Annotated in this window: 45 protein-coding genes (1 of these 45 running past the window's edge); 33 read left to right on the plus strand and 12 right to left on the minus strand. The window is 56.0% G+C overall.

Going from position 1 to position 57,671, the window contains the following annotated elements:
• Together GTO91_RS12085 and GTO91_RS12090 are read left to right on the plus strand one after the other, a co-directional pair.
• Positions 1-2,001, plus strand: a 2,001-nt coding sequence (locus GTO91_RS12085; RefSeq protein WP_161258984.1) for a methyl-accepting chemotaxis protein, incomplete at its 5' end; no start/stop codon positions are given.
• Positions 2,002-2,121: 120 nt separating this feature from the next.
• The gene (locus GTO91_RS12090) at positions 2,122-2,445 is read left to right on the plus strand and encodes a DUF4405 domain-containing protein (protein WP_161258985.1); all 324 of its coding nucleotides are present in this window, start codon (positions 2,122-2,124) and stop codon (positions 2,443-2,445) included.
• A gap of 160 nt (positions 2,446-2,605) precedes the next feature.
• Here GTO91_RS12090 and GTO91_RS12095 read toward each other — a convergent pair whose 3' ends face one another.
• Entirely contained in the window at positions 2,606-4,573 is a 1,968-nt protein-coding gene (locus tag GTO91_RS12095; protein ID WP_161258986.1) for an SLC13 family permease, read from the minus strand.
• A 210-nt stretch (positions 4,574-4,783) separates the two neighbouring features.
• Between GTO91_RS12095 and GTO91_RS12100 the strand changes: the two genes are divergently transcribed.
• Both GTO91_RS12100 and GTO91_RS12105 read left to right on the plus strand, forming a co-directional pair.
• Positions 4,784-7,831, plus strand: coding sequence for a site-specific DNA-methyltransferase (locus GTO91_RS12100; RefSeq protein ID WP_161258987.1), 3,048 nt, complete (start codon positions 4,784-4,786; stop codon positions 7,829-7,831).
• 11 nt (positions 7,832-7,842) lie between these two features.
• On the plus strand, positions 7,843-11,298 hold the full coding sequence (locus GTO91_RS12105; protein ID WP_161258988.1) for a DEAD/DEAH box helicase family protein: 3,456 nt from the start codon (positions 7,843-7,845) through the stop codon (positions 11,296-11,298).
• 263 nt (positions 11,299-11,561) lie between these two features.
• Here GTO91_RS12105 and GTO91_RS12110 read toward each other — a convergent pair whose 3' ends face one another.
• Positions 11,562-13,535 (minus strand): SLC13 family permease, encoded by a 1,974-nt coding sequence (locus GTO91_RS12110; protein WP_161258989.1) that lies wholly within the window; start codon positions 13,533-13,535, stop codon positions 11,562-11,564.
• A gap of 359 nt (positions 13,536-13,894) precedes the next feature.
• Between GTO91_RS12110 and GTO91_RS12115 the strand changes: the two genes are divergently transcribed.
• The 4 genes from GTO91_RS12115 to GTO91_RS12130 all read left to right on the plus strand — a co-directional run bounded on the left by GTO91_RS12115 (position 13,895) and on the right by GTO91_RS12130 (position 19,983).
• Positions 13,895-14,473, plus strand: a complete 579-nt coding sequence (locus tag GTO91_RS12115; RefSeq protein WP_161258990.1) for a hypothetical protein — start codon at positions 13,895-13,897, stop codon at positions 14,471-14,473.
• A gap of 770 nt (positions 14,474-15,243) precedes the next feature.
• On the plus strand, positions 15,244-16,200 hold the full coding sequence (locus tag GTO91_RS12120) for a TolB-like translocation protein (RefSeq protein WP_161258991.1): 957 nt from the start codon (positions 15,244-15,246) through the stop codon (positions 16,198-16,200).
• 527 nt (positions 16,201-16,727) lie between these two features.
• Positions 16,728-18,845 (plus strand): methyl-accepting chemotaxis protein, encoded by a 2,118-nt coding sequence (locus tag GTO91_RS12125; RefSeq protein ID WP_161258992.1) that lies wholly within the window; start codon positions 16,728-16,730, stop codon positions 18,843-18,845.
• 103 nt (positions 18,846-18,948) lie between these two features.
• Positions 18,949-19,983 carry an alpha/beta hydrolase gene (locus GTO91_RS12130; protein ID WP_207709021.1) on the plus strand — a complete coding sequence of 345 codons (1,035 nt, stop codon included), beginning with the start codon at positions 18,949-18,951 and terminating at the stop codon, positions 19,981-19,983.
• A 62-nt stretch (positions 19,984-20,045) separates the two neighbouring features.
• Here the strand turns inward: GTO91_RS12130 and GTO91_RS12135 are convergent, their stop codons facing one another.
• The gene (locus GTO91_RS12135; RefSeq protein ID WP_207709022.1) at positions 20,046-20,843 is read right to left on the minus strand and encodes a uracil-DNA glycosylase; all 798 of its coding nucleotides are present in this window, start codon (positions 20,841-20,843) and stop codon (positions 20,046-20,048) included.
• Positions 20,844-21,065: 222 nt separating this feature from the next.
• On the opposite strand from GTO91_RS12135, the gene GTO91_RS12140 reads away from it, so the two are divergent.
• A complete protein-coding gene (locus tag GTO91_RS12140; protein WP_161258993.1) occupies positions 21,066-21,695 on the plus strand; it encodes a 5-bromo-4-chloroindolyl phosphate hydrolysis family protein in 630 nt (209 codons plus the stop codon).
• Positions 21,692-22,894 (plus strand): toxic anion resistance protein, encoded by a 1,203-nt coding sequence (locus GTO91_RS12145; RefSeq protein ID WP_161258994.1) that lies wholly within the window; start codon positions 21,692-21,694, stop codon positions 22,892-22,894. Before GTO91_RS12140 ends, GTO91_RS12145 begins: the two co-directional genes overlap by 4 nt.
• Before the next feature lie 263 nt (positions 22,895-23,157).
• On the opposite strand, the gene GTO91_RS12150 is transcribed toward GTO91_RS12145, so the two are convergent.
• From GTO91_RS12150 to GTO91_RS12165, 4 genes are all read right to left on the minus strand, one after another.
• Positions 23,158-23,607 (minus strand): hypothetical protein, encoded by a 450-nt coding sequence (locus GTO91_RS12150; protein WP_161258995.1) that lies wholly within the window; start codon positions 23,605-23,607, stop codon positions 23,158-23,160.
• Positions 23,608-23,626: 19 nt separating this feature from the next.
• On the minus strand, positions 23,627-24,334 hold the full coding sequence (locus GTO91_RS12155; protein WP_161258996.1) for a nitrite reductase: 708 nt from the start codon (positions 24,332-24,334) through the stop codon (positions 23,627-23,629).
• A gap of 368 nt (positions 24,335-24,702) precedes the next feature.
• Positions 24,703-25,155 carry a hypothetical protein gene (locus GTO91_RS12160; RefSeq protein WP_161258997.1) on the minus strand — a complete coding sequence of 151 codons (453 nt, stop codon included), beginning with the start codon at positions 25,153-25,155 and terminating at the stop codon, positions 24,703-24,705.
• A 21-nt stretch (positions 25,156-25,176) separates the two neighbouring features.
• A complete protein-coding gene (locus tag GTO91_RS12165; protein WP_161258998.1) occupies positions 25,177-25,884 on the minus strand; it encodes a nitrite reductase in 708 nt (235 codons plus the stop codon).
• A 257-nt stretch (positions 25,885-26,141) separates the two neighbouring features.
• Here GTO91_RS12165 and mntA point away from each other — a divergent pair, with 257 nt between their 5' ends.
• Genes mntA through GTO91_RS18780 form a run of 3 tightly spaced genes read left to right on the plus strand, consistent with a single transcriptional unit; the run spans position 26,142 to position 27,258 of the window.
• Entirely contained in the window at positions 26,142-26,549 is a 408-nt protein-coding gene (gene mntA, locus GTO91_RS12170; RefSeq protein WP_161258999.1) for a type VII toxin-antitoxin system MntA family adenylyltransferase antitoxin, read from the plus strand.
• A 13-nt stretch (positions 26,550-26,562) separates the two neighbouring features.
• Positions 26,563-26,994 (plus strand): type VII toxin-antitoxin system HepT family RNase toxin, encoded by a 432-nt coding sequence (hepT, locus tag GTO91_RS12175; protein ID WP_161259000.1) that lies wholly within the window; start codon positions 26,563-26,565, stop codon positions 26,992-26,994.
• A 36-nt stretch (positions 26,995-27,030) separates the two neighbouring features.
• The gene (locus tag GTO91_RS18780; protein WP_161259001.1) at positions 27,031-27,258 is read left to right on the plus strand and encodes a nucleotidyltransferase family protein; all 228 of its coding nucleotides are present in this window, start codon (positions 27,031-27,033) and stop codon (positions 27,256-27,258) included.
• A 559-nt stretch (positions 27,259-27,817) separates the two neighbouring features.
• Here the strand turns inward: GTO91_RS18780 and GTO91_RS12185 are convergent.
• Complete coding sequence (locus GTO91_RS12185) at positions 27,818-28,675, minus strand: ATP-binding protein (RefSeq protein ID WP_161259002.1); 858 nt, start codon at positions 28,673-28,675, stop codon at positions 27,818-27,820.
• 132 nt (positions 28,676-28,807) lie between these two features.
• On the opposite strand from GTO91_RS12185, the gene GTO91_RS12190 reads away from it, so the two are divergent.
• From GTO91_RS12190 to spoVG, 6 genes are all read left to right on the plus strand, one after another.
• Positions 28,808-29,500: a Crp/Fnr family transcriptional regulator gene (locus GTO91_RS12190; RefSeq protein ID WP_161259003.1), complete on the plus strand. Its 693-nt coding sequence runs from the start codon at positions 28,808-28,810 to the stop codon at positions 29,498-29,500.
• Positions 29,501-29,689: 189 nt separating this feature from the next.
• Positions 29,690-30,091, plus strand: coding sequence for a hypothetical protein (locus GTO91_RS12195; RefSeq protein WP_161259004.1), 402 nt, complete (start codon positions 29,690-29,692; stop codon positions 30,089-30,091).
• Positions 30,092-30,415: 324 nt separating this feature from the next.
• Positions 30,416-31,438 (plus strand): sensor domain-containing diguanylate cyclase, encoded by a 1,023-nt coding sequence (locus GTO91_RS12200; RefSeq protein WP_161259005.1) that lies wholly within the window; start codon positions 30,416-30,418, stop codon positions 31,436-31,438.
• 15 nt (positions 31,439-31,453) lie between these two features.
• A complete protein-coding gene (locus GTO91_RS12205) occupies positions 31,454-33,394 on the plus strand; it encodes a methyl-accepting chemotaxis protein (protein ID WP_161259006.1) in 1,941 nt (646 codons plus the stop codon).
• Positions 33,395-33,556: 162 nt separating this feature from the next.
• Positions 33,557-35,230, plus strand: a complete 1,674-nt coding sequence (locus GTO91_RS12210) for an ATP-binding protein (RefSeq protein WP_161259007.1) — start codon at positions 33,557-33,559, stop codon at positions 35,228-35,230.
• Between the two features lie 189 nt (positions 35,231-35,419).
• Entirely contained in the window at positions 35,420-35,716 is a 297-nt protein-coding gene (gene spoVG, locus GTO91_RS12215; protein WP_161259008.1) for a septation regulator SpoVG, read from the plus strand.
• Between the two features lie 122 nt (positions 35,717-35,838).
• Here spoVG and GTO91_RS12220 read toward each other — a convergent pair whose 3' ends face one another.
• Entirely contained in the window at positions 35,839-36,636 is a 798-nt protein-coding gene (locus GTO91_RS12220; protein ID WP_161259009.1) for a creatininase family protein, read from the minus strand.
• A 314-nt stretch (positions 36,637-36,950) separates the two neighbouring features.
• Here GTO91_RS12220 and GTO91_RS12225 point away from each other — a divergent pair, with 314 nt between their 5' ends.
• Both GTO91_RS12225 and GTO91_RS12230 read left to right on the plus strand, forming a co-directional pair.
• Complete coding sequence (locus GTO91_RS12225) at positions 36,951-37,781, plus strand: methyl-accepting chemotaxis protein (RefSeq protein ID WP_161259010.1); 831 nt, start codon at positions 36,951-36,953, stop codon at positions 37,779-37,781.
• A gap of 175 nt (positions 37,782-37,956) precedes the next feature.
• The gene (locus GTO91_RS12230) at positions 37,957-40,401 is read left to right on the plus strand and encodes a DUF4855 domain-containing protein (protein WP_161259011.1); all 2,445 of its coding nucleotides are present in this window, start codon (positions 37,957-37,959) and stop codon (positions 40,399-40,401) included.
• Positions 40,402-40,614: 213 nt separating this feature from the next.
• On the opposite strand, the gene GTO91_RS12235 is transcribed toward GTO91_RS12230, so the two are convergent.
• Entirely contained in the window at positions 40,615-41,982 is a 1,368-nt protein-coding gene (locus GTO91_RS12235) for a sodium-dependent transporter (protein ID WP_161259012.1), read from the minus strand.
• A 216-nt stretch (positions 41,983-42,198) separates the two neighbouring features.
• Entirely contained in the window at positions 42,199-42,765 is a 567-nt protein-coding gene (locus tag GTO91_RS12240; protein ID WP_161259013.1) for a hypothetical protein, read from the minus strand.
• A 316-nt stretch (positions 42,766-43,081) separates the two neighbouring features.
• Between GTO91_RS12240 and GTO91_RS12245 the strand changes: the two genes are divergently transcribed.
• From GTO91_RS12245 to GTO91_RS12255, 3 genes are all read left to right on the plus strand, one after another.
• Positions 43,082-44,683, plus strand: a complete 1,602-nt coding sequence (locus GTO91_RS12245) for a spore germination protein (RefSeq protein ID WP_161259014.1) — start codon at positions 43,082-43,084, stop codon at positions 44,681-44,683.
• Between the two features lie 63 nt (positions 44,684-44,746).
• On the plus strand, positions 44,747-45,865 hold the full coding sequence (locus tag GTO91_RS12250; protein WP_161259015.1) for a GerAB/ArcD/ProY family transporter: 1,119 nt from the start codon (positions 44,747-44,749) through the stop codon (positions 45,863-45,865).
• Entirely contained in the window at positions 45,858-47,078 is a 1,221-nt protein-coding gene (locus GTO91_RS12255; RefSeq protein ID WP_161259016.1) for a Ger(x)C family spore germination protein, read from the plus strand. Before GTO91_RS12250 ends, GTO91_RS12255 begins: the two co-directional genes overlap by 8 nt.
• A 14-nt stretch (positions 47,079-47,092) precedes the next feature.
• Here GTO91_RS12255 and GTO91_RS12260 read toward each other — a convergent pair whose 3' ends face one another.
• Positions 47,093-47,902: a UbiA family prenyltransferase gene (locus GTO91_RS12260; RefSeq protein ID WP_161259017.1), complete on the minus strand. Its 810-nt coding sequence runs from the start codon at positions 47,900-47,902 to the stop codon at positions 47,093-47,095.
• Between the two features lie 121 nt (positions 47,903-48,023).
• On the opposite strand from GTO91_RS12260, the gene GTO91_RS12265 reads away from it, so the two are divergent.
• From GTO91_RS12265 to purH, 9 genes are all read left to right on the plus strand, one after another.
• Positions 48,024-49,388 (plus strand): NCS2 family permease, encoded by a 1,365-nt coding sequence (locus tag GTO91_RS12265; protein ID WP_161259018.1) that lies wholly within the window; start codon positions 48,024-48,026, stop codon positions 49,386-49,388.
• Between the two features lie 653 nt (positions 49,389-50,041).
• On the plus strand, positions 50,042-50,557 hold the full coding sequence (gene purE, locus GTO91_RS12270) for a 5-(carboxyamino)imidazole ribonucleotide mutase (RefSeq protein WP_161259019.1): 516 nt from the start codon (positions 50,042-50,044) through the stop codon (positions 50,555-50,557).
• 289 nt (positions 50,558-50,846) lie between these two features.
• Positions 50,847-52,139, plus strand: coding sequence for an adenylosuccinate lyase (purB, locus tag GTO91_RS12275; RefSeq protein ID WP_161259020.1), 1,293 nt, complete (start codon positions 50,847-50,849; stop codon positions 52,137-52,139).
• A gap of 104 nt (positions 52,140-52,243) precedes the next feature.
• Complete coding sequence (purC, locus tag GTO91_RS12280; protein ID WP_161259042.1) at positions 52,244-52,960, plus strand: phosphoribosylaminoimidazolesuccinocarboxamide synthase; 717 nt, start codon at positions 52,244-52,246, stop codon at positions 52,958-52,960.
• Positions 52,961-52,963: 3 nt separating this feature from the next.
• Positions 52,964-53,251, plus strand: a complete 288-nt coding sequence (locus tag GTO91_RS12285) for a phosphoribosylformylglycinamidine synthase subunit PurS (RefSeq protein ID WP_161259021.1) — start codon at positions 52,964-52,966, stop codon at positions 53,249-53,251.
• A 22-nt stretch (positions 53,252-53,273) separates the two neighbouring features.
• Positions 53,274-54,719 carry an amidophosphoribosyltransferase gene (purF, locus tag GTO91_RS12290; protein ID WP_161259022.1) on the plus strand — a complete coding sequence of 482 codons (1,446 nt, stop codon included), beginning with the start codon at positions 53,274-53,276 and terminating at the stop codon, positions 54,717-54,719.
• 10 nt (positions 54,720-54,729) lie between these two features.
• Positions 54,730-55,830, plus strand: a complete 1,101-nt coding sequence (purM, locus tag GTO91_RS12295; protein ID WP_161259023.1) for a phosphoribosylformylglycinamidine cyclo-ligase — start codon at positions 54,730-54,732, stop codon at positions 55,828-55,830.
• Positions 55,827-56,432 (plus strand): phosphoribosylglycinamide formyltransferase, encoded by a 606-nt coding sequence (gene purN, locus GTO91_RS12300; protein WP_161259024.1) that lies wholly within the window; start codon positions 55,827-55,829, stop codon positions 56,430-56,432. The genes purM and purN overlap by 4 nt, the downstream gene beginning before the upstream one ends.
• A gap of 141 nt (positions 56,433-56,573) precedes the next feature.
• A protein-coding gene (gene purH, locus GTO91_RS12305) for a bifunctional phosphoribosylaminoimidazolecarboxamide formyltransferase/IMP cyclohydrolase (RefSeq protein ID WP_161259025.1) crosses the window boundary here: on the plus strand, positions 56,574-57,671 show its 5' portion. The gene runs 495 nt beyond the window's last position; only the first 1,098 of its 1,593 coding nucleotides appear in the window; its start codon is at positions 56,574-56,576; its stop codon lies beyond the right edge, outside the window.

Below are 57,671 nucleotides of genomic sequence, written 5' to 3' on the forward strand. Positions count from 1 at the left end.
ATGTATCTGGCCATGGGACAGTTTTTCGATCAGATCGATTTTAATAAAAAGGAAAACATCGGCGTGGAATACAATAACGCCCTGGTGGCGTTGCTCGGTTCCATCGTGAATCAGTCTGCCCCATCACCGTCGGCACCCCCTTCGCAATCGCAGGGCTCTTCGCTGTCAATGGACCCTTCTAGACCGCTGTCCCCGCCCAATAAGGCGAACCCAACACCTAACATCGAGGCGGCCATAGCCCAGGTGGATCGGTTTGATAACCAATCGGGCCACATTCTGAAAACCCGGGAGATTTGGTCCGAATGGAAAAAACACCGGCAGGAAGCGAAGCCAAAACAGTCATTGGATGAACTCGTCGCCTTGATCGCCCATGTGGGCGATGCATCCAACCTCATCCTCGATCCCGAACTGGACAGCTACTATCTGATGGATTCCGTCGTCAACAAGTTGCCCAACATCGTCGTAAAACTGGTTGAAGTCAGGGACTTTGTGACATCCCTGCCGGTCGGGCAAGACCTTTCCAATGAGCAGCGAGTCGCGCTCATCTACCTGATCGCGGAAACCGAGGGTTTGCTGGAAAACGAGAAGAGCGGTCTCGCCGTCGTCTACGGGGAAAATCCTGCCATGAAGGAAGTCTTGGAAAGAGGCGACAGCGCCACCCTGTCGACTGTGAAGAATGCGCTGCTCCAGGTGCATAGCCAGGTTGTCACACCAGGTCGAGTGGCGCAACTGCCCCGGGAAGCGATCAACTCCCTGACATCGGGGATCACCCAATGTATCGAGTTGCATCAGGGCCACTCGCAGGCCCTGACCGGTTTGATCGACCAGCGGATTGACAAGTACGGGGCCAAGAAAAACATGACCCTCCTCGCCTTCGTCGCTGGCATGTTGCTCGCTCTGTACTTCTTCAGCGCCCTGTACCGGACCCTCAAGGTCCAGGTGCGGCAACTGCAGGCGCTCACAAAAGAGGTCGCCGGGGGGGACCTGACGCTGTCCATGGACGTCCTGTCCAAGGACGAGATCGGTGAACTGATCGATTCCTTCAACAGCATGGTGGCCAATCAACGACAAATAGTCCGCACTGTCCGCGATTCGGCGGTGCAACTATCGTCGACGATGGAAGAATTGGCTGCCTCTTCAGAAGAAGTGGCGGTGGCGGCGTCGGGGATCACCCATTCCGTCAAGGAACTGGCGAAAGGCACGGACAATTCCAAGGCGTCTGTGGCGAACATATCCCGGGAAATCCAGAAGTTTTCCGCTCAAAACGAGATTTCCAAGCAGCGGTCCCTTTCAGCCGCGTCGAAGTCACAGGGAACGCTGACCACGGCGATGAACAGCAGTGCAACGGTCAAAGGGCTCGTCGCCAAAATGGATAATATCCGAGAAAAGACCCTTGATACGGAACAGATGTTAAAGACGCTCGATCAGTTCACCCAGCAGATCGACCAGATCAGCCAGACCATCACCGGCATCGCCAGCCAGACGAACCTGCTGGCCTTAAACGCCGCCATCGAAGCCGCCCGCGCCGGCGAGGCCGGGCGAGGTTTTGCCGTTGTCGCCGAAGAGGTGCGCATCTTAGCGGAGCGCTCCAACAATGAAGCCAAAGAGGTCATCGCCCTGGTGCAGAGAATCTTGGAGACGACCCTCCGGGCTGTGGCGGCGAACCGCTCCAACTGTGTTGAGGTGGAAGAAGGCGTCCGCATCGCCGAACAGGCAGGCAAAGCCATCACAGAAATCATTGAGGCCGTCACCGGTACGGTCAACGATATCCAGCAGATCGCCGGTGTCACGATCGAGCAGGTAACCGGCCTGGAGAGGGTTGTTGCCTACATCAGCCAGGTGGCCAAAGAGGTCGAAGCGCCGGCGGAGAATGCGGCGACTGTGCTCTCGGCAGCGAACGAGATCGCCGCAACCATGGAAAACATGGCTGTCGGCACGGGGCAGAACAGCGAGATGGCTCGGTCGCTGCGACGCGCAGTAGAGCGGTTTCGGGTGGAGTAAACGCTGCCCCGGAATCCGAAGGATTCACAAATTCTACACAAACCTTTCAGATGCATTTCAGTTTCCTCTGGTACATTAATAGCACAGAAGGAAACAACGAAAATCTGGGAGGTTTCAAACATGAGTTCCATCACCAATCAATCGCTTCCAAACCTGAGCGTCGAGGGCAGCGCCGCCGGACGCTCAGCGATCAGTAAAGTTAAAGGCGTCATTTCCAGTGCGCTGGCCCTGCTTGGTCTAATCGTCACCGTAACCGGCATCGGTTTGTTCGTCGCCCCCCATGGTCCTGTGGCCGCGAAAGGCTGGACGTTCCTGGGAATGAACGTGCCTGTGCTGAAGGACCTGCATATCTGGCTGGGCTTTGGGATGGCGGCCTTTGTCCTCGGCCACTTCGCTCTCAACCTGAAGACGCTGATCGCTGAGTTAAAACAACTCTTTCGCTAACCCCTGTGACATCGACAGGGTCTGTCGTCAACGTGGTGTGTCCTCAAGGGTAAGACTGGTCAGAGAACCAGGCGCCAAGATAAGCGAAGACCGTCAGTTTCGAGCTGACGGTCTTTTTTTCATCCGATTTTTGTTCCAACGTTCCAACGTCCAACGGTTCTCAATAAATCAACCCCACCGTTTCCCAGTACGGCACGGCGACACAAATGGAAAGCAGACAGATCACGCCATAGACAATCGCTAAGCCGCGTGTTTGCTCATGTCTGAACATTTTTTGGTCTGTTCCCTCCACCATGGACAGGTACATGGCGTTTTGGCTCGGCAATACCCAGGGGTTGCTGGCCAGCAGCATGATGATACCGACCACAACCGGATTGAGATGCATGGCCTCACAGAGCGGTGTCACCGTTAACATGCCTACGAGCAGGGCAGGGGTAATGGGCAAGACAAAGCGAAGCAGATAGAGATACACAGCGACGGCTAACAGGAAGACCAACTGGCTGTCCATGACCGTCTTTAACAACGGTTGCAGTAGGTGGGATAAGGTGTCGGTCAAACCGGTGGATTTCATGGCGTTTCCGAATCCGACCATGGAGCCGAAAGTGATCAGAAAGCCCCAATCGATGCCGGAACGGATGGTTTTATCGGTGAGGACAGCACCCACATAGAGGATGAGGAAGCTGACCAGGGAGATCCAGGCGCCGTCGATGTGATGCCAGGTCTGGGTCAGAAAGCCGATCAGGGAGAAGGAGGTCGCCAGCAGGCACACCTTTTCCTCGCGGGTTAAGGGACCCAGGACTTTCAGTTGCGCCTCGATCATCGTCGGTTGGATCTGCAAGCCCTCCTTGTGCGGAAACATCAGCAGAATCGCCAGAAAGGAAAGAATAAAAAAGGCGAAACCGAGCGGCGCAGCATGGAAGAACCAGGTCTGATAAGATACCGATTGCGCTACGTCCTGGGGAAGCAACCCCAGGATCACGTAACAGACGGCAGCGCCGTTCATAAACAGGAAGGACATGTGGCCGAATCCGAGCAGGCAGCTCATCGCCAGCCCGACGGAAGCGCTGCTGCCGCCTGGAAGGCGCAGGGTTTCTCCCAAAGCGGCCAACATGGGCGCGACGAGGGTCACACGGCCATTCGATGATGGGATCACCGGTGTCAGCACCATGCCTGTGATCGCCCAAGCTAGGGTTTGACCGCCGTAGTTGGGCGGAAACCGCTTCATCACCAGTAGCGCCAACCGGTACATCAGACCCGTTCGTGAGATCCCCGCCGTCAGCGCTGAAACGCCAAGAATCAGAAACCACGATGAGTGAGAAAAACCGGAAAAGGCGATATTCGGCGTCGTCGCCTGCAGCAAGACGGCAGCCAGGGGCAAACACAAGGCGACGGCGTGGGGAGAGTAGAGGTTGAAGGACCAGAACAGCGCGGCTGCGGCGATGATCTGCAACAAGGCGGTATGGGACGCCTTCATCCCGGCGGACTGGAGGAGGAAATGAAGGATAATCTCCACAAAGGCGGTGAAGAGAAGCAACGCCAGTGGCTTGCGGTTTTTGAACAAACCGCCCCAGAGGGCGCCAAGGGAACAGAGAGGAAGAAGGGCTGTCGGGGAGGTTTGTCGATCCTGAGCAATCGCGGCCTCCGGATGCCCGGCAACAGGCTCTGCGGAGGCGGCCGTTTCCTGATGATCCGGTTGGGTGTCCACATCATGGCCGGACTGGGCGGCCAAACGCTTGGACAGCAATTTTGCGATGGCGATGGCCAGGCTGTGATGCTCATGCAACAGGTAGTCGAAACGCCCCTTGGATAAGCGGGCCAGCCGGCACGGCGTCATCGTCTTCACCGTAGCGGTCCGGGGAACAGCGGTCAGCAGGGCCATTTCGCCGAAACAGTCATTCTCGCCAAACTCGGCGAGAATGACTGGAGCTTGACCATCAGGGGGGGCGCGAAAGACGGACACTGATCCCGACAAGATAATGTACAAGGAATCGCCCGGATCGCCTTCATGAAATATCACATAGCCTGCCGGGTACTGCACCTCTTCGAACTCAGGCAACAACTTGGCCCGGTGGATGCGGTCCAAACCGGAGAAGATGGGGATATCCAGCGATCGTATATCTACGTCCATAAAGTAGATCCACTCCCAACTACCGGTTTGATTTCATATTACATGATTACGCAGGAAAATAACAATAAATTTCCAATGTCCAAAAGCGCCGTTGATGGCCCTTAATGTTGTATTCCGGCCTCATTGGCCTGTCGAACCATGGGGAGGAGAATCGGGGCCGAAACTCGAAAAGGTACAATTCTTACTCCTATTCGATGAAAGGAGACCTTCATGAGCAAGGCCTACCAAAAACTCAAACGGATTTTGTCGCAGATGCTTCAGTTAGACCGGGCCGACCTGGATTTCGGTATTTACCGCATCATGAATGTAAAACGCGCCGAAGTAGAAAAGTTTTTCAACAATGACCTGCTCCCGCAAATCAAGCAGGCATTGAGCAAATATACTGCGAATGATGAAGGCCAGCGGCTGCTGGTCGAGAAATCGGCCGTCCAAACACAGGCGGTCGTAGGGGGCGCCATTGGGTTGGCCGCTCGAAAGCAGGCGATCGATGGGGATGCCTTTGAACAAGAGGTTTACGCTCACCTGGCCGACTTTTTCAGCCGCTACTATGACAAAGGCGACTTTATCGCCCAGCGTCGTTACAAAGAAGGGGTGTACGCCCTTCCTTACCAAGGTGAGGAAGTGAAACTGTACTGGGCCAATGCCGATCAGTACTATGTCAAATCGGCCGAAGACTTGAGCCACTACACATTCAAAGTGCCCTCAGGAAAAAAGGTGCACTTTCGCATTACCGGGGCTGACGTAGAGCGTGACAATAATAAAGAAGCAAAGGGCAAGGAACGCCGCTTCGCCCTTTGCAGCGAAGCGCCCCTCCAAGAAGCGGGCGGCGACCTGATCATCCGCTTTGCGTACTTTCCAAACAGCAAGAAACAGCAGGAACTCAATGAGGCGACCCTATCTACGTTGCGAGCCCTGCTGGCCGAAGCGCCTTGGCAGGGGAAATGGGACAAACTTTTCCAGCCGGCGCCATCTGAGAGCGCTTCCCAAGGCCTTGCCGCAAGCGCTTCTGACCGCCCTTCCGAACGCGCCTTGCTGGAAAAGCATCTGAACATTTTTACCGCCAAAAACAGCTTCGATTACTTTATCCATAAGGATTTGGGCGGCTTTCTCCGTCAGGAATTGGACTTTTACATCAAAAACGAGATCATGCGTCTCGATGACCTCAACACCGAGGGAGAACTGCCGCTGGAAACGACGTTGGCGAAGATCCGGGTCGTCAAGGACGTGGGTTACAAGATCATTCAGTTCCTGGCGCAGATCGAAGATTTCCAGAAAAGGGTGTGGCTGAAGAAAAAGTTTGTCCTGGAAACCCACTACTGCGTAACCGTGGACAGGCTCCCCGATGAACTGCTCGAAGAAGTGATCAACAACACAAAGCAGATCGGGGAATGGAAAAAACTCTTCGTCATCGACGAGTTGGAAGGGTATGCAGAGCCGGTGACGTTCGCGTTCCTCCGCGCCAACCCCTATCTGGTCGTGGACACCGCCCTTTTCAAAGAGGACTTTGCGCAGCGACTGGTCGCTTCCTTCGACTCGTTCGATGACCGGTTGGACGGATTGCTCGTTCACGGCGACAATTTTCAAGCCTTGCAGTTATTGCAGGCGAAGTATAGAGAACAGGTAAAATGCGTCTATATCGATCCGCCCTATAACGCCAAGTCGAGCGAGATATTATATAAGAACAGTTACAAGCATTCATCATGGCTGTCCATGATGTTCGATCGGCTGCAACTGGGCAAGAACTATCTGCGGGAAGACGGCGTCCAGGTCATCGCCATCGACGAGGTGGAACAAGAGGTATTGGGACAGATCATCAGCCAGGTCTTTCCCGATTACAGGAAGGTCTGCGTTCCCATCGTCCACAACCCCCGGGGCCAGCAGGGAAAAAACGTGTCCTATGTGCACGAATTTGCCTACTTCATCTATCCGAGCGACGAGCAGAAGTATCTGGCCGATGTCAAGCGAGGGGAGATCAATTCGAGAACGCTGCGCGACAGCGGAACCGAGTCGGACCGAACGGACGCGAGGACCTGTTTTTATCCCTTTATCGTGAAAAATGAAAAGATCGTCGCCATCGGCGATGTGCCTGATGACGCCTTCCATCCCGCCGGTGCGAATGTGTGCAGGGCAGACGGAACCATCGAGATCTGGCCGATTGACGAATCGGGCAATGAAAAGAAATGGAGATACGCGCGCAACTCGGTGGAGCGGATTCTTGACAAACTGGAGATCAAAAAGGGCAGAAGCGCATGGCAGGTCATCTTTCACAAGGACACGGGCGTCATGCGTTCCTTGTGGGCAGACGCCAAATATGACGCCAGTGAGTACGGCACGAAGTTGTTGCAGGGGCTCTTTGGTGAAGAGGCGACCGCTCTATTTTCCTACCCGAAATCGATCCATACGGTGCAAGATACCCTTGCCGTCGCCTTTCACGACGACAGGTCGGGAATGGTCCTGGACTATTTTGCCGGAAGCGGGACGACAGGCCATGGGGTCATCAACCTGAACCGGGAGGATCAGGGAGCGCGCAAGTACATCCTCATCGAAATGGGCGAGTATTTTCACACGGTGACGAAACCGCGCCTGCAGAAGGCGATCTACTCCAAGGACTGGAAAAACGGCAAGCCCCTCTCGCGGCAGGGCGCCAGCCATATGTTCAAGTACATCCGTCTCGAATCCTATGAAGACGCCTTGAACAACCTGCAGATCCGCCCTCAGACGGCGGTGCAGCAGAGCCTGCTCGACGGCAACGAGGAATTTAGAGAGAGCTATCTCCTCGAGTACATGCTGGATGTGGAAACACAAGGCAGCCCATCTTTGCTCAATATCGATGGATTCGCCAATCCCTTTGCTTACAAGTTGAAAATCCACCGCGACGGCGAATTTCAGTTCGTCCATGTGGATCTGGTGGAGACTTTCCACTACGTATTGGGGTTGAAAGTGAACCGGCAGAAGGCCCGCGAGGGCTATTGCCTGGATCAGGCGGAGTACCTCTTCCAGGCCATCGAAGGGGAGACGCCCGACGGTCACCGCGTCCTCGTCATCTGGCGCACCCTGACGGGCGATATGGCCCGGGACAATGCCGCATTGGACGCTTATTTTGTCGATAACTACGGCAACGGTGCCGCCGCCTTTGACCGCATCTATGTCAATGGCGACAACAACCTGGCGCTCCACAGACCCGGCGACCATGCCTGGAGGGTCTTTTCCATCGAAGAAGCCTTCCTGAAAGGCATGTTTGACGATCAAAGCTACTGAGGAGGGCGGTCATGGCCAAGACATCCGGTGTGCAGAACCGCTCCCCGAAAGGTAGTGGCAAAGGCAGGGGAAAAGGCAGGGGCAAAGGCCGCGGCGCAGCCCTGAAAGACAAAGCGACGCTGCCCTTTGAACAGCGCCTGGTCCTCAACCGCTACATGTTCCAACTCTTCGGCTGTCGCGATCTGGCCGATTTGGTCGGTGTGCCCAAAGACCGGCAGGGATTTATGATCGATGCCGTCACAGGGATGAAAGAGCCCCGGCTGGAACAATGGGACGACGATAACATCACCCGCTTTCATCACTTCCTAAGCAACCGCCTGCCCGACCACGCTCCCATACAGCGCGAACAGTTGCTCCAGTATGACCAGAACATCGTCCGGCACACCCTGGCCATTCAGGAACGACGGGAAAAGCGCGTCTACTGGAAGTACTTTCAATACCTCGCCCTGCTCTTCACCGAAATCTACCTGGACCGGTACTTCAGCGATCCCGAAAGCCTCCTGAAGGAATTGAACGCCTTTGTCGACGCCTTCAACGCGGGAAAGGTTGATGGCGACCAAATCGCTCCCTATCAGCCTGAAGACCTGCGCAAGTTGGCCTTCTGGAGCGCCACCGGCTCCGGCAAGACCCTGTTGATGCACGTCAACATCCTTCAGTACCTGCACTATCTGAAACTGCGCGGCCGGGAAGAACGGTTGAACCGGATCATTCTGTTGACGCCGAACGAGGGCCTCTCTCGCCAGCACGAAAAGGAGCTGCACCTGTCCGGTCTGGCGGCGAGCCTCTTCGCGAAAAGCGATGGCGGCGCCTTCAAGGGCCAACAGGTCGACATCATCGACATCTACAAATTGCAGGATGAACGGGAAAAGAAGGGGACCGCCATGGTCAAGACGGTCCCCGTGGGCGCTTTTGAGGGCAACAACCTGGTGCTCGTCGATGAAGGCCACCGCGGCGCCGGCGGCGATGACTGGAAGCCCAAACGAGACAGGCTGTGCGAACAAGGCTTCTCTTTCGAGTATTCGGCCACCTTCGGCCAGGCCATGAAAGCCTCCGCGAAACGAGAACTTGTCCAGGAATACGCCAAGTGCATCCTCTTCGATTACCGCTATCGCTACTTCTACGATGACGGCTTTGGCAAGGAATTTGCGATCCTGAACCTTGCCGATGAGCGTGACGAGATGATGCGCCGCCGCTACCTGACGGCCTGCCTGCTCGTCTATTACCAGCAACTGCGCCTGTTTGCCGACAAACCGAAGGAAGCGGCCCGATACCTGCTGGAAAAACCGCTGCTCGTTTTCGTGGGCGGCAAGGTGACGGCTGTGCGGAAAGAGAACAAGCGCCAGGTCTCCGATGTGCTGGACACGCTGTTGTTTTTGAAGGCGTTTGTCGGTGCGCCTGGGCACGCCAAAAGCGATTTGCGGCAGTTGCTCTCCGGACAGACCGGTCTGCATGGCTCGGACAAGCGGGATCTCTTCGCCCACCGCTTCAATTATCTGAAAAGCCTGGGCTGGAGCGTAGAACGGCTCTATGAAGACATGCTGCGGTTGCTCTTTCATACCGATACAGCCGGGGCGACGATGCATGTGGAGAACCTGAAAAAAGCCGACGGGGAAATCGGCCTTCGCTTCGGCAATGGCGGTTATTTTGGGGTGATCAACGTGGGCGACGCGCCTGCGCTGCTGGCCCTTTGCGAAACACAGGGTCTTCCCTTCGAGACGAATGACTTCACCGGTTCCCTCTTTCGCCGCATCGATGAGAAGGACTCGCCGATTAATGTGCTCATCGGCTCGAAAAAGTTTACCGAGGGCTGGAACAGTTGGCGGGTCAGCACGATGGGCCTCATGTATGTGGGCGCCGGCGAAGGTCCGGAAATCATTCAACTGTTCGGTCGCGGCGTCCGATTGAAGGGCAAAGGGTTCTCCCTCAAGCGCAGCAGCCGCCTTCCCGGAGAAAAAGCGCCGAAATGGCTGGAGACGCTGGAGACTCTCCATGTGTTCGGGGTCCGGGCCGATTACATGGAGCAATTTAACGAACACCTGGAAGCCGACGGGGTAACCAAAGGCCGGGAGTGGACCGACCCGGTCGCACTGCCGGTCATCCGGCAACGGAGCAAGCGGCCATTGACATTCTTGCAGATCCGTGACGAGGCGGACTTCAAAAGGCGCGGCGAAAACCCGCTCTTGTCGCTGCCCGATGAACGCCTGCTGCGGCGGCCCATCGTTCTCAACTGGTACCCGAAGGTTCAAGCCATGCAGAGCAAAAGGAAAGCTTACGGCTTTCCGGCGGGTGGAGCAGGGGAAGAGGAGTGGAGGGGCGCGACAGGGGCGACAAGCGCGACAAGCGCGATAGGCCCGACGGGCGCGACAGTAGCGAAAGATTTGATAGATGCGTCAGTAACGCGAGAACTAAGGCAAGCGAAGTTGGGAGAGGGAAAGTTGGGAGAAGCGAACACCGCTTTTCTCGATGTTGACGCCCTCTACTTCGAACTCTTGCGGCATAAAAGGGAGCGGGGCTACCATAACCTGACGATTCCCCGTGGAATCGTGGAGCAGTTGCTGGCGCGGACCGATTGGTATATCCTCCAGATTCCCCCCGACCTGCTGCGACCGGGCGATTTTACCCGTGTGCGCCTCTGGCAGGAAATCGCGGCGGCATTGCTCAAAAGGTACTGCGACCGTTTCTACTACGTCAAGAAGGCGGCCTACGACAGCCAGCACTTAGAGTACGTGGGACTCGATGAATATGAAGCGAGCCGGGCGAAGCGAGGCAAGCCGGGGAACTTCTTGGCCGAGTATGAGGTCAGGGTGCGCCAGGATTTTGACGGCGCCGGTGAGGCGGTCCGACAGTTGACCCAACTGGCCTCTGACATCCGGGCCAAGAATTTGGCCGAGGTGAGACTGGGCGGTTTTCAAACGATTCTATCGAAACGGCATCTCTATCAGCCCTTGATCCATGTGGAAACGGAAACCTTTCAAGTCAGCCCCGTCGCTTTGAACGATGGGGAGCGCAGGCTCGTCCGCCACATCGAACAGTGTTATCAGGCGAAGGCGAGTTTCTTCCGTGACAAAGAACTGTACCTGCTCCGGAATCAAAGCCGGGGGCGCGGACTTGGCTTTTTTGAAGCCGATAACTTCTACCCCGATTTTATCCTCTGGCTCTTCCATGGAGACAAGGAGCACATCGTCTTCATCGATCCGAAGGGATTGGTCTGGTCGAATGGTCCGAGAGACCCCAAGATCCACTTTGCCGAGTCGATCAAGGAGATCGAGCGACGGTTGGGCGATCCCAGGATTCGATTGCATTCCTTCATCGTCACGTCGACGCCCTTTCACACAATCCAGGATCGCGGATGGGACGAGAACATATCGCCGCGAGATCTGGAGAGGTATAACGTCTACTTTCAGGAAGACGATGAGAGATATGATTATGTGGAGAGGATCATCAATAGGGTTTTACAAGACGGATGATCTGCGATGACGAGATTTTGTTCGGGGCCGACTTCTCTTCGGTTCCTCATGAAATGAGTTCTCCTGCTCCTGATTCAAATTCTGCGTCCAATGAAGAAGCCGTCTCCTGCGTTTGTTTGAGGGAGACGGCTTCTTGCTATTCTTTTGCTATTTTTATGAAGCAACAGGCACACACAATACAACAGAGACAACACAATAGGGACTAAACAACAGACAATACAACAGGCACAACGAATGGAACGCATATGTAGCGGAACGGGAGTCTAATAGATCAATCCGGCCATCTCCCAAAACGGCACGGCGGCGCATACGGAAACCAGACAGATCAGACCGTAGAGAATCGCCAAGCGGCGTGTCTGATCATGGTTGAACAATTTTTCATCGGTGCCGTCCAGCATGGAAAAGTACATGGCGTTTTGGTTCGGCAACACCCATGTATTGCTGGACAGCAGCAGGATCAGACCGGCTGCAATGGGATCGATCTGCATCGCCTCACAGAGAGGCGTCACCGTCAACATGCCGACGAGCAAGGCCGGCGTGATGGGCAGCACGAACCGCAGCAGATAGATATAGACGGCAACGGCCAGCAAAAAGACCAACTGATTGCCCATGACCATTTGCAACATCGGTTGCAGCAGTTGAGACAGCGCATCGGTCAAACCGGTCTGTTTCATGGCGTTTCCGAACCCCAGCATCGATCCGAAGGTGATCAGAAAGCCCCAATCGATGCCGGAGCGGATCGTTTTGTCGTTCAACACAGCGCCGGCATAGAGGATGAGGAAACTAACGAGGGCGACCCAGGCGCTGTCAATATGATGCCAGGACTGAGTCAAAAAGCCGATGAGCGAGAAGGAGGTCGCCAGCAGGCACACCTTCTCCTCGCGCGTCAACGGGCCGAGGATGGTCAGTTGCGCGTCGATCATCTCCGGGTGGATCTGTAGCGGTTCCTTGTGGGGGAACAGGAGCAGAACCGCCAGTAAAGATAGGATGAAAAAAGGCAAAGCCAAGGGCACCGCATGGAGGAACCAAGTCTGATAGGGCATCGCTTGCGCCTCATGATGGGGGAGAAGCCCCAGGATCAGATAGCACACCGCCGCGCCATTTAGGAACAGGAAGGACATGTGGCCGAATCCGAGTAGGCAACTCATCGATAGACCAACGGAGGCGTTGCTGCGGGCGGGAAGCCGCAGCGTTTCTCCCAAGGCAATCAGCAGGGGCGTCATCAGGGCCACGCGTGCGTTCGATGATGGAATCACCGGCGTCAGCAGGGCGCCTGTGATCGCCCAAGCCAGGGTTTGCCCACCGTAGTTGGGCGGAAAGCGCTTCATCACCAGCAGCGCCAACCGGTACATCAGCCCGGTGCGCGATATCCCGGCGGTGAGGGCCGACACGCCGAGGATAAGAAACCACGATGAATGAGAAAAACCGGAAAAGGCGACAGCCGGCGTCGTCGCTTGCAGCAAGACGGCCGCCAGTGGCAGGCACAGGGCGATGGCGTGGGGAGAAAAGAGGTCGAAGGACCAAAAGAGGGCGGCGGCGGCGATGATCTGCAACATGGCGATATGAGCGGGCTGCATCCCTAGCGAATGGAGGAGGAAAGAAAGCAGCGTCACAGATAATGCAGTGAAGCCAAGGAGAGCCAGTGTTTTCGATTGTTTCAGTTTATGTATCCAGGCGCCGCCCCCGGATGGGGAAGGAAGCTCCAGCGTGGCGGAAGGCTGCCGTCTTTGCGTCAACGCTTCCTCAGAATATCCATTGCCGTCATAGACGGCATCGACGGCGATCTCTTCAGCGATCGTCTGCTGCAAGTCTCTGTCATGTCCGGAGTAACGGGCCAGGCGATTTGAAAGCAGCTTGGTAAAGTCGATGGCGAGACGGTGATGCTGTTGTAGCAGATCGTCGAAACGTTCCTTGGACAATCGCGCCAGCCGGCAAGGGGTGATGGTCTTCGCCGTGACGGTCCGGGGATCACCCGTTAACAAGGCCATCTCGCCGAAACAATCATGGGCGTCATACTGAGCCAGGACGCGAGGGGCATGTCCATCGACCGGTTCGCGATAGACGGTGACTGATCCCGATATGATCAGGTACAAGGAATCGCCCGGATCGCCTTCGTGAAAGACGACATGGCCCGCCGGGAACCGTACTTCTTCAAACTCAGGCAGCAATTTGGCCCGGTCGACCCGGTCCAGGCCGGAGAAGATGGGCATGTCCAATAAACGCAAATCGACATCCACGAGGGGGAGGACCTCCCTGTTATACCAGCGTAATCATGAGTTGATATCATATTACATGATTACGCTGGAAAAAGACACTTTTTGAATTATTGGCTGGTTTCGTATTTTGTTCCTTTTTAGATTTCAGACGAACTGTTGTTGAGTTGAACGGAAAATAACGCTGAGACAATAATAACGTTCAATGGCGAGAGGCTTAAGTTTTTAAGTCATTCACTTAATAAAAACGTTCCCAGGATAATACACACAAGTGATGCATTGTGCTAACAACGATACTAGAAATATGCTTGATCGAAGAAGGAATTACAGGGATTATTTGACGAACTATATGGAGAATTTTTCTACCAAGGAGTTGCTAAAAATTGTCGATTGATCTGATTTTGAAAGACAATAATATTTATCCTGACTTTTCTGAAATAAGCGATTTGTATCCAGAAAAGTGTTTTTACCTTGATTATGTGCCAAGGTTAATTAGAGGGGTTGACTCATATAATCAAGTTGAGCTTATTTATGCTGATAACAAAAGGGAATATAAGAATGAGATGTCGAAAATAAAAAAAATCATAAGGATATTGTGGGCTTATTATAATGTTAATGTAAGAACAACTTTGTTTGATCAGAATATCAACATTTATTCCGGCGTATTAACGAAAAAAAGATTTCAATTACTTAATAAAATAGTTGCCGAAAAAGATGCATACCGTTTATCAAAGGAATTAAAAAAGTTAGAAATTCTAATTGACTTAGGTTTGATGGATAATTTGTTTTCTGTTTTAGTGTTTAAAGATATTGACACAATGTTCTGGCTAAATGGGTTAATTGTGCCGTTATATATTGGTGATGAGAAAGCAATTGCTTTTTTGGAGAAAATTTGTACAACGGAAGGCATCTATCTTCGTCGTTTCGAAAAATATCAACAGGGTGTTACAGCTAAGTTATAACGTCCAGAAATAGACGATGTTAATTTCCGAAACTTGACGGATTTCTCTGTCAAGACAACACATACCCGATCGATGCTGCGACCCGCCGTCACCGCCTTTCAGAGAATCTCATACAGACTGGCGCCTGTCAAGGGCAAGGGCTGCGCCCCGCCTTCGGCGTCCCTTGACAGACGCCAGTCTGTCGGAAGAGGGCGGCACAAGGTCGTTAATCAGAGAAAGAAGTAGTCCTAAAATTGTCGAATGAATGATGAACTAGAAAAAATGAAATTTCGCCCAAAACATCAAAAGTCAGTTGGTTGACTTTAGGACGAGAGAAAAAATTCCAATCGATAAGGGTGATCTTGGCTCAAGCATTTGGTCTAGATGATGCAGTTGTTCGTTTTGATGGTGATACTGCTTTTGAGCTTGAATTGTAGTCGATCTGCGACGCCGGGGGGGAACCATCCCTTTAGGATTTCTCCCTCCGGAGAGGGATCATCAAGCGCACAGTGGAAAGGGGAATGGCGCCCATGCTGTTACCGACGCCTGTCTTGGAGTCCATGTCAATCAAGCGCGGCTTGCTGTTCATATGCCTGCTCCTGATCTCCCACACCACATCCGCCTGTTTGAGCCAAACGGCGCACCCCGGCGGAGTGCCAATAGAAGAGGCTTTTGCGCCAGAACAAGAGTTCGCTGCGCCAAAGCAAGAGCCAGTGGGACCAACACAAGCGCCTGCCGGGCCGAGCAAAAATACTGCCTTGAACCAAAATGAGCTATCGCAAGCATTCCCCATGAACCGCGCCATGGAGGTTTCTCTCCCACCAGCACTCATGGGGGTATTTCTCGTCGACTGGCTTGATGAGGGACGGCTGGTCGTCGGCCTCCAAGACAGCGAAGATGACCAGCTTACGGCCTCCCTCTACATCTATGACCTGCAACAGAAAAAACTGACCCTCTTCTATCAGGGAAAAGACGAAACGGGCTACGAAATGACCCTGAAGCACCTGAAGGACGACGCTTTCGCTTTCCTGGGCCGGGATAAAATCACGATCTTCGATAAAACAACACTCCAACCGCAGCGGGTGATCCGCTTGCCGCCTTCAACGAGGGGAAGTGACCTGTCGAGCGATGGGCAACGGCTTGTTTTTTGTGACGATAGAGGCTTGAATGTCGCTGACACCGATCTGTCCAACCGGAAGCTATTGGTGAAAAGAACCGGGCAGGACCTGCATGTCAAAGCCCCTTTTTCCCCGAAATGGTCGAATGACGACAGTCAGTTGCTCTACATCCTGTGCCTCTACGAAGGAACCGAGGGCCTTGGCGTCATCCAGCCTAATGGAACGGGCCACCAGTTCTTCCCTATCCCCGATGTGGGCTACACCCAATGGCTGAACGATAATCGGCAGATCCTCTGTGGGCAAAGCGACTACATACAGACCCTTTCCATGCTCATCGACACCGGGACGGGGACCATGACCAACCTGGATGATGAGCGCAATAAGTGCGGGATGATCATGGATCGCTCGAACGAGCGCATCGCCTATGCGCTGCGGGTCGAAGAGCAGGAACCGTACAGGCACGAAATGACCGTATATATCCGTGATCGGAAGTCTGGACAGGACCGGTTCGCCAGTTCGGTGCACTATCAAATCAGAAATATCTCTTGGGCCCCGTCCAGCCGACAAATCGCCTACTCGACCATCTCTGAAAAGGGGGAGAGCAAGCTCTGGGTTCAGCCCCTGGAATGAGCGGACAAAACTGCTGGCTCAGGAGAGGCTTTACGATAGCAAGGACTACCATTATTTGGACAATTCAAGAGTGGACCTAGGGAATGTAAAGTTCGGCCACATTAGGAGCACTAACTTGCTAAAAATATGGGAAAGTGTGTAAAATGGAACTTGAACGATGGAATGAACCGTCTTGAGGTGTGGAATTGGTATGGAACGTGAACGCTTCTCCGCGATGACTGATACCATCTTGAAGGAAAATCTAAGTTCTTATCGAATACAGGTTTTCTTTTTTGGTTCCTGGTCCCGATTCCAGGAACGTCCATCCTCTGACATCGATATCGCCATTCTTCAAGCAGAAAGCTGAAAATGCCTTGTCCGCAGCGGCATGCTGCACTGACCGGGGGGAAGATTCCCTCCGGTCTTTTTATCTTTCAAAATTGCCAAGACTATGAAGGAGTTTTTTTGCTAGTAGTGGAAACTTATCAACACACAATTTGTTACAACGAGTGATATTCGCGACCACAGAAAGGAACGGTGAGGCGCAGATGAACAGTTCATCGCTGTTACAGAAGACACTGGTCCTTGTCCTGTTGCCGACATTGCTCATTTTCATCAGTTTGATCGGCTTTGTCGCCTATCGGTCACAATCGGTTGCCCAGGCCAACGCGGAGCAGTTGGCAGAGCATCTCGGAAAAGAAGAAGCCAATATCATCAAAGCCGAAATGGAGCTTGCCCTTGATGCGGCGCGGACGATGGCCCATTCTTTTGAAGGGGTTGGCGAAAGCACGAAGCGCATCACCCGCCAGCAAGCGAATGATATCCTCTCTAGCGTGTTGAAACATAGCCCGAACTTTTTTGGCGTCTGGCTATGTTTTGAACCGGATGCTTTTGATCAGCAGGACCATCTCTTTCGCAATCAGCCAGGCCATGACGCGACGGGGCGCTTCATCCCCTACTGGTATCGCTCCGGAGGCAGCGTAAAGATGGAGATGCTTGTTGACTACGATAAACCGGGCGCTGGCGATTACTACTTATTGGCGAAAAATAGCGGGGAAGAGACGGTGTTGGAACCCTATCCGTATACGGTCGATGGGAAGGACTATCTGATGACCTCGGCTGTCGTTCCGATCAAGGTGGGCGGAAAGGTAGTTGGGACCGCCGGTGTCGACTTCTTATTGGCGTCCTTGCAAAGCCTCGTTAAAGACATTCAAGTCCCCGGTGGCGGCCATGTGATGACCTTGTCCAACAAGGGGAGTTTTATCACTCATCCAGATGAGACATGGCTGGGGAAAAATATTCGCGATATGGATGATTCAAAAGACGTAGATGCGATTGTGCAGGCCATTCAATCGGGAAAAGAACACAAGGCGATCAGCGAATTTCCAGATCAAAAGGGGGAGATCTTCAAGGTCTTCGTCCCGATTAAAATGGGCAGCACCCAGACGCCCTGGTCTTTTGCGCTGGCCTTCCCGATGGAAGCGATTATGGCCGAATCCCGTTCTGCTGCGATGACGGTGCTTGTTCTAAGCGCCGTAGGGATTCTATTGATTGTCGGCGCTGTGTACGTGGCGATTCGTTCGATCATCAAACCCATTGAAAGTTGCGTGGCTTTCAATGAAGCGGTTGCGGAAGGGGATTTCTCTTCCGATGTGCCGGAAGCGTTCACTAGGCGGAAGGATGAACTCGGAAAACTGGCTCGTGCCAATCAAAAGGGAGTCGAGAATGTTCGAGCGGTGCTCCAGCAGATCAGCATGACATCTCATACACTGTCCGAATCGTCGCGCCAACTCTCGGCGCTGGCCGAGAATTACTCTGCCATGACGGAAGAGATCATCGCTTCGACCGGCGAGGTTGCCTCATCCATGGAAGCCATGTCGGCCACGACAGAGGAAGTGGCGGCTTCCAGTGTGGAAACGCAAGGGATTATGCAGAAGATGAGCCAACTTGCCAGAGAGGTGCAGGGGAAGTCCATGGCGGTCGACCAAAAGGCGCAGGAGATCGGACAGAATGTGAAGCAAGCCCATCGCAAAGCTCAGGATACCTTTGCTGCGCTCAAGCAGAAATTGGAACAGTCGCTCCATGAAGCCCGTGTGATCACCCAGATATCGGGCTTGGCCGATTCCATATCGAACATTGCAGAGCAAACCAACCTGCTCTCGCTGAATGCGGCCATTGAAGCGGCTCGTGCCGGCGAACAGGGCAGAGGCTTTGCTGTTGTCGCAGAAGAGGTGCGCAAGCTGGCGACAGCGTCTTCGACGGCTGTCGGCGGTATCCAGCAGTTGACCCATCAGGTGCTGCTCGCGATAGAAGAGTTGATCGCCAATGCGAACCAGTTGCTGCAGTTTGTGAACAGCGATGTCAATGTGGACTATGAAAAGTTCCTGAATATCAGCCTCCAGTATCAACAAGATGCGCAGGAATTCTTCCAGGTAGTCCAGGCGATCGCCGATGGTTCTCATAAGGCGCACCAAGCGGTGGAAGAGGTTGCGACCGCCATAGAATCGGTGGCGGCTTCCGTTGAAGAAAGCACAGCCAGCACAATGGAAATTGCGCAGGGTTCGGAGCAATCAAAAGATTCGTTGCAAGATGTGGTCCTTGCGGTGGAGCGGTTGAGTCAAGAAGCGGAACAGTTGACGATGCTGATGGGGAAATACAAGTTGTAAAAAGGGGCGAATCAATTTTCATTTCCTTTTCAGAAATACATGTTACAAAAAAGATGCCGATAAAAAACAGAATTTGCGGCAGAGATTGGAGTGGAGGCGCCTGATGAAAAAAGGAACAGTGAAGGCCGTCGCCTTGTTGGCGACGGCGATTTTGAGCGCCAGCGTGATCGCTGGATGTGGACTATCATCGAAAACGCCGGAAACCATAGCGAGCGAAAGCAGCAAAGTCGCACCGGGCAAAGAAAAGGGCAATATGCCAGCCCCGCCTACAGGTGGGGAAATGGAAAAAGCGAATACAGCCCATATCAAACAGAAGTGGCTCGATGTGCCCTATGCGAACCTGTCGGATGCCCAAAAGCTGGATATCTACCTGCCCAATGAGGGGAAGGGACCCTTTCCCGTCATTCTTTCGATTCATGGCGGCGGATTCATGTTTGGCGATAAGGCCGATGGACAGCTTACGCCTATGTTGGAAGGGCTCAATCGAGGCTATGCAGTCGTCGGTGTAAACTATCGTTTGAGTGGAGAAGCCCAATTTCCAAAACAGATCAATGACATCAAAGCGGCGATTCGCTGGATTCGCGCAAATGCCGAGCGGTATCAACTGAATCCCGACAAGATCGCTGTCTGGGGAGGGTCGGCTGGCGGCAACCTCTCTGCCTTGGCGGGCACCTCTGCCCACGTCAAAGACCTGGAAGACCTTACTTTAGGCAATCCGGAACAGTCGAGCCAGGTGAAGGCAGTTGTCGATTGGTTTGGGCCGGTCGATTTTCTCAAGATGGATGATCAATTCCGTGTTAGCGGGAAGGGAACGCCCAACCACAACAACGCCGATTCCTTTGAGTCCAAGCTGATCGGGAAGCAGATCACGGAAGCGCCCGAGTTGGTGAAGGCGGCCAACCCCGAGACATACATCACACCGGATGATCCGCCCTTTTTCATCCAACATGGCACAGAAGACAAACTGGTGCCAACGGAACAGTCGGTGAACTTTGCGAAACGCCTAGAGAACGTGTTGGGCAAAGAAAAGGTTGTCTTGGAATTGCTCCAGGGAGCCGGACATGGCGATCCCCAGTTTTCGAAGGATGAAAATGTGAAAAAGGTTCTCGATTTCCTTGACGCACAGTTGAAGGGCTAAAATTAGGAAGCAAAACCATTCAAAAAGAGCGCCGCCAAAAAGAGTCAACCCGCCCCTTAGCGTCAGCAGGGAGGCGGGTTGTTTTCTGTCAAAATCCCCCGCATCCCTCTCCGAAACCCCGGCGTCCCCCCATTCGACGGATGCGGCACATGGCGGTGAGCGACCCCCATCTTCGCCAGCGTCTCGGCCGCATGCCCGCCGATGGCGACCACGAGCAGACCCTCCGCCCCGGACGCTACACTCAGCAGTTTCCCAAAAAAGGCTGCTCCCACCGCCAGCTCCTCCTTCGCCGGCGTGCGGTTGCTGAGCAGTCCCTTTTTTGCGTCATAAGGGTGGAAGGGGAAGATGTTCCATAGGATCACGTCAAAAGGGGAGAGACCGTTATGGAAGATCTCCTTCCATACCACCGTCGCCGTGGGTTCGGCAAAGCCCGATGCGCGTTGGGCCGGTTTCAGGTGGGGGGAGGCGGGGTTGCTTGTCCGTCCAGCCATGTGATCGCCGAGGATCACTGCCGGAGATACGTCGGGGTGTTTGCCCATCAGCATCCGCTCCGATGTGAGGGCCACGCCAGAGAAACGGCCGCCCTGGTAGCCCACCGCTTCGGCGACAAAGAGATACTTCGCCTCTTTGCGGAGCCGGAGGTATTGTTTCAGATGGGCCCTGCGGATCTCCGGCGCGTCGGGGCTGATATCGGTATCGAAATGATAGTCCCGCCAGGGATTGAAGGCTTGGGGAGACGCGAAGGCGGCCAGTTCGCCGACAAAATCCTCGATTGTATGGTCATGTCGACGGTCATTTCCATGTGTATGTAGGCGGTCATGTAGACGATCATTCGCTGGGCGATGATTGATATTAGCCATTGGGAAACCTCCTTTTGTGACGATTATAGCGGTCGCTGTGACCGCTTCCAATGGCAAGTTATGGCGAAAAAACAGGGGTTGTACCCGGCCGGTGAGGCCGCCGTGTACAACCCCTGTTGTGTCAATCGGTTTTTTGTGAATGAAAGACGCGCGGTTTCTGATACGATATAATAGATGTAGTCGAAGAAACCAACGACTCAGCCAGTCTTCGGAGGTGAGTTCGTGAAAGAAATTTTGATTTCTGGGTTGCGCATCTTCCTATCGAGTTCGATCGCGGTCACGACCTTTCTGGCGACCTATTTGCTCGGCGGATTTGAATTCGTACCAGCCCTGGCCCTCGGCGGTGTAGCCTATTTCGTGACTTCCAAAGGAATTCAGCGCCGTTTCGCCTTGCCGCCCGGCCAGCATGCACTGACTGATGGCGCCGATCCTCATTACCTGGAGAAAATCCATAAGGAAGCCCGTCGCAAATGGAAAGTCATCGGGCGCTATCGCTTCAAAGTCCGTTCCCTCTCCATCTGGCTCAAAGTGACCCGCCTCTATAAAATCGCCGAACAGATCCTCGACATCACGGGGAAAGACCTCAGACAGATCAACAAAGCGCAGGCTTTTTTCAACCATTATCTCGACGCCACCGTCACCATCCTGGAAAAATATTCGCTCCTGTCCAGCCAACCGATTTCCAATGATGAGATTCGCGACGCCCTGGAAAAAACTCATACGGGATTGCAAGACCTCGTTCACGGCTATGAAGAACAGTTGAACAATCTCCTGGCCAAAGATTTGTTGGAACTTGATGTGGAAGTCAACGTGTTGAAGCAGACCCTTGACTCGAAAGGAGAGAAAAAATGACCAGACCGAATCCGGCGGATCCTTTTGACATTCCCGGCCCGTTCGACCGCATCCAGGTGCCCGTAACGCCTGCCCCGCTGGTGTCGCCCCAGTCGACCCCCGCGCCGTCCTTAGCGGCAACCCCGCCCGAACCGGCGGTGACCCTCGCCGCCTTACCTGCCGATCAGCAGCAAAAGGCGCTGGCCCTGGCCAAGCAAATCGATGAGAAAAACCCGCAAACCCTGCTGCAATACGGCTTGCCCGTTCAGTCGGAGCTTTCCCGTTTTGCCGATAGCATCCTCGATCATGTACGGGCAAAGGATTCCGGTCCCGTCGGGGAGGTTCTCGGCAATTTGATGCTGAAACTCAAAGAAGCCAATCCCGATGACCTGATGGAATCGAAAGGCGGCTTCTTCAATAAGTTCTTCGGTTCGGCCAAGCGTTCCGCCGAAAAGGTCCTGGCCCGCTACCAGACCTTGGGCGGCGAGATCGACCAGATCAGCCTCCAATTGGATAAAGCACGCCTCCAGCTCCTGCGCGATGTCACCTTGCTCGAAACCTTGTTCCACAAAAACCGGGAGTACTTCAACGAGTTGAACGTCTACATCGCTGCCGCCCAGCACAAGCTGGAGGAGCTGCGCACCCGGACCATCCCCCAACTGCAGCAACGGGCCGCCGCCACCAACGACACAGCCGTCGTGCAGGAGTTGAACGATCACCTCCAATTTGTCGACCGGCTGGAAAAGAAGGTCCACGACCTGTTGATCAGCCGCACCGTCACATTGCAGACTGCGCCACAGATCCGCCTGATTCAGAACAACGACCACGTGCTGGTGGAAAAAATCCAATCGTCCATCTTGACGACGATCCCGCTCTGGAAAAACCAGATTGTGCTCACCTTGACGCTGCAACGCCAGCAGACCGCCCTGGCCATGCAGCGGCAGGTCACGGATACCACCAATGAACTGCTCCTGCGCAACTCGGAGATGCTCAAGACCAATACCATCGGCGTCGCCCGGGAAAATGAACGGGCCATCGTCGATATGGCAACGTTGAAAAAGACCCAGGAAAACCTGATGGATACGCTGGAAGAGACCTTGAAAATCCAGCAGGAGGGCCGCGTCAAGCGCCGGGAAGCCGAGGCGGAACTGGCCCGATTGGAGCAGGATTTGAAAAACCGCATGGCCGCCATGGTCACCGGGGCGAGTCGTTCGATGTGAGAGTTGCCTTGGAATGAGCGGCCTTTCCCGTTGGTCCGAGAGTAGAGTTCTGTTATACCGATAAAAGGGGATGACCCTCCGCACATTGTGCAGAGGGCCATCCCCTTGATATTTATTCATCATCTTCATGTGAAGGACGCTGTCTCTTAAAAGATACTATCCTGGTAGAAGGACTCTATCTCTAAAACACTGCGAAGTCATGCAGTAACATTATTTTCTCTTTCCTATTAGTACGCTTACATACCCTTGATTTTTCGGAATTGTTACTTTTGGACCGCTTTTAACTCGACAAAGGCGGCTTTCAGCTGCTTGCCGATCCGTTCGCTTGACTTGTGGGCATCCATGAAGTACATCGTGGTGCTCCCCCGGTAAGGGAAAGTGTCGCCGAACAGGGCGTATTCTAGGCAGGTGCGCACGATGTTGACGGAGCAGTCCTCTTCATGATTGTCCCGGCAGTCCTTGCATTCCAGGAGAACCATGGCGAGCGCTTCGAGCATGTCGTCCTCTGAATAGGTCTTTAGATCTTTGCTGGGGATCATCGAACTGCCCTGGGGGATGCTGGTGACCTTTTTGGTCACCACATAGTTGGCCACTTTTCTAGAAAAAAAGACAAGGCATTTGTTTTTTTCACAGGTGCCGCAAGACTCTCCGTGCAGACAAAGGGCATCCAGTTTTTTCTGGAGCGCCTCAAAGTTGATCTCCCGTTCCGTCACTTGTCTTCACGCTCCGCTCTTAGTCGTTGAGAAAATCGAGGAAATCGTTTACTGCCTCTTCCGCTTGCGGCAGTTTGTCTGCCGGGAGGACAAAGGGATCCAGTCCGACACGCTTCATGGTAAGGCAGAGGCGCTCTTTTGTTTCGGCCAATTGCCGGTATGTATGCAAAACATGATCCAGCACGGTGAAGACGGCCTCCCGGGAGATTTTTTGGTAGGCCCGCTGGGCATGGACGGGGTTGCGGCTTCCACCGCGGCCGCCGATATAGATGTCAAACTCGTTCTGGCCGACAGCCGTGACGCCGAAGTCGGCGCAGTGGGGATCGGTGCATCCCCGGTGGCAGCCGGCGACGCTGATTTTGAAATCGTGAGGTGTCGGCTGGTTGCTGTATTTGCCTTGAATCTCCACAGCCAGTTCGAAGACGTCGCTAAGGCTGCGGTGACAGAGGGCATGACTGCCGGGGCATCCTTTGACGTTGCGGACGATGTCGCCGAAGCAACCCAACTCCAATCCGAGGGCATGCAGCCCTGTGGTGAAGCGTTCGAGGTTCTCTTCAGGGAGCAGGACCAGTAAGGTCTGCCGGGTCGTCAGCTTGCTGCCGATGGCGCCCACTTCCGGCAACAGCTTGCCGAGCCCCAACAACTGTTCCGGTGTGATAAAACCGCAGGGGGTGATGATGCCGACACCGAGAACACCGTTGCGCTGTTTGAAAATGGCTTTTCCCAATAGGATCACCCTTTCTAAAGTTGGGGTTCCGGTTGTAAGAAAATAAAGGCTGTTTTAGTTTTTCATTACTTTGTACATTTTATCGCTTGTTTATATCAGGTGGCAAGGTATATATTTTTTGTTGTTTAAGATTTATTCAACCCTAGGCAATGCTGAACAAACACGGTTAAAAATGGTACATACAAGATAGAAAAGTGGAAATTTTGATGTTCATCTTCTTGAACAAAGATAAAAAACCGGGTATTTTTTAAGGAATTAAAAAAGAGAATCCCTGTCTTCGTTTTCGCAGGGAATCTCTTCGAAGGTACTAGCGTTCCTGTGAACTGAACTTTTGTTTGCAAGGCTTCCGGGTATATGGGCAAGCCTTTTTATTGTTTATGTACACCCTTCATTTGAATAAATGTCTCCTTCAACTGCTTCCCGATCCGCTCACTCGACTTGTGGGCGTCCAGGAAGTACATGGTCGTGCTGCCGCGATAGGGGAGCTTGTCGCCGAAGAGGGCGTATTCTAAGCAGGTGCGGACAATGTTGACGGAGCAGTCCTCCTCATGGTTGTCCCGGCAGTCCTTGCACTGCAGGAGGACAAGCGCCAAGGCCTCGATAATTTCTTTTTCAGAATAGATCTTCAGGTCCTGGTTCGGGATCATGGAGCAGCCCTGGGGGATGTTGGTGACCTTTTTCGCCAGCGCGTAGTTGGCCACTTTCCGCGAAAAGAAGACGAGGCATTTGTTTTTTTCGCAGGTCCTGCAGGCCTCTCCATGCAGGCAGAGGGAGTCGAGCTTTTTCGAGATCTCCTCAAAACGGATCTCGTTTTCCGTCATACCGCCTTCACGCTCCTCTCCTTATTCGGCGAGAAAATCGAGAAAATCGTTCTCTTCCGCTTCTGCCTTCGGCAGTTTGTCTTTGGGGAGGACGAAGGGGTCGATGCCGACGCGCCGGATGGTCAGACAGAGGCGCTCCCGCTCTTCCGCCAATTGCCGGTATGCGGTCAAGACATGATCCAGCGCAGTAAAGACGGCTTCCCGGGAAATCCGCTGGTAGACCCGCTGGCCATGGACGGGGTTGCGGCTGCCGCCCCGGCCACCGAGATAGATGTCGAACTCGTTCTGGCCGGCGGCAGTGACGCCGAAATCGGCGCAATGGGGGTCTGTGCAACCGCGGTGACAGCCGGCCACGCTGATTTTGAAATCATGGGGTGTGGGCTGGTTGCTGTACTTGTTCTGAATCTCTACGGCCAGCTCGAAGACGTCGCTGAGGCTGCGTTGACAGAGGGACTTGTTGCCGGGACAGCCTTTGACGTTGCGGACGATGTCGCCGAAGCAGCCCACATCCAATCCGAGCTCGCGCAGCTTCGTCGTAAACCGGTCCAGGTTCTCCTCCGGGAGCAGCACCACCAGGGTCTGCCGGGTTGTCAGTTTGCTGCCGACGGCGCCCACCTCCGGCAGAAGCTTGCCCAGGCCCAGCAACTGCTCTGGTGTGATAAACCCGCAGGGGGTGATGACGCCGACACCGAGAACGCCGTTGCGCTGCTTGAAAATGGCTTTTCCCATGCACAGATCATCCTTTCAGAAAAATGGATTCCCTGTTGGAACGCACAAGAGGCCGGAATAATCTGATTTTTCTTATGTTCCTTATTTTATCTCCCGGAAACGCGCGAAAGCAAGCAATATATTCTTAAAAAGTAATTTACAAGAAGAAGCGAATTTCATCTCTAGAAGCAAGGCTCGACTTGCTAATTTATGGCAAACATTGTAAGATGGAATATAAAGAAAGTTGTAACCGGCTTTATAGGTGTGGTGAGTATCTGATGGATGAAGGCATTCAAATCAAACTAAAGGAACGGCTCGGCGCACTCCCGGCGGTGAGTGTCGCCTATCTGTTCGGTTCTGTGGCCAAGGGTTGCGAACGACCTGGGAGCGATATCGACATCGCCATTCTGTTTCAACAGGGCCTTTCCAAATGGGAGAGATTCCAATTGCGGTTGGAGATTGCAGGTCTATTGGAAGATATTGCGGGAAGGCAGGTCGATGTGGTGGATCTCGAGGAAGCAACCTTGCTGCTCCAGCACCAGGTCCGCCGGCACGGCATTGTCATGGTAGAAAGAGAGCGGCAGCGCCGGGTCGATTTTGAAGTGCGTTCTCGCCGTGAGTTTTTTGATTTTCTGCCATACTTGGAGTATCGCAATAATGTGCTGATCGGTAAGCGGAATCGGTAGAGGGGGGAAGGCCGTGGTTGATCAATCTCTATTGAAACAAAAACTGGCATTGCTGAATGAATATATTCATGACTTGCGGGATGTGCGCGATAATCCGCCCATTAGCCTATCTGCTGTTGTGAATGACAAAAAAACTCGTCGCTTTGTTGAGCGAACACTGCATCTGGCGATTGAATGCAGCTTGGATATTGGCAATCATATTATCGCTGATGAGAAATACCGCGAGCCGAGAAGCAACAGGGATATTTTTGCCGTGCTTGTCGAAAATGGGGTGATTTCGGAGGCTCTTCTGGGGGATCTTCAAAAAATGGCGCAGTTTAGAAATCTATTGGTTCATGACTACGCGCGAATCGATCCCGACATTATCTACAAAATTCTTTATAACGGACTAAAAGATGTTGAAACATACGTAATGGAGATAAAAGATCGGTTTGTTCCGGACTAACACAACGCTACCCGTCAGCCTGAGAGGTGGTATATTTTGGGGGAGCGGGAACGATTCTCTGCGATTATCGATACGATCCTAAAGGAAAACCTCGGCGCGTACCGAGTGAAGGTGTTCTTTTTCGGTTCCTGGTCCCGATTCGAGGAACGTCCATCCTCTGACATTGATATTGCGATCCAGGCAGCGGAGCCGCTCCCTCCGGGAGCCTTGGCCCGGTTACGCGCTGCTTTTGAAGATTCCCCGTTGCCCTTGCCGCCTTGTTAAGACACTGGGTGAACATGATAAAAGATGCGGTGAATGCCGTTGAGGAATAATTAAGGTTTATCGGCTGTTTCCTAACCGGTTTTGAAAAAGCGACTCTGATTTCCGTCAAGCTATCAATTACGATTTTTTCGGTCTTTCGCTCCCCCTTTCCCCATAAATTGTATTAATCACATCGTTCTAGGGGGCGGAACCATTGGCATATAAGGTTACTTGTCCAAGTTGCGGGAGCAGGACCTATCGAAGCCGGGGCGATTATTGTCAATGCTCTCAGTGCAATATCGTCGGTTGGGAATGGAATCGCCCGCCCGATGGTGAAAAAGATGAGCAGGGATTGAAATGCCCTGATTGCGGATATGACGGTTTCCATCGTGTTGTGACCGTAGGCTTCCGATTCAGTGTCTATCGTTGCTCCGCCTGTCTGTACACGTTGATGAAACCGGGCGAATGAGAAATGAAAAAGCGACATGGTAGAGCCGACCGGTTGTGGTTGGCTCTTGTCATGTCGCTACAGGGGACCTCTTACTCATCACGGGCTGAAGGCCGTCAGGAATTTGTCTCTTTACGCCCCTTGGACGATGCGTCCGTCGGTGCCGATGACGACGATCTGCCAGGGGATGATCTTGCCGCTGGCGGCAAGGGCTTTTTTCACGGCGTTGACGATCCCGCCGCAGCAGGGGACTTCCATCCGGAGCACCGTCAGGCTCTCGATCTCATGGGTGGCCAGGATCTCTGTCAGTTTTTCGGCGTAGTCGATGTCATCCAGCTTCGGGCAGCCGATCAGGGTGATCTTGTTCTTCATGAAGTCCTGGTGAATCCCGGCGTAGGCGAAGGCGGTGCAGTCGGCGGCGATGAGCAGGCGGCAGTTGTCAAAGTAGGGCGCCCGCGGCGAGACGAGCTTTAACTGGCAGGGCCACTGGCCCAGTTGCGATTCGGCGACGACGCCCGAGCCGATTCCGGCGTTGGCGCCCGCGCCGGCAACGGCACGGCCGGCACCAGCACCAGGAGAAGGGGCGCCTTCCGCGCTGGGCGATCTCTCGATTACCCGCGCCTTCATGCCGGGACAGCCGAAGGGAGCGGGGGATGCAGCGGGAGCGGAAGCAGGAGTGGCAGTAACGGCGGCGGATGCGGAAGCGCAGGCATGAGCGTTAACAGCAGGAGCAGCCTCAGCGACGTGCTTCAGTTCTTCCATGCGCTTTTTCACGGCCACTTCGTCAAAAGGGTCCGCTTCCCGCTCTACGAGCGTGATGGCGTCGGTGGGACACTCGGGGAGGCAGTCGCCGAGGCCGTCGCAGTAGGCGTCGGAGACCAATTTGGCCTTGCCGTTGATCAGTTGCAGGGCGCCTTCGTGGCAGGCGGAGATGCAGAGCCCGCAGCCGTTGCATTTTTCCTCGTTGATGGTGACGATTTTGCGTTTCATATCTTTTATCCTCCTTCGGATTGGTTTGCCTTCGCATGTTCACTATAATAAAATTGGACAAAAAAATCGGTAGCCATGGCTACCGAAAACACACGCGAAGGAATGTGCAAAAACACGCAAAGGAATGAGCCCATGGACAGGGAAGATACGCGCCTCCTGGCCGCGTGCCCGCTTTTCGACGGCCTGGAGCCTGCCGTGGTGAAGGAAATGCTGGTATGCCTGGAGCCGAGGATCAATAAGTACAAAAAGAGTGACACCATCGCCTTCGCGGGGGAAGCCTTTGACAGCATTGGCATCTTGCTCAAGGGGGAAGCCCAGGTGATCAAGGAAACGGCGGCAGGCCACCGGTCGATGATGGCCGTGATCTGCCCTGGCGGCCTCTTTGGCGAGATCGTCGTCTTTTCCGGCAATGCCGCATGGCCGGCCACCGTCATCGCCCAGGAGGAAAGCCAGGTCCTCTTCATCCCCCGGCGCAAGCTGGTCGGGCAGTGTGAACGCAGTTGCGCCTGGCACCGGGCGATCATCCAGAACATGCTCCGCATCATCTCCGAGAAGGCCATGATGCTGAATAAAAAAGTGGAGTACCTGTCCATCAAGAGCATGCGGGGGAAGTTGAGCACCTTCTTTTTAGAGCAGCACAAAAAATCCGGCGCCGCCACCTTCCGCCTGCCCATGAAGCGGAACGAACTGGCCGACTTCCTGAACGTGTCCCGGCCGTCCATGTCCAGGGAGATGGCGCGCATGCGCGAAGAAGGCCTGATCGATTTTCATCTGGAGACGGTGCGGATCATCGATGTGGAGCGATTGAGGGAGACAGCAGAGTAAAGAGGGTGTGTTCCAAACAGAAACGCGGCTGCCGGGAGCATCCCCTTTGCCAAACCATACATGGAGGAGCAGATAAGCGTTTGCCGCCGAAATCGCTCTTCCAAATAAATTTTCTCTTTTTCAGTAAAACTAGAAGGAATTTTCTGAATTTTGAAGAAAATCTATCTCCATCTTGATGGAGGTGATGCCATGTACGAGCAACAAGCGATTCCTATGGTGGTGCGGGCGCCCTCGGCCAGTCATCCGCCGATCCCCCATGGTCTGGTCGAGGCCGCCGCTTGGGGGCCCGACACAGGCGCGTCGAGTCCGACCAACCCCGTGATCCGGTGGGGTCTATACACCTACTGGGTGTACAACCTGGTTGACCGGTATGGCATGGGCATCGTCGCCTATGACGAAGCGGGAAATATCGTCGGGCAATGGGAAAAGCCGGGCGCGAGTCACATCTGGCAGATTACAGTGGAAGCGGACACCCAGCGGGTCGTCTTCTGGGGGCAGAGCAACTACCGGATTGTTATGCGCTGGCATGAACTGTTCATCCCTTCCCTTGCTGTTTCTCCTCCGGAGCACGCTTTTCTTTCCGCGAACTGAAAACCGCAGGATCCAAGGTAACCCGGCGATTTCCGCCGGGCTACTTTTTTCCCATTTACGAAAAATAGCCTTTTTATTACAGGGGAATATATTTTTGTAACAAAAGCGCTGGTTTCAAAACCGGCGCTTTTTGTATGTACGCTGTCGTCAAACGTCTCAAAGGAAGTGCCAAACGCATCTCCGAAAAAACTTTTCCAGAGTTTAAGCATATGATATAAAAAATGTACATTGTATGGTAAATGATGATCTTTTTCGGTACAATCATTGTAGGACAGGGGTCCCATGCATTCATAGACAGAGGCAGCCTGGAGAGGAGCATCCGGGATGGATTACAAAACCCTGAAAAAGGAAGCGCTCGTTGCCTTATTGATCCAACGGGACCGTACGATTGAGGAATTGCACAAAGAAAAAAACAACGCCCATAGCCTGCTGGACAGGTTGCGTGAGGGCGTGAACGCCCTTCAGCTAAGCGAGGCGCGGCTACAGGCGATCATCCGTTCCACGCCTGTAGGGATATGCGTCACCAATGAGCAGGGAATCTTTGAGTCGGTCAATCCGGCCTACTGTTCCCTCTACCAGTATGACGAAAAAGAACTGGTCGGGCAGCACTTCGGCCTTGTCTGTGACGACACATCGAGAGATATCCTGGAGGAACTCCATGAACGATTTATCCGGGAAGGCCGGGAGCTTCGCGGCGAATGGGACGTGCGGCGCAAAGACGGGGCGAAGATGACCATCTTGGCCGATGCGACGCGGATCAAAGGTCAAGACGGACGGCTGAAAAAGGTGACCTTTGTCGTGGATATTACAGAGCGAAAGCGCATCGAGCAGGAATTAACGGAGACAAACGCCTTGCTGCGCAAGCAGGCAGTCACCGACGGACTGACAGGGCTTTTCAACCACAAAGCGATTTACAGCCGCTTGGAGACGGAGATATGCCGCGCCCAGCAGCAGCAAAGGGACCTATCTGTCCTCATGCTCGATGTGGATCACTTCAAACGGGTGAATGATTCCTTTGGACATCAAAAAGGCGATGCCCTGCTGGCGGCCATCGCCTCGGAGATACGGTCTTGTCTTCAACAAACAGATATGGCAGGCCGCTACGGCGGCGAGGAGTTTTTAGTGATCTTTCCCGGTATCGGCCTGACCGGCGCTTATGGGGTTGCCGAGCGAATCCGGGAAAAGGTGCAGGCGCTTATCGTGGAGCCGATAAAGGGCGTCACGATAAGCGGCGGTCTCGCCCAGTATGCCGGTGAAACCCCCGTCCGGCTGGTGGAGAAGGCCGATCAACAACTCTATCTGGCGAAAAGGGCCGGGCGCAACCGGATCGAACCCAACGTATTGTAAGAAAGAGGGAATGGCATGTCGATTCGAAAACAGCTCCTTTTTTGGCTGGTCCTGTTTGCGTTGTTGCCTGTCTTGCTCGGAAGCGGGTTGAGTTATTACTCTGTCAACAAGAGCCTAGGAGAGATCGAACGGGAGCAGGTTTTCTTTGCCGGCGAATCTACGATGAATACGCTGAGCGTCCTGGTAGAACAGGTGGAAACGGCTGTAAAAACCTATGCTTTTTGGGACGAAGCCAACGAGAATGTGAACGATAAGGAAACGGAATGGATAAAAAAGGAAATTATCGATGGCTCAAAAAATGATTTTGAGATTGATTTCGGCGTTGTGACTGATCTGTCTGGAGATGTCCTCGATTCCTTCGGCAAGGAAACCTTTACAGGAGACGTCCGCAAACATCCGGTCTTGAAGAAGGTGATGGCCGGAGAAAAACTGGTAACCGGTTTTTATCAGGGAGAGCAGGGGCTGGCCCTGATCGGAGCGGCCAAGGTACTGGGGTCAAAGGGGCAGGGAGAACCGGTAGGTTATCTGATCTTCGGAAAATACGTGGCAGCCGGTCATCTGGAGACGGTGAAAAAACTGGTCGGCGCCGATATCACCCTCTTTTCGGAAACGGGAAAAGAGACCTTGACAACCGATAAGCGGTTGTCCGGCGATCAGCGGCTTGATGAGGAAGTGAGCAAGCGACAGGTGGAGGGAACCTACTACCTGAGCACACACCGTTCCCTGGCCGATATCAACGGGAACAAAGTCGCCCAGGTGGCGGTGACAATCCCGGTGACGGCCAGCGTACAAACGGCGCAGGATATGAAATTGGTCACCGTCGGTACGCTACTGGTGAGCCTCCTCGTCGCCCTTGTCGTCGGGACGGTCACCTCGGGACGGTTGGCCGGACCGATCACCGCCACGGCGGAATTGCTCCGGACCATCGCCAGCGGTGATCTGCGCCCGCGTTCCGTTGATATTCAGGGCCAAGGCGAGATAAAGACCCTCCTCGACGCCTACCGGACGATGGCGGAGAACCTGCGCGCACTGATCCTGGGCGCCAACACCAGCGCTGACGAGGTCGCCCAATCGTCCAACCTGCTGAAGGTAAACATGAGCGATATCGAAAAAGCCACCGAAGAGATCACCAACGGCGTCCAGGAGATCGCCTCCTTTTCCCAAGCGGTGGCGGAAACGGCGGAGCGCTCCGTCCATGTGGTGACGGGCATCCAAACCAACATCCAAACCATGATTCATGAATTCGATGAGACGCGGATCGTTTCCCGGAAGGCGGCGGAATCGGCCCAAGACGGCGCCCAGGTCATCCACCAGGTGGCGTCCCACATGGAACGTCTCCTGAAAAAATCCGTCGAAACGGAACAGACCGTCAACAGCCTTGGTGAGAACTCACAAAAAATCAGTCAGATTATCGGCGCGATCACCGGGATCGCATCGCAAACAAACCTGCTGGCCTTGAATGCGGCCATCGAGGCAGCGCGGGCAGGCGAACAGGGACGTGGTTTCGCCGTGGTCGCCGAGGAGGTTCGCAAGCTGGCCGAGGAATCGGCTTCCGCCGCGGCTGAGATTCAGCGTATCGTTCAACGGGTTTGTGAAGGAACGGAGGAATCGATCCGGGCCATCACCGAAGAGGCCGAGGTGGTCCGGGAAGGTTCCGCGCTGATCGCAAAATCGGGACAGGTCTTCGCGGAGATCGAGCGGATATCGACCCACGTGGCAGGCAATGTGGAAACCATCGCGACCCAGACGGCGCAGCTATGTGGGCAGAGCGAAGAGGTGTTGCGTCAGGTGGCTGTCGTGAAAGAAAATATCCTGACCGTCACGGTGAATGCACAGGTTATCGCCTCTGCATCGGAGGAACAACTGGCATCGGTTCACGAGGGAACAGACTCAGCCGCCATGTTGGATTCGATGGCGCAGCGGCTCAAAGCCTTGACCGGGCAGTTTACCCTGTAGCGTATCCGAGTTCGGACGCCGGAAGAAATGGCTTCTTCCGGCTTTTCTTGCATCTAATTTTTTTCGAAAAATTAAGATATATGCAACGAAATCTGTATTATAATATGGTTGGTATCCAATTTTTTCATGAAAAGATGATTAATATCAGGGAGGATGAGGGGGATGCAGGACGATCAGTTCATAATCAGATGCGATCAGGCGTCGAACTGTTGTTTTCATCACCCATCCCCTGTGGCAGAAGAAGAACGGCAGGCTGTTGTTCCATCGGGCCGCGCTCCCAAGCAGGTTCAAAAATCCTGCCGGAAGGAAGACTGCCTGAAAGTCCTCGTGAAACTGAACCAGTTGTGGGACGCCGATCAACAGGAGATCCGCACATTTGTGCTCGATGAAGCGGTCCGGCTCACGGGAAGCGAATTGGGGTGGCTGGGGTTTGTACATGATGACGATTCCCAAATCGTGATTCGCTCCTGGTCGCGCCATGTCCCAGAGAAATGCGCCCTCTTCGGATGCGGTGATACGTTTTCCATTCAGGGAGGAGGCTTTTGGGCCGAAGCCATTCGCCGGCGTCAACCCATTATCGAAAACCGCTACAGGATGGACATCGGGATGGCCAAGGGATGCCCCAAAGACCATGTGGACATTGAGCGCATCCTGGCCGTTCCCATTATCCAAGGGGATAGGGTGATTTTATTGGCGCTCTTGGTCAACAAAGCCACCGACTACGATGAAACCGATATCGATCAGGTGTGCCTGTTGATTGACGGCATGTGGAAGGCGATTCAACGCAAGGGCGCCCAGGACGCTCTGCGGCTTTCGGAAGAGCGTTTCGGCAAAGCCTTCAACCTGAGTCCCAGCATCATGTCGATCAAAGACTTGCAGTGCCGTCGCTATGTCGATGTAAACGAGAGCTTCGTTCGCGTCATCGGCTATCGCCGCGAAGAGATCATCGGTCGCACGGCGGAAGAACTGGGCATCTGGGCCGACGAAGCCAAGTTGGTCGATATCCTGCTGAAAAATGGCGCCACCAAAAGTATGGAGATCATCATTCGCACCCGCTCCGGCGAGGAACGGACAGGGCTCATGTCGATGGAACTCATGCAATTGGAAGGGCGGGAGTATATCCTGACGGTGACCAACGATATCACCGAACAGCGGCGTCTGGAAAAGGAACTGCAGCGGTTGGACCGGCTGAACCTGGTGGGACAACTGGCCAGCGCTTTCGGACACGAGATCCGCAATCCCTTGCAGACGGTGCGCGGTTTTCTTCAGATCCTGCAGCGAAAAGCCCAGCACCGTGATGACGACGAACACTTTGCGTTGATGATATCCGAACTGGACCGCGCCAATCAGATCATCACCGAGTATTTGACCCTGTCTCGGAAAAAGGCGGACCGTTTTGCCCGGAATAATTTAAACGAGGTTGTGCAAAAACTGGCGCCCCTTCTGGAGGCGCAAGCTTTCAACGTCAATAAGGACATCCGGTTCGACCTTGCGCCTGCGCCAGACGTCTGGATGGATGAAAAACAAATCCGCCAGTTGATCCTCAATCTGTTGAACAATGGCCTAGAGGCCATGGCGCCGCGACAGTTGATCACCATCCGCACTGGCGTCACCGGCAATCGGGTCATCCTTTCCGTGGAGGATCAGGGGACGGGAATTTCGCCAGAAATCCTGAACAAGTTGGGAACCCCTTTTGTGACCAGCAAGAGTGATGGCACCGGCCTTGGTTTGGCTGTCTGTTATGGCATCGTGGAGAACCATAAGGCGGAGTTGGATGTGCAGACAGGCGGCGGGGGGACTGTCTTTTCCGTTCTCTTTCCCGCGCTGGAGGCCTAATCCCCTTGCCGCGTCCGCTTACGGGGGAGGGGCACCCCGCGACCATTCCAGATGACCAGGCGCGCATCTCTTGAAGAAGGACTGTCGCTCCGGTTAATTTTCTTTTGCTTTTGTTCTTGCAAGGATTGACATTTGCAAAATACGTAATAATATAAGGTTAGGTCAACTTTTGAAGAGGGTGTTTCGAACGTGAAGATCACAGACATTCGGATTCGCAAACTGTATGTGGACAGCAAGATAAAAGCTATCTTCTCAGTGACTTTCGATAACGCCTTTGTCGTCCACGACGTCAAGGTGGTGGAAGGTCCCAATGGACTGATCGTGGCCATGCCCAGCCGCAAGCGGCCCGATGGCAAGTACTGCGATATTTTCCACCCCATCTCCGCCGATGCCAGAGAGGTCGTCTCTTCAGCCATCATGGCGGCCTACAACGAAGCGGTGGCGCAAGCCAGCCAGGACGGCGTTACGGCAGACGTTACGGCCTAGAGCGGCGTCCTTAGTGGAGACGATGGCCTTGCGGCCTGTTTATCGCGGAATTTTTCACCGAATCGAAAGGACATGAACATACAGAGCCAACCGTTGCCTATCGCGCAGCGGTTTTTTCTTTTCTAGGGGGCGATGGGCAGCAACCGGCTTGCCAGCCCTTGAATCAATGGGGGCGGCGGCCATTTCACGCCTTGCAGGAGGTCTATGGCTGCGTCGGCCCAGATGTCCAGGCTGGAGAGCAAACGTTGCCCCTCTTCCACAGAGGCCTCTGCCGGGCTGCCCAGGTACCCCTCTGCCGCGCCCTTTTCCCGCCATGTTCCGGGGTAGCGCAGGTCATCGATCTCTACCGGGGGAAGCCGCTTGGCCAGTTCCCGGTCAACCTGTTCCGGATGCAGGGCCAGCATGATCGATGTTTCAATGCGACCGCCATGGATGTCGGGAATGGCGCCGGGCGCCGGGTTTCGAGGCAGGCTGAAAAACCAATGGGCGAAGGGTTCTGCGATCTTGATCGGATAGTCCTTTTCCACCTGGGTGATGGCGGCGTGAATCGCGGCCAGGTGTATCGGCGAACCGTGGGGAGAGACGACGACGGCATAGCGAAACCCCCAACGGCTTGACAGGGCCAGCAGTTCGTACACCAAGGAAAAAAAGCGCTTCTCTGAGAGTGAAACGGTGCCGGGAAAATCGCCCGTCTCCCGGGCCACCCCCAGGGGAACCAACGGAAAAAGATAGGGACGGAGATTCGATTGGCCTTCCAGTTTGGCCGCTGACCGCCGGCACCCTTCCAGCGCGCATTGGCAATCGACGCCGATCGGCAGATGAGGACCGTGTTCTTCAAGGGGGGCAATGGGCAGGAACAAAAGGCTCTTCTCCGGAACGATAGAATCGAGACTCGGCCAGGACATGGTGATGATCTCCATGGGCCTTCCTCCTTCGAGAGATTGGCGCAGTCAATAAAGCGCCTTTCGCCTGTGACCGAAAAAGGCGGAAGAGAAGAAATTGCACACTCGCAGGTAGCCTATGCGTATAAAGATAGAAATGGTAAGACAAAAATTTGACAGGTATCAACCCTGGTGGGGGTGTTTTGGGCCGAGATCTGCGGGTGCTCGGAGGTCTCATGTTATTGATGCGAAGGTGACCCGATCACAGGCAGGAATGTTGTTTTTTATGGGAATTACCGTACCTATTAATAGAATAAAATGACTTATGGGTTTTCAATGGAAGGGTGAGGGCGATGGCGGAGGTCTCGGAGGTATTACAACCGATCCTGGCAGTGGCCGATTTTATCCATGATCTTTTCGAAGGGCGCAATTTTCTGGGTATTGCCGACCGAGAGAAGTTTATCTGGCTTCGCGACGGCAGCGAAATCCGGTTTCAGATCAAACCGGGCGACCTGGTGAAGCCGGGGATGGCTACACACGATGCGATGCAACAAAGGAAGACAGTCGTTCGTTCCATTACCAAGGAACAGTCTCTCTTTGGATTTCCTTACCGAGCCATCGCGCTTCCGATTTTCGATGGTCCCCAGGTAGCGGGAGTGGTGTCCATGACGACGGCCAGAAAAAAAGAGATTCTTATGTATGAGATGGCGGGTCGCCTCGAGTTGTCAACCCATCAACTGGCGGAAAAGGGAAAATCCATCGCCGGGACGGCTGGCGCGTTGACCAGGGAGATTGATACGCTCACCACGGCCAGCCGGCGGTTGACGGAAGGGTTACAGATCATGGATGACGCCATAGAACTGGTGGATCGGGTGGCCTCGCAGACCCAGTTGCTCGGCCTGAATGCGGCCATCGAAGCAGCCCGCGCCGGCGCAGCAGGCCGCGGTTTTTCCATTGTGGCCGATGAGATTCGCGCCTTGGCCCTCACGACATCGGAAAACGCCAAGTTGATCCGTGTAGGCCTGAAACGTATGGCGGAGGACGTCAAGGTCAGCCATCGCCACCTGGCGCAACTGGAGAGCCTGGCGCAGCAACAGGCCGCTGTGACGGTGGAGGTGGATAGGGCGCTTACGGAGATGCAGGGGGGCGTTGAAGATCTGAACCGTTTCGCAAAAGAAGTGTAACGATACCATTTTCATCATCGCGTTGTGACCAGACGGGGCATGAAAGTTTCATTTGCTAAGCCGCTATGTTGGAGTCTGTCGGCATCTTGAAATAAAAGGAAAAGAAAAGGGATTTGTTTTTTTATGTCGAAGTCTGTTTCATCATCCAAATCCAAACGGGGAGAACTGCTCAATCATGAAAAGTAAGTTCTTGGCATCCTGTATGGCCGCATGGGTTCTGGCAGGTACCGGTCTGGTCCCTCTTACTGCCGCTTTTGCCTCACCCGGCGAAGGAGTCCCCGCGCTGTCGCAGCCGGCGGACCTGCTTCAGGCACAGTCAACAAACGCTCAGACAGAGCCCGCGCTCAAACGGATCGAGTTCCTTTCCCAACTGTCAAAGGTGCTTGGTGTCCAACCCCTCTTTCCGCCAAAAGCCTCTTTCGTCGATGTCATGCCGGCTTCGCCCGATTACGGAGCGATTGAGGCGTTGACCCGCCTCGGTCTGATCTCCGGTATTTCGCCGGGCCGCCTAGGCGTCGGCGAGGCGGTGCGCCGGCAGGATGCGGCGCTGCTCCTCTGGCGCGCTTTCGGGGACCGGCAGGAACCGGTCTTCGGGGATCCCTTGAACGATGAAGGGGAGATTTCCGATTATGCCCGGCAGGCCGTCCGCTATACCGTTCAAAAGGGCTGGTTGCCGGCCCGGGACGGACGGTTTAGCCCCCGCGACGGGCTGACCCTGTCCGAAACAGAGCGATTGATGGAAAGGCTGCGCCTGGACCGTAAGGTGCAGGCCTTGCGCGCCATCGCCGTCACATCGAAACGCCAGGTCGGCCTTTGGCCCGATGAGACGAAAGCGGTGGAACTCCCACCCGGCCAGCCTGATCAGTGGACGCCTGAAAAGGGGGCGCCCTTGGGCTTTACGCCTGTTTTCGGCGTCGATAATCCGAATATCGGCCGATTGTCCGGCGATGGCGGTTTTACACTGGGGCCGCAGGCAAAGCGAGGCCTGGTCACCGTCAATGCCGGTCTTGCCAGTTATGCCTTGGAGGTCGAGGCGTACACGGCGTCGAGGCCAAGAACCACATCGCCGGCGAGAGAGGAACAGGTGATGGGTGAAAAAACGCCTTCGCCGGGCTTCGGCGAGGGACCGTTGGCCGCCGCCGCATTCTCTGTCCAGGTCAGCCAGCATGCGCCTGACCTCGCGTTTCAGCAACTGGAGACGAAACAATACCCCGGACCCCAAGGGGGGCTGGCGTCGCCGGATGAGACTTGGACAGGCTTTCTCCGCCAGGAGGGCCGCGATGTGGTGATCGACCTGCAGCGGATGCGACCGGTGACCGGCCTTTCTTTGGAGTTTTTGCAGGACAAGCAGGCAGGGATCCGGATGCCTCCGCACATGCAAGGGGCTGTCTCCCCGGATGGGCAGAACTGGTATTACCTGGGCGAGGCGCGCCACAGCCTTTCTCCCTCTGATGGCGCCGTGCAACAGCGTGTTCTGGGCTTTCGCTTCCCAGCCCTAAATACGCGGTACATAAAACTCAGCTTCCCTGTCGACGATTGGACCTTTGCACGGCGGTTGACTGTCGAGGGCGCCCCGTCGCCGGCGAAACCGGTGTTGCTGAGCCAGGACGCGCGGGTCGCCAAGTCAGCGAGGGGCTACCTCCAAATTCCCGGCGTCAACGACATCCTGCTCGTGTACACCGGTCACTACGGAAAAGCCGGAACTTGGACGAGCGACGACTTTCTTCCTATGATCGCCTACCGGAACCGCCAGGGCTACCGGGATCGGATGTTTGACACAATGCTCTTCCTCCCCTATGGGGAGACAGGCAGTGTCAAGGAAAAGTGGGGCGCCTACCTGGACGATCTCTTCACCCCAGGCATCCAGTTGAGTGCGCTCAACGGGGCGGTCGCCGAGATGAATCGCATCCTGGGGACGGCCCATACGGAGAAGGTGATTCTCACCCTGCCCTATCCGGACAGCCAGGAACGGAACTTCGGCAGCCTGGAGAAAAATAGCCCCTCTCTATCCTTCGATCCCGCCCATGTGGGCCGTGAACAGGCGCTGGACAACAGGCTGGCGGCGCTCAAGTGGTATTACAGGGAACTGATCGAGCGTTGGCAGGGCGCCGGATTCGAAAATCTGGAATTGGCCGGGATTTACTGGTACGCTGAAACGATCGACGTCCACGTCCCCGATGAGACGCAACTGGTGCAGGGGGCCGCACGCATCGTCCGGGCCGACAACCGCGACTTCTACTGGATCCCCTTTTACGGCGCCAACGGTTATGAAAACTGGCGCTCTTACGGTTTTGAGCACGTGCTGCTGCAGCCCAACTACTACGCTGACGATATCAAGCCGGACGAGCGGATGGATCGGACGGCGGCGCTGGCGAAGAAGTACCGCCTCGGCATGGAACTGGAGATCAGCGACCAGGTCTTCGATTCGGCCGGCCACTATGACGCTTTTTACAAGCAACTGGATAGGGCGCACCGGCTCGGCGCCGACGGCGACATGACCAACGCCTATTATGCCGAGTCGAAGACCCTCGTGCGAGTGAGCAACAGCAGCGATCCCAAGATCCGAGCGATCTATGATGATCTGTACCGCTGGATCCGGGGGACCTACCGTCCGAAGTAAAGGGGCGCAAAAGCCGTCAAGGCAAAGGTCAGTGAAGAAAGCGGAAACACCTCGATAATAAATCTGCAGAAAACAAAGGCCCCCCGATGATACGTGTTGGACACAATCATCGGGGGGCCCTTTTTGCCTGGCTATCAGACATGGACCGAAGAGCGGGGGATTTCTATTACTGGAGCGCCGGGAAGCGAAAGCGGCAGGCTGACATGAAACGGTTTACAGAACGCCGATCGAATGAAGGAAGACGATGACCAGCAGGGCCGGCGTCACATAGCGAATGATGAACCGGAAAAGACCCACTGCGCCGGCGAGGCCGATGCGGCCCTGGTTGGTCAATTCCTGCCGCCACTGCGCCTTGTCAATCATATGGCCCGCAAAGAGGGCGATGAACAGCCCGCCCAGGGGTAGCATGATATTCGAGGAGATGAAGTCGTAGAGGTCAAAAAAGCTTTTGCCGAAGACGGTGACGCCGCCGAGCAGGCCGGCGCTGTCTGCCGAAAGGGCTGCTGGGATGCCCAGCACAACGATGACGGCGGCGCAGAGGAGCACCGACGATTTGCGGGAGAGGCCCCGTTCTTCACTGAAGTAGGCCACAGGCACCTCGACGAGGGAGAGCATGGCCGTCGTGGCGGCGATGGAGGTCAGGAAGAAAAAGGCGATCAGCAACACGTTGCCGAAGGGCATCTGAGAGAAGACGAGGGGGATGGTCATAAAGAGCAGTCCCGGACCAGCGCCCGGTTGCATGCCGAAGGCGAAGACAGCCGGGAAGATGGCGATGCCGGCCAGCATGGAAACCAGGGTGTCGGCGAAGGCGACCTTGACGGCCGTGCCGAGCAGGTTATTGTCTTCCGTGAAGTAACTGCTGTAGGTGATCATGGTGCCCATGCCGAGGGAGAGCTTGAAGAAGGCCAAGCCCATGGCCGTCAGGATGACGGCGCCGCTCAGTTGGCTGAAGTCGACATGGAAGAGGAACTTGAGTCCCTCCGCTGCGCCGGGCAGGGTGACAGCTCGGATGTCGATGATGATGATGAGAAGGAATAAGAGCGGCATCAGGGTCTTGGTGATCTTCTCAATCCCTTTCTTCACACCCATGGTCAGGATCAGGGAGACGACGGCCATGACGATGACCTGCCAGAGGATGGGTGTGACCGGGTCGGTGACGACGCTGCCAAACTGGGCTTTTGCCGAGTCAAGGGTGACGCCGGCGAAGTCGCCCCGGATCGCCTTGAAGAGGTAGTAGTAGACCCAACCGGCGACACAACTATAGAAGAACATGATCAGGCCCGAGGCGGCGACGCCCATGGTGCCGATGTGCTTCCAGGGCGAGCCGGGTTTCAGTTGCTTGAAAGCGCCGATGGCGTTTTTGCGGGTCTTGCGACCGATGAAGAACTCGCTCGCCATCACCGGCAACCCGACGAAGAGGATGCAGAGGAAGTAGATGAGCAGGAAAGCGCCGCCGCCATTGGCGCCGACGAGGTAGGGGAACTTCCAGATGTTGCCCAGGCCGACGGCGGAACCGAGGGTGGCGAAGAAAACGGCAAGACCGGATGAAAAGGTTTCACGGCTGTCACCTTTTGAGGACATGGGAATCACTCCCTGATTGTTTATGGTGAAACGATGGCGAGATAGCTACTATTGTAATGTGTAAACGGATATTTTCTTCGTTTTTAAAAGATTGTGAAAATTAGAGCAGAGCTGTCCCTCAACAATCAAGAGTGGTTGCACGTTTTTGCGCGCAAAAAACCCCGGTCTCCATGCGAGGCCAGGGTTTTCATGGTTACCGCAATATGTAGTTATCCATTACTCAGGCCAGTTGCCTCCGGTGAGGTGGTCGCGCAAATCAACCAGGACACCTTCCTTGCGGGGGCTGTCGCTCGTTGCGCCGATTGGTTCACCTGCCCGCGCCGACGCGACGCCAAGGGCAGGAGAGGCGGCAACAGCAGAAACGGCGGTGGCCATTTTCGGGACGGCCGGTTCTGCTTCGGGCAATTCGCCGTCACGGAACTGGCCTTTGTTCATGGCGTACAGTTGTTTTTCCACGCGTTCGACCCGATCGGCCATTTTAAAGACGCTTTCCGTCACCCGGTTGCCGAAGGCCTTCATCGCGGGGGAAACGGCTTCATCGAAGAGTTTGACGGCCACCATCGTTTTTTGCGTGATCGACATCTCGACCACATTGCGCACTGTCGATTTGATCATCGATTCCAGTTCAGGGCGGAGTTGTTCCAGGTTATCGCGGGCGATGGCGTCATCGATCAATCGCAACAGGATCTCGGGAATCGGTTCACCATGCAGATCGGACTGTCCGTCAAGCCAGTGGAGCCGTTCCGGTGAAAGTTCCAGCGTGATCTTTTTAGACCTCGTCAAATTGGAAAACCCCTCTCTTGTCTGGTCATTTTCTATTTCTCTTGGGTTTCCAGATAGGGTGTGCGCTTCGTTTCCATTTTACCGGAAACGCTTTGGGATTGTCGAGGGAGATAGATTCGGATGAGCCCTCGATTCTAGCCGCCTTACGGAAATTATAACAAAAAATTAACTATCTCAACAGATAGTGCGGTTTTTCACTGCCGGAAACCCAATTTGTTAGTGGTTCATCTAAATCGACCTCGTAAACAGCTTTCCCGCTGATTTGAGGGCATGTCGTATTTCCCTTCGGGGAAAAGCTACTATAGGGTGAAACGGCGTGGTCGAAGAGAACAAGCACAGCTTTTGGGACACTTACCTTTATAAACACCGCAAAGACGAGATCCCGCCGCCTGATGACCGTTCGGGGAAGGTGGAACGGGCTTTGCCTGCTTCGCTGGAAGCGACGAAGGACGCCTTAAAAGAGGCCCTCGGCGAGCCCAAGGATCTTTTCTTCCGCCCTATCGAAAATCAGGCGTTGGGTCGCACGTTTCTCCTGGCCGCCATTGAGGGCTTGGTTGACAAAAAAGAGCTTGCCCTCCACGTGATTGAACCGTTGCAGAACGCCTCGCCCCAGGATGAGTCATCGGACATCTTCGAGACGCTCGGACGAATGGTCATCTCCGTCCCCAACTGGAAGAAGATCAAAACGCTCGATCAGGCCAAAAGCCAACTTCTTGACGGCAACACGCTCCTCTTTGCAGAAGGGTTGTCGTCAGGCCTGGTCATCTTCAACCACCAGTACGAACACCGGACTGTCGGCGAGCCGATCACGGAACAGGTGATCCGCGGCCCTATCGAGGGGTTTGTCGAGGCCATCCGCGTCAACACGGCGCTGCTGCGCAAGCACATCAAGGATGAACGCCTGCGGTTCGAGTCGATGACGATCGGACGGCGGAGCAAGACGAAGGCCGTGGTGGCCTATGTGGAGGGGATCGCCTACCCGCCGCGGATCGACGCTGTCAAGGAGGACCTGAAGAGCCTCGATATCGATGTGGTTCATGATGTGTCCGAACTGTCGTTGCTGTTGCAGAAGCGTTCCAGCAACATTTTTCCGCTCAGCCTGACGGTCGAGCGGACGGACCGGGTGACGGCGAGCCTGATGGAAGGCCGTATCGCCGTCTTCATCGACAACTCGCCGGCAGCGATGGTGGTGCCGGCCATTTTCATCGATTTCTGGCGCACCCCGGAGGACTACTACTATTCGCCTGTCCTGGCTACCTTCTTCCGCATCTTGCGCATGATCGTCGGCAACCACCTGACTATGATGTTGCCGGCCTTGTACATCTCCTTCACCGAATTTCCAACAGGGATCATCGGTTCCCAACTGATCATGAACATGGCTGCCTCCCGGGAGGGGATCGCCTTTCCGCCCACGGTGGAGGTGCTGCTCATGCTGCTCATGCTGGACATCATCCTGGAGGCGAGCCAGCGACTGCCGCGTATCGTCGGCGGCGCCGTTACCATCGTCGGCGGCCTGATCCTCGGCCAGGCGGCTGTCCAGTCGAAACTGGCCTCCAATATCATCGTCATCATCGTAGCCGTCACGGCGATTACCAACCTGACCGTGTCCAACCTGTCCATGCTGCAAGCCATGCGGCTCTTGAAGTACTATTTTATGATCTGGGCGTCTTTTTTTGGTGTCGTCGGCGTCGTATTCGCGGCGACCACTGTGCTGGCCTACGTGGGTTCCTTGAAATCCTACGGCGTTCCTTACCTAAGCCAGATGTCGGCCATCCACCTTCGCGACCTCACCGATACGATTTACCTCTTTTCACCAAAATGGCGGACAAACCGTCCACGCACCTTCAAGGCTGAGGACGGTCAGCACTGGGACACCAAGTCAATGAAATACAACGAAGACAGCATGGATGATGTGTAACCGACCCTATTTCAAAGAGAATCGCGGAGTGCATCCTTGAGATGAACGGTTGGAGAGGGTAACGTGTACAGGGAAGAAATCTCCATGATCCAGATCGGTCTCCTGATGGGCTCCTTTTTTGTCTCCGGGGCCGGTCTCTATTACCACGGTTTTTTGCTGCACAGCGTTGCTTACAACCCCTGGGCGCCCCTGTTGTCGGGGGTTGCCCTGTCGCTGATTCCCTCGGCCCTGGCCTGGCGTTTTTGCGCCCGCTTTCCTCGTGATAACATCGTCGGCGTCGCGCAAAAGCTGACAGGGCGCTGGCTTGGCATCATCATCACACTGCCGCTCGTTCTCTTCCATCTGGCCTTGCCTTGGCCAGTCTTTCGCATTGCCGCGGAACTGCTTGTGGACGTGCACCTGAACCAGACACCGCCCATCGTCCTTTCCACAGTTCTCTTAGCTATCGCCTGCTGGATCGCCTTAATGGGGACGGAGGTGGTCACGCGGACAAACGATGAGCATCTGGTGATCATCTTTCCCCTGACGGTGGTCATGTTTTATCTCTCCATCGCCGACATCCGTCCGGAACTGGCACTCCCGGTGACCCAGTTTGACTTTTCCTACTGGGGGCGCCTTGATTTTTATGCATCCCTGATGGTCTTTTTTGGTTTTAGTCTGCCCTTGTTCCTCAATGACGCCCTGGGTCACAGCAAAAAAATGTACTGGGTGATCCTCGTCGTGACTATCATCGGGGCCTTTTATCTGTTGTTTAGCCTCTTTCTGATCATCGGGACCTTAGGGATGGAGATGGCCTCCAGTTTTGAACAGCCCTTGAAAGTAAAGATGACCACCTTGCGCCAGATGGTCTTCTTCGAACGTGTCGATATCTTTTTGGTGTTGCTCTGGATGTTCCCGACCACGACGGCCATGGGGGCCATGATCGTCACAGGGGCGCGGGCTGTTGGGCAGTGGTTGAACCTGGCCAATTATCATCCTGTCATCTATGTGTATTTTGTGATCGCCCTGCTCGCCCGTCCATGGTTTGAAGCCTTCCAACAGTCGACACAGTTCCTGCGATGGCTCGGTCCCTTTTGGGGCGTTTTTATGATCGCTACGGTAGGTCTCCTGTTGATCCTGGCCCGCTTTCGCCGAGAAAAGACTGCGCCATCCGGCGGGACGGGGGGCGAGCATAATGGCTAGACGCCGGACGTCACGGGTGCTGTTGGCGGTCCTGTTGAGCCTGTTGCCTGTCCTTGCCGGCTGTTGGGACAAGATGCCCATCGAACGGCGTTTGATGGTGATGAATATCGGATTTGATCTCGGTGAAAAAGATGCGCTCGCCCTGATACCGGATATCCATAATCCAAAACAGTCTGAATCCAACACCCAGCCTACCCCGGAGAAAACGGCCGGTCCGCCCACCCTTTCGCCGCGGCTGGAGGGAGAGACCATTGACGACTGTATCGAGTATTCCAAAAGAATTATGCCTCGCCTGTTGGATTTCGGCTTGGCCGGCACGATCGTCATCAGTGAACGGGCAGCCAGGGAGGGCATTTTCCCCTTCCTGTCCTGGAGCATGTTCCAGGCGCAGGTGCGCCATAACGCCTATGTGCTGGTGTCGGAATCGGATCTGCAGACCCTGTTTTCGTCGAAGACGATCACCTTGGAGGGAACCCAGGGCGGAAATATCTTAGTCAGTCAACTCAACGCGGAAAACCGCTCTGCCGGGATCGCCCGGACCTTTCTCTGGGATGCGTACCGGACGTACCTGGACAAGACGGGTTGCATCACCACCCCCTATATCCGAGCGGAAGAGGGACGCATTTACTACGACGGGTCTGCCGTCTTTCACTACGACAAGATGGTTGGCACATTGAACAACCTCGAAACGGCGCTCCTCACCATGATCACAGAAGAGAGGACCCCTTATTTGTATACCTATCGCTTCGAAGCGCCGGGCGGAGCCGGTGAGCAAAGCAGAGGCGGAGGCGGCGGGCGCGACCCCCAGACGAAAGGACAGATGGAAGCGCGTGATGACAAGGTCAGTGATATCACCGTGCGCATCCAGGAGGTCAAGAGTTCCTACCGCGTTCGACGAGAGGGTCCGGGCCAGTATGCGGCGACGATCCGCATCGATATGACGGGAATGCTTTCCGACGCCAACCCGCCTCAGGTCCGCTATACGATGGAGGATTTCGAAGCCATGAGTGTCCAGGGGAGCCGGGCCATCGTCAGCGATATGAATCGCCTGCTGGAAAAGACGCAGAAAATGAATGCCGATGTGCTGCACATCGGCCGCTACGTCAGGCCCATCAACATCGAAGAATGGCGTGACCTGAATTGGTTCGAGATCTTTCCCAAGATACCCGTCGTCTTTGAGGTGACCCTTCGGGTGCAGGGGGCCACGCGTTGAGACTCTGTGCTTTGTCAACGGCTGAGACAGGCGCCCAGGATCACGACGGCGGCGAGCCAGTGACCGGGATACCCCCCTGCCTGGTCTATCTTCCAGGTGATGGACTGTTGGAGGATATGAAGGGCGGCCGGCAGGGAGAATAGGAGGTAGAGCGCTTTGAATCCGAAGAAGTAGGGGAGCGGAAGCAGGACCGCCGAGAGGGCAAGGACATTGCGGATGAAGCGGCGCGCCTTCGCGAGAGACAGGGCGGGCAACGTCCGGAGGCGGTCCCGGTCCCCCTCCAGGTCCCGCTCATCGCCGATGATCCTGGTCGCCAAGTGCAGGACGCCGATCGCTTCCCCCAGCAAAAACAGGCGGGGGGATAGGGGACCTGTCGCGGCAGCCGAACCGAGCAGAAAGGCCGAGAAGATGAAGGTGAAGACCGATACCCCCCTCCCGATCCAGTGGCGCTCTGTCAGCCGGTGCGCCTGTGGTATGACCACAAAGGCGGACAGCGCCGTCAGCGCCATCGCTCCCGTCCGGTCATGCAGGGCTGCCGCTACGGCAACAGCCAGGATCAGGCAGATAATCCCGAATGTGCGGGCTGCTCGCACAGAGAGCCGTCCCGATGGCAAAGGCCGCTCGGGGTGATTGATCCGGTCTTCTGGCAGGTCTTCAATGTCATCAAAGGCATAGACGCCAGCCACGAAGAGCAGCCCGGACAGCCCTGCGAGGGCGAGGGAAAGAATAGAGCCCCCCTCGATGAATCCGGCGGCTGCTGCAGTGGCGCCGTAGCGCAGGGCCACAAGGGGCCGGCTCAGGTTCCAAAAGTCGATCCAATGCATCAGCATACTCCTTTCATCACCAATAGCCTGCCCTTTGTTGACACTGTTTTTTCGCCTCTGCTAAGATATAGAAGCCACAGGGCGGGCGAACCAAAACTTCAATGAAGAAGGGGACGCCGCCGTGCTGGAAAAACTGTTTCACCTAAAAGCCAAAGGGACCGACGCAGCCACAGAGATCACCGCTGGGATCACCACCTTCATGACCATGGCCTACATTCTGGCCGTCAATCCGGGGATCCTTTCCGCTACCGGTATGAGCAAGGACGCTGTCTTTTTTGCCACCTGTGTGGGCGCGGGGCTCGTCACCATCGCCATGGGGATCTATGTCAATTTTCCCGTCGCCCTTGCGCCGGGGATGGGGCTTAACGCCTACTTTGCCGTCGTCGCCTCCCAGAGGGGCGGCATCCCCTGGGACATGGCCCTCGGGGCGGTCTTTATCTCGGGCCTCATCTTCATCGTGCTCACCGTCACCCAGGTGCGCCAACTGCTCATCGAGGCGGTGCCCACGTCCCTGAAGAAGGCGATCACCGCCGGCATCGGGCTCTTCATCACCATCATCGGCTTGAAGCTGGCCCACCTGACCGTGGCCAGCCTCCACCTGGGACCGTCACTGGGCAATGTGACCGGCTCAGGCGGCTACGGACAACTCCTGTACTTTGAATGGGACCTCATCATCGGCAGTTTCCTGAAACCGGACACCATGTTGGCCCTCTTCGGGCTGGTCCTGACGGCGATCCTGATGTCCATGCGGGTCCGGGGGGCACTCCTGATCGGGATTGTCACGACCACCCTGCTGGGGATACCCATGGGCGTCACCAAAATCGGCGACTTCGCCTTTACCTGGCCCGCCTTCAATGACCTGGCCGTCGGTTCCTTGAACATCGCCGGCGCGCTGGAACTGGGTCTCATCTCTGTCGTGCTGACCTTCACCTTCGTGGAACTCTTCGACACCTTCGGCACCCTTGTCGGCACGGCCGGAAGGGCGGGGCTGCTTGATGAGAAGGGGCGCTCTCCCCAAATCGGCAAAGCGATGCTCGTCGATGCCGCTGGTGTCAGCCTCGGCGCCTTCCTCGGCACCTCGACGATCACCGCCTACGTCGAATCGGCCGCCGGCATCGGCGAAGGCGGGCGGACCGGCCTCACCGCCGTCACCACCGGCGTTCTCTTCCTGCTGGCCCTCGTCCTAGCGCCTTTCTTCCGCCTCATCCCTGACGCCGCCACCGCCCCGGCCCTGATCATCGTCGGCGTCCTTATGATCGGCGTCGTCCGCGACATCGACTTCGACGACTTCACCGACGCCTTCCCCGCCTTCCTCACCTTCACTCTCATGCCCTTCACCTACAACATCGCCAACGGCATCGCCGCCGGCATCGTCTTCTACACGATCCTCAAAGCCGTCACCGGCAAAGCCCGCCAGGTCCACTGGCTCATGTACCTGCTGACGATTCTTGTCATTTGGCGGTATGTGACGCTAGGGGGGCACTAAGCGAGATCGGCTTGTCCCTTTTTATAAGGCTGGCTCAGATGAGTGGGCGATAGGGTGGGATAGATGGGTGAGCGATGTGGGGGCGAGATAGGGAACCCCATAAATCGCGGGTAAGTGACGGGACATTCCATATTGGTAATGAGGGTGTTTATGTCAGGACTGAAACCCCTTTGAAGAGTCCAGGGGTGGCTAGGGTCGGGCGCGGTTTGAGCGGAGCGGCGAAAAAGCGAGCGCAGGCGGTGGAGCGTCAAGGGCGCCATGGTTCACATGCAGAAAAGCCCAGAGGTTTGGCGCCCGAGCGGAACCGCCGAAGCGAGCCGCCGCAGAGCTCTTAGCGACCGGCCCTAGCCACCCCGCGAGTCCTAGCGCGACGAATGTTTTTGTAAAAGGAAAGGTTCCAACATAAAACGGATTTTCGTGAGCCCCTTTGAATAGTCCAGGGGTGGCTAGGGTCGGGCGCGGTTTGAGCGGAGCGGCGAAAAAGCGAGCGCAGGCGGTGGAGCGTCAAGGGCGCCATGGTTCACATGCAGAAAAGCCCAGAGGTTTGGCGCCCGAGCGGAACCGCCGAAGCGAGCCGCCGCAGAGCTCTTAGCGACCGGCCCTAGCCACCCCGCGACGAAGCGATAGGGTTGCAAAAACAAAGGAGGATACCAATGAGCCAGTTAACCGACAAACCCCTCGTCGGCATCATCATGGGCAGCGACTCTGACCTGAAGGTCATGAGAGACGCAGCCGAAGCCCTCGAAGAATTCGGCGTCAAGTCCGAAATGATCGTCGCCTCCGCCCACCGCACCCCTGACCGCGCCGCCCGCTACGCCCAGACGGCTGAGGAGCGCGGCATCGAGGTGCTCATCGCCGGCGCCGGCATGGCGGCCCACCTGCCCGGTGTCATCGCCGCCTTCACCGTCCTGCCTGTCATCGGCGTTCCCCTCCAATCGGGCGCCCTCCGCGGCTGGGACAGCCTGCTGGCCATCGCCCAGATGCCCCCTGGCGTCCCTGTGGCGACGGTGGCCGTCGACGGCGCCAAAAACGCCGGATTGCTGGCCGTCCAGATCCTCGGCGGCAAACACCCCCACCTGCGGGAGAAGTTCAAAGCCTACAAGGAAAAAATGGTCCGCCAGGTAGAAAAGAAAGATGCAAATTTGGGGGATCCGAGACCGGTATTTTAGGTTATAATAGAGTTTGGGATTGAACGATTGTTTTTCAAAACTTGAGGGAAGTGCAGCTCAGGGTTCCGCGTGAAACGGTCTGGACCGAGCGCTGCAAAAAGGGGTCAACGGATGATGTTTACCCTTTTTACACCGGAGGGAGAAAAGCCCAGGCGGATAGGTTCCTTGCATTAGCAAGGCGGGAATCTATCTGCCCGGGCTTTGCTTTTTTGCAAAAACGTAGCGCCATACACGAAGGGACCGTCCTTTCCAGAGGTAGGACGGCGCAGAAATCAGGAGGGGTACAGGGATGATCGAACGTTACACACTCAAAGAAATGGGCGCCATCTGGGCCGACGAAAACCGTTTCCGCAAATGGCTCGACGTAGAGGTGGCCGCCTGCGAGGCCTTAGCCGTTCTGGGCAAGATCCCCCAGGAGGCTTTTGAAGCCATCCGCGACAAGGCCGATTTCAACGTCCAGCGGATCCTGGAAATTGAAGAAGTGACCAAACACGACGTTCTCGCTTTCCTCACCAATGTCGCTGAGTATGTCGGTGAGGAATCCAAATATGTCCACATGGGCATGACCTCCTCGGACGTGCTCGACACCTCCCTGTCCTTGCAGATGCGCGAGGCCGGCGAGATCATCCTCCAGAAGCTGAAGAAGCTGCGCGAGGTTATCGGCGAGCGGGCCAAGGAGCACAAGTACACCGTCATGGTCGGCCGCACCCATGGCATCCATGCCGAGCCGGTCACTTTCGGCCTCAAGCTCGCCCTCTGGTACGACGAGGTGGGCCGCTGCATCAAGCGGATGAACCACGCCATCGACACGATCAGCGTGGGCGCCATCTCCGGCGCTGTGGGCACCTTCGCCCAGATCGATCCCTTCGTCGAAGAATACGCCTGCCGCAAGCTGGGCCTCCGTCCGGCCCCCATCTCCACCCAGGTCATCCAGCGGGACCGCCATGCCGAGTACATGACCACCCTGGCTGTCATCGGCTCGTCGCTGGACAAGTTCGCTACGGAACTGCGCAACCTGCAGCGCACTGACATCCATGAGGTGGAAGAGGCCTTCTCCAAAGGGCAAAAAGGCTCCTCCGCCATGCCCCACAAGAAAAACCCGATCACGTCGGAGCGCGTCGCCGGCCTGGCCCGGGTGCTGCGCGGCAACGCCCTGGCGGCCATGGAGAACGTGGCCCTCTGGCATGAGCGGGACATCACCCACTCCTCGGTGGAGCGCGTCATCGTCCCTGACTCGACGATCCTCCTCGACTACATGCTGGCCAAGATGATCGATATCGTCGCCAACCTGAACGTCTTCCCGGAACACATGCAAGAGAACCTGGAAAAAACCCTGGGCCTTGTCAACAGCCAGCGGGTCATGCTCGCCCTCGTCGACAAGGGCGCCCTGCGCGAGACGGCCTACCACTGGGTCCAGCGCAACGCCCTCAAGGCCTGGGAGGTCAAGCGGCCCTTCAAGGAACTGGTCCTCGAAGACAGCGAGATCATGGAAAAACTGAGCCCCGCCGAAGTGGAAGGCCTCTTCGATTACGACTACCACATCAAGCATGTGGACACCCTCTTCAAGCGGGTCGGTCTGTAAGCTATTCGAAGTCGGTAACCATAAAAAACTCAATAACGGAAACGTAACGATAAGCAGCGTGGTTGTGCAGAAGCGTAGAAAGGGGAGTCAAGTCCATGTCCGAACTGAGCAAACTGGAACAGATCTACGAAGGAAAAGCCAAAAAAGTCTTCCGGACCGAAAGCCCGGACATCTACTGGATCGAGTACAAGGACTCGGCCACGGCCTTCAACGGCGAGAAGAAGGCGGAGATCGAGAACAAGGGCGTCCTCAACAACCGCATCTCGGCCCTCTTTTTTCAATACTTGGCCAAGCAAGGGGTTCCGTCCCACTTCGTTGAACTGATCAACGACCGGGAGATGCTCGTCAAGTCCCTCCAGATCATCCCCGTCGAGGTGGTTGCCCGCAACACCGTCGCCGGCTCCCTGGCCAAGCGCGTCGGCCAGCCGGAAGGCACGCCGCTGGCCAAGCCCGTCCTCGAGTTTTACTACAAGGACGACGCCCTCGGCGACCCGATGATCAACGAATACCACATCGCCGCTATGGAATGGGCCACGCCGGAACAGATGGACGTCATCAAAGTCATCGCTCTCAAGGTCAACGAGATCCTCAAGGAATTCTTGGCCGGCTTGAACATCGACCTCGTTGACTTCAAACTGGAGTTCGGCCTCCACAACGGCGAGGTGCTCCTGGGTGACGAGATCTCGCCCGACACCTGCCGCTTCTGGGACAGCCGGACGAAGGAAAAACTGGACAAGGACCGTTTCCGCCGCGATATGGGCGGCCTTGAAGAGGCCTACCAGGAGATCCTGAATCGACTGGAGAGCAAGCTGAAGGGGTAACCCATGGTTAAAGCGAAGATCATCATCACCGTCAAAGCCGGCTTCCGCGATCCCCAGCGCGAGGCGCTCGAAGAGCGGCTCCGGCAGGGTGGCGACGAGCTGGCCGCGCCTACCATGCCGGCAGCGCAAGCCGTGCCTGCCGGCCTCCGAACGGGTCGCTACGTCGAGTTTCTCCTCGATACGGATGATGTGGAGGCGGCCCGGCGGCAGGCGGAAGACTTCTGCCGCCGGCGGCTAATCAACGAGGTTTTAGAAGCCTTCACCTGTGAGATTGAACCCTTGTCAAACTAATTACACCGGCGGGAGGCCTATCATGTCATACGAATGCACCCACGAGCTTCCTTGGGACAAAATGGAGGAAGAGTGCGGCGTTCTCGGGATCTACGGGCCCGGCAAAGACGTGGCCCGGTTGGCGTACTTCGGCCTCTTCGCCCTGCAGCACCGCGGGCAGGAGAGCGCCGGCATCGCTGTCGGCAATGACCAGGAGATCGTCTTCCACAAGGGCATGGGCCTCGTCACGGAAGCCTTTGACGAGCGGAAGCTGAAGGAACTGCAAGGGAACGTGGCCGTCGGCCATGTGCGCTACTCGACGACCGGTTCCAGCCTGCTCGCCAACGCCCAGCCCCTGATCTTCCGCTACAGCAAGGGCATGATGGCGGTGGCCCACAACGGCAATCTGACCAACGCGTCGGAGATGCGCCACAATCTGGCCGTCACTGGGGCCATCTTCCAGACGACAACCGACACCGAGGTGGTCGTCAACCTGCTGGCCCGCTACGGCCAGTCTTCCCTGGAAGAAGCCCTGATCAAGACGATGATCGATATCAAAGGCTCCTACTCGCTGCTGGTCATGACAGAAAAGCGGCTGTTGGCTGTCCGCGACCCTCACGGCGTCCGCCCCCTCTGCCTGGGCCGCCTGGGTGACGCCTATGTGGTCGCCTCTGAGTCCTGCGCCCTGGACACCCTGGGCGCCGACTTCGTCCGCGACATCGAACCGGGCGAGATCATCTCCATCGATGAAAACGGCCTCGTCTCCCTGAAGGCGCTGACCAAGCCGCGCCGGGCCGCCTGCATCTTTGAATACATCTACTTCGCCCGTCCCGACTCGGTCATCGACGGCATCAGCGTCAACCAGGCCCGCCGGGCCATGGGCCGCCAACTGGCGCGCGAATGCAAGATCGACGCTGACATCGTCATCGGCGTTCCCGACTCCGGCACGGCGGCAGCCATGGGTTACGCCCAGGAATCAGGCATCCCCTTTGACCAGGGCCTGATGAAAAACCGCTACGTGGGCCGCACCTTCATCCAGCCCACCCAGGAGATCCGCGCCCAGTCGGTGCGCCTGAAGTTGAACGCCGTCTCCAAGGCGGTGGAAGGCAAGCGGGTGATCATGATCGACGACTCCATCGTCCGCGGCACCACAAGCGGCAAGATCGTCCAGATGCTGCGCCACGCCGGGGCGAAAGAGGTGCACATGCTCGTCTCCTCGCCGCCGATCACCCATCCCTGCTACTACGGCATCGACACGTCGGTGCGCAAGGAACTGGTGGCGGCCACCAAGACGATCACAGAGATCCGAGAGATGATCGGCGCCGAAAGCCTGCACTACCTCTCCCAGGAGGGGCTGTTGCGGGCGATGACGGAACAAAACCCCGACATCGCCGAAGACAACTACTGCATGGCCTGTTTCTGCGGCAGTTACCCCATTGAAATCCCCATCGGCTTGGACAAGTACGCCATGGAAGGCTGCGGCTGCTAGGAGGTTACCCATGACGGAGCAACAAAAACAGGCAGGCCTGACCTACGCCCAGGCGGGCGTCGACATCACCGCCGGTAACCGGGCCGTCGAACTGATGAAGGGCCAGGTCCGGAGCACTTTCCGGCCCGAAGTCCTCACTGACATCGGCGGTTTCGGCGGCCTCTTCGCCCTCAATGCCCGCAAGTATGAAGAACCGGTCCTCGTCTCCGGCACCGACGGCGTCGGCACCAAGCTGCGCGTCGCCATGCTGATGGACCGCCATGACACGATCGGCATCGACTGTGTGGCCATGTGCGCCAACGACATCCTCGTCCAGGGCGCCGAACCGCTCTTTTTCCTCGACTACCTGGCTGTCGGCAAACTGGTCCCCGAAAAGGTGGCCGCCATCGTCTCCGGCGTCGCCGAGGGCTGCCGCCAGGCCGGCTGCGCCCTCATCGGCGGCGAAACGGCCGAGATGCCCGGCTTTTACGCCGAAGAGGATTATGACGTGGCCGGCTTCTGCGTCGGCGTGGCCGACCGCAAAAAATTGATCGACGGCTCGACCATCCGCCCTGGCGATGTGATGCTCGCCATCCCCTCGTCAGGTCTGCACAGCAACGGCTACTCGCTGGCCCGCAAGGTCTTCTTCGACCATGCCGGCCACAGCGTCGACACCTTCCTGCCTGAACTCGGCAAAACCGTCGGCGAGGAACTGCTGACGCCGACGCGCATCTATGTGAAGCCCGTCCTCGCGTTGCTGGAAAAAGTGGCCGTCAAGGGCATGGCCCACATCACCGGCGGCGGCCTGACGGAAAATATCCCCCGCGTCCTCCCGGCGGGTACCCAGGCGGCCATTGAACTGGGAAGCTGGCCTGTGCCGCCTGTCTTCACCGCGCTCCAGGCCAAGGGGAATGTTGCTGGCGCAGAGATGCTGCGCACCTTTAACTGCGGCGTCGGCTTCATCCTCGTTGTTTCCCCGGAAGAAGCGGACCAGGCTGTCGATATCTTGACGGAGATGGGGGAAACCTGTCACCGTATCGGCGTGATTGAGCAGAACGCCCATGGCGCCGATGCTACGCCTGAGGTGGTCTACTCGGGGGTCATGGTCTGGGAGCGGGGGGAAGCCGAATGACGCTGAAGCTCGGCGTCCTCGCCTCCGGGCGCGGCTCCAACCTGCAAGCCGTCCTCGACGCGATCGACGCCGGCCGCCTCGACGCCCAGGTCGTCATGGTGCTGTCCAACCGCCAGGACGCATTGGCGCTGGAGCGGGCGGCGTCGCGCGGCATCCCTTCCATCTATTTGCCGCCGTCAGACTACCCCCAGCGACCCGACTATGACCGCAAGCTGGCCGAACTGCTGAAAAGCGCCGGCGCCGACGCGCTGCTACTGGCCGGATACATGCGGCTGATCACGACAGAACTGCTGGAGGCCTTTCCCGGTCGGATCATCAACATCCACCCAGCTCTGTTGCCGGCCTTTCCTGGCCTGCACGCCCAGCGCCAGGCCATCGACCACGGCGTTCGCTTTTCCGGCTGCACCGTCCACTTTGTCGACGAGGGGCTCGACTCGGGACCGATCATCCTCCAGGCCGTCGTTCCCGTCCTGATCGACGACAATGAAGACACCCTGGCGGCCCGTATTTTAAAGGAAGAACACCGCATCCTGCCGGAGGCGTTGCAACGGATGGCCGAAGGCCGGCTGCGGATCGAGGGCCGGCGGGTGATCATCGAGTAAGCGCCAGTTTCTCTGGCAGTTTAATATCATCTGCGCGGCCCGTTTCAGTCCTTTGGAGGTCTTTCTAATCTTTCGAATTCCTTTGCAGTCTTTCGAAGCCTTTCCGGCTTTTTTCTTGAACCGAAATTAGGGAGGTAAACCATGAACCGTCGCGCCCTTATCAGCGTCTCCGACAAGACCGGCGTCGTGGAATTCGCCCGGGGTTTGGCTGAACTCGGTTTTGAAATCGTTTCCACCGGCGGTACATACAAGACGATCAAGGCCGCCGGCGTTCCCGTCACCTATGTGACCGAGATCACCGGTTTTCCCGAGATCCTCGACGGCCGCGTCAAGACCCTCCACCCGAAAGTCCACGGCGGCATCCTGGCCCGCCGGACACCGGAACACCTCGCCCAGTTGGAGGCCCATGCCATCGTCCCCATCGACGTGGTGGCTGTCAACCTCTACCCCTTCCGCGAGACCGTCGCCAAGCCGGGCGTGACCCGGGAAGACGCCGTCGAGAACATCGACATCGGCGGACCGGCTATGGTCCGGGCGTCGGCGAAAAACCACGAGTCGGTAGCCATTGTCGTCAACCCGGCCCGTTACGAAGCAGTGCTGGCCGAACTGCAACAGAGCGGAATCGTCTCGGAAGCGACCCGCCGCGCCTTGGCCCGGGAAGCCTTCGCCCATACGGCCGAGTATGATGCCGCCATCGCCGCTTACCTGGCGGCTGAAGAGGGCGAGGGCGACCCCTTCGCAGGCATCTTCGCCCCCGGCAAGGTGGAAAAAGTGCAGGACCTGCGCTATGGCGAAAACCCGCACCAGAAGGCCGCCTTCTACCGCGAAACCGGCTACCAGGGCGCTGGCGCCGGAACGGCAAAACAACGCTGGGGCAAGGAACTGTCCTTCAACAACCTCCTCGACCTGAACGCCGCCCTGGAACTGGCCCGCGAATTCGACCGGCCCGCAGCCGCCATCATCAAGCACAACAACCCCTGCGGCGTCGCCGTCGCAGCCACTTTAAAAGAAGCCTATGAAAAGGCTTTTGCCGCCGACCCGGTCTCCGCTTTTGGCGGCATCATCGCCTTCAACGTCGCCGTTGACGCTGACACCGCCAACGAGGTCGTCAAGACCTTTATGGAGGCTGTCATTGCGCCCTCCTTTGACGAAGCGGCGATCGAGATCCTCCAGCAGAAAAAGGGCCTGCGCATCATGGAAGCAGGACCTCTCGCCAACAGCGCTCCGGCGACAGCCGAT

This window comes from Heliomicrobium undosum (genome assembly GCF_009877425.1).
GTDB lineage: Bacteria > Bacillota > Desulfitobacteriia > Heliobacteriales > Heliobacteriaceae > Heliomicrobium > Heliomicrobium undosum.

Bases quoted from the DNA above. Each gene is read 5' to 3' on its own strand.
- GTO91_RS12090 (WP_161258985.1), top strand. From the start codon at position 2,122: ATGAGTTCCATCACCAATCAATCGCTTCCAAACCTGAGCGTCGAGGGC.
- GTO91_RS12095 (WP_161258986.1), bottom strand. From the start codon at position 4,573: ATGGACGTAGATATACGATCGCTGGATATCCCCATCTTCTCCGGTTTG.
- GTO91_RS12100 (WP_161258987.1), top strand. From the start codon at position 4,784: ATGAGCAAGGCCTACCAAAAACTCAAACGGATTTTGTCGCAGATGCTT.
- GTO91_RS12105 (WP_161258988.1), top strand. From the start codon at position 7,843: ATGGCCAAGACATCCGGTGTGCAGAACCGCTCCCCGAAAGGTAGTGGC.
- GTO91_RS12120 (WP_161258991.1), top strand. From the start codon at position 15,244: ATGAACCGCGCCATGGAGGTTTCTCTCCCACCAGCACTCATGGGGGTA.
- GTO91_RS12125 (WP_161258992.1), top strand. From the start codon at position 16,728: ATGAACAGTTCATCGCTGTTACAGAAGACACTGGTCCTTGTCCTGTTG.
- GTO91_RS12130 (WP_207709021.1), top strand. From the start codon at position 18,949: ATGAAAAAAGGAACAGTGAAGGCCGTCGCCTTGTTGGCGACGGCGATT.
- GTO91_RS12135 (WP_207709022.1), bottom strand. From the start codon at position 20,843: ATGGCTAATATCAATCATCGCCCAGCGAATGATCGTCTACATGACCGC.
- GTO91_RS12145 (WP_161258994.1), top strand. From the start codon at position 21,692: ATGACCAGACCGAATCCGGCGGATCCTTTTGACATTCCCGGCCCGTTC.
- GTO91_RS12160 (WP_161258997.1), bottom strand. From the start codon at position 25,155: ATGACGGAAAACGAGATCCGTTTTGAGGAGATCTCGAAAAAGCTCGAC.
- GTO91_RS12165 (WP_161258998.1), bottom strand. From the start codon at position 25,884: ATGGGAAAAGCCATTTTCAAGCAGCGCAACGGCGTTCTCGGTGTCGGC.
- mntA (WP_161258999.1), top strand. From the start codon at position 26,142: ATGGATGAAGGCATTCAAATCAAACTAAAGGAACGGCTCGGCGCACTC.
- GTO91_RS12185 (WP_161259002.1), bottom strand. From the start codon at position 28,675: ATGAAACGCAAAATCGTCACCATCAACGAGGAAAAATGCAACGGCTGC.
- GTO91_RS12190 (WP_161259003.1), top strand. From the start codon at position 28,808: ATGGACAGGGAAGATACGCGCCTCCTGGCCGCGTGCCCGCTTTTCGAC.
- GTO91_RS12195 (WP_161259004.1), top strand. From the start codon at position 29,690: ATGTACGAGCAACAAGCGATTCCTATGGTGGTGCGGGCGCCCTCGGCC.
- GTO91_RS12200 (WP_161259005.1), top strand. From the start codon at position 30,416: ATGGATTACAAAACCCTGAAAAAGGAAGCGCTCGTTGCCTTATTGATC.
- GTO91_RS12205 (WP_161259006.1), top strand. From the start codon at position 31,454: ATGTCGATTCGAAAACAGCTCCTTTTTTGGCTGGTCCTGTTTGCGTTG.
- GTO91_RS12210 (WP_161259007.1), top strand. From the start codon at position 33,557: ATGCAGGACGATCAGTTCATAATCAGATGCGATCAGGCGTCGAACTGT.
- GTO91_RS12220 (WP_161259009.1), bottom strand. From the start codon at position 36,636: ATGGAGATCATCACCATGTCCTGGCCGAGTCTCGATTCTATCGTTCCG.
- GTO91_RS12225 (WP_161259010.1), top strand. From the start codon at position 36,951: ATGGCGGAGGTCTCGGAGGTATTACAACCGATCCTGGCAGTGGCCGAT.
- GTO91_RS12230 (WP_161259011.1), top strand. From the start codon at position 37,957: ATGAAAAGTAAGTTCTTGGCATCCTGTATGGCCGCATGGGTTCTGGCA.
- GTO91_RS12235 (WP_161259012.1), bottom strand. From the start codon at position 41,982: ATGTCCTCAAAAGGTGACAGCCGTGAAACCTTTTCATCCGGTCTTGCC.
- GTO91_RS12255 (WP_161259016.1), top strand. From the start codon at position 45,858: ATGGCTAGACGCCGGACGTCACGGGTGCTGTTGGCGGTCCTGTTGAGC.
- GTO91_RS12260 (WP_161259017.1), bottom strand. From the start codon at position 47,902: ATGCATTGGATCGACTTTTGGAACCTGAGCCGGCCCCTTGTGGCCCTG.
- purE (WP_161259019.1), top strand. From the start codon at position 50,042: ATGAGCCAGTTAACCGACAAACCCCTCGTCGGCATCATCATGGGCAGC.
- purB (WP_161259020.1), top strand. From the start codon at position 50,847: ATGATCGAACGTTACACACTCAAAGAAATGGGCGCCATCTGGGCCGAC.
- GTO91_RS12285 (WP_161259021.1), top strand. From the start codon at position 52,964: ATGGTTAAAGCGAAGATCATCATCACCGTCAAAGCCGGCTTCCGCGAT.
- purF (WP_161259022.1), top strand. From the start codon at position 53,274: ATGTCATACGAATGCACCCACGAGCTTCCTTGGGACAAAATGGAGGAA.
- purM (WP_161259023.1), top strand. From the start codon at position 54,730: ATGACGGAGCAACAAAAACAGGCAGGCCTGACCTACGCCCAGGCGGGC.
- purN (WP_161259024.1), top strand. From the start codon at position 55,827: ATGACGCTGAAGCTCGGCGTCCTCGCCTCCGGGCGCGGCTCCAACCTG.